Origin of the sequence: Parapedobacter sp. ISTM3, assembly GCF_016533505.1 — a bacterium.
GTDB classification, from domain to species: domain Bacteria; phylum Bacteroidota; class Bacteroidia; order Sphingobacteriales; family Sphingobacteriaceae; genus Parapedobacter; species Parapedobacter luteus.
The window spans coordinates 1-57,671 of the sequence record NZ_JAENGN010000002.1 but is presented as its reverse complement, the minus strand read 5'-3'; the positions used below and the strand labels follow the sequence as shown (position 1 = coordinate 57,671).

At 51.4% G+C, this 57,671-nt stretch carries 42 protein-coding genes (1 of these 42 running past the window's edge); 18 read left to right on the top strand and 24 right to left on the bottom strand.

Annotated elements, in window-relative coordinates; translation table 11 throughout:
* The 6 genes in view from JHJ32_RS02955 to JHJ32_RS22990 are tightly spaced (at most 60 nt apart) and all read right to left on the bottom strand, a layout consistent with a single transcriptional unit that may run on beyond the window.
* Window positions 1-345, bottom strand: the beginning of a protein-coding gene (locus tag JHJ32_RS02955) for a rhamnogalacturonan acetylesterase (RefSeq protein ID WP_200119763.1). Its footprint begins 417 nt before the window's first position; only the first 345 of its 762 coding nucleotides appear in the window; its start codon is at window positions 343-345; the stop codon falls past the left edge of the window.
* A gap of 10 nt (window positions 346-355) precedes the next feature.
* Window positions 356-1,756 carry a Gfo/Idh/MocA family protein gene (locus tag JHJ32_RS02950; protein ID WP_200119761.1) on the bottom strand — a complete coding sequence of 467 codons (1,401 nt, stop codon included), beginning with the start codon at window positions 1,754-1,756 and terminating at the stop codon, window positions 356-358.
* 13 nt (window positions 1,757-1,769) lie between these two features.
* Window positions 1,770-3,452, bottom strand: coding sequence for a RagB/SusD family nutrient uptake outer membrane protein (locus tag JHJ32_RS02945; protein ID WP_200119759.1), 1,683 nt, complete (start codon window positions 3,450-3,452; stop codon window positions 1,770-1,772).
* Between the two features lie 14 nt (window positions 3,453-3,466).
* Window positions 3,467-6,556 (bottom strand): TonB-dependent receptor, encoded by a 3,090-nt coding sequence (locus JHJ32_RS02940; RefSeq protein WP_079716885.1) that lies wholly within the window; start codon window positions 6,554-6,556, stop codon window positions 3,467-3,469.
* Window positions 6,557-6,616: 60 nt separating this feature from the next.
* Window positions 6,617-7,270: a pectinesterase family protein gene (locus JHJ32_RS02935; protein ID WP_255539699.1), complete on the bottom strand. Its 654-nt coding sequence runs from the start codon at window positions 7,268-7,270 to the stop codon at window positions 6,617-6,619.
* Between the two features lie 4 nt (window positions 7,271-7,274).
* Entirely contained in the window at window positions 7,275-7,640 is a 366-nt protein-coding gene (locus JHJ32_RS22990) for a pectinesterase family protein (RefSeq protein ID WP_255539698.1), read from the bottom strand.
* A 304-nt stretch (window positions 7,641-7,944) separates the two neighbouring features.
* Between JHJ32_RS22990 and JHJ32_RS02930 the strand changes: the two genes are divergently transcribed.
* Complete coding sequence (locus JHJ32_RS02930) at window positions 7,945-9,561, top strand: glycoside hydrolase 43 family protein (RefSeq protein ID WP_200119757.1); 1,617 nt, start codon at window positions 7,945-7,947, stop codon at window positions 9,559-9,561.
* A 4-nt stretch (window positions 9,562-9,565) separates the two neighbouring features.
* The gene (gene pelA, locus JHJ32_RS02925) at window positions 9,566-10,624 is read left to right on the top strand and encodes a pectate lyase (RefSeq protein ID WP_200119755.1); all 1,059 of its coding nucleotides are present in this window, start codon (window positions 9,566-9,568) and stop codon (window positions 10,622-10,624) included.
* On the opposite strand, the gene JHJ32_RS02920 is transcribed toward pelA, so the two are convergent.
* Window positions 10,618-11,880, bottom strand: coding sequence for an alpha/beta hydrolase fold domain-containing protein (locus JHJ32_RS02920; RefSeq protein ID WP_200119754.1), 1,263 nt, complete (start codon window positions 11,878-11,880; stop codon window positions 10,618-10,620). The genes pelA and JHJ32_RS02920 overlap by 7 nt on opposite strands.
* Window positions 11,881-12,155: 275 nt before the next feature.
* Here JHJ32_RS02920 and JHJ32_RS02915 point away from each other — a divergent pair, with 275 nt between their 5' ends.
* Both JHJ32_RS02915 and JHJ32_RS02910 read left to right on the top strand, forming a co-directional pair.
* On the top strand, window positions 12,156-13,178 hold the full coding sequence (locus JHJ32_RS02915) for a LacI family DNA-binding transcriptional regulator (RefSeq protein ID WP_200119753.1): 1,023 nt from the start codon (window positions 12,156-12,158) through the stop codon (window positions 13,176-13,178).
* Between the two features lie 76 nt (window positions 13,179-13,254).
* Entirely contained in the window at window positions 13,255-14,877 is a 1,623-nt protein-coding gene (locus tag JHJ32_RS02910; RefSeq protein WP_079716889.1) for an ABC-F family ATP-binding cassette domain-containing protein, read from the top strand.
* 19 nt (window positions 14,878-14,896) lie between these two features.
* Here the strand turns inward: JHJ32_RS02910 and JHJ32_RS02905 are convergent, their stop codons facing one another.
* Both JHJ32_RS02905 and holA read right to left on the bottom strand, forming a co-directional pair.
* Entirely contained in the window at window positions 14,897-15,457 is a 561-nt protein-coding gene (locus JHJ32_RS02905; RefSeq protein ID WP_200119752.1) for a hypothetical protein, read from the bottom strand.
* 2 nt (window positions 15,458-15,459) lie between these two features.
* Entirely contained in the window at window positions 15,460-16,464 is a 1,005-nt protein-coding gene (gene holA / locus JHJ32_RS02900; protein ID WP_079716891.1) for a DNA polymerase III subunit delta, read from the bottom strand.
* Between the two features lie 121 nt (window positions 16,465-16,585).
* Here holA and JHJ32_RS02895 point away from each other — a divergent pair, with 121 nt between their 5' ends.
* The 5 genes from JHJ32_RS02895 to JHJ32_RS02875 all read left to right on the top strand — a co-directional run bounded on the left by JHJ32_RS02895 (window position 16,586) and on the right by JHJ32_RS02875 (window position 21,555).
* Window positions 16,586-17,041, top strand: a complete 456-nt coding sequence (locus JHJ32_RS02895) for a type I restriction enzyme HsdR N-terminal domain-containing protein (RefSeq protein WP_079716892.1) — start codon at window positions 16,586-16,588, stop codon at window positions 17,039-17,041.
* Between the two features lie 180 nt (window positions 17,042-17,221).
* Entirely contained in the window at window positions 17,222-17,917 is a 696-nt protein-coding gene (clpP, locus tag JHJ32_RS02890) for an ATP-dependent Clp endopeptidase proteolytic subunit ClpP (RefSeq protein ID WP_079716893.1), read from the top strand.
* A gap of 2 nt (window positions 17,918-17,919) precedes the next feature.
* On the top strand, window positions 17,920-19,167 hold the full coding sequence (gene clpX / locus JHJ32_RS02885; RefSeq protein WP_200119751.1) for an ATP-dependent Clp protease ATP-binding subunit ClpX: 1,248 nt from the start codon (window positions 17,920-17,922) through the stop codon (window positions 19,165-19,167).
* Window positions 19,168-19,210: 43 nt separating this feature from the next.
* Complete coding sequence (locus tag JHJ32_RS02880; RefSeq protein ID WP_079716895.1) at window positions 19,211-20,032, top strand: AMP nucleosidase; 822 nt, start codon at window positions 19,211-19,213, stop codon at window positions 20,030-20,032.
* A gap of 161 nt (window positions 20,033-20,193) precedes the next feature.
* A complete protein-coding gene (locus JHJ32_RS02875; RefSeq protein ID WP_079716896.1) occupies window positions 20,194-21,555 on the top strand; it encodes a pyridoxal-phosphate dependent enzyme in 1,362 nt (453 codons plus the stop codon).
* A 62-nt stretch (window positions 21,556-21,617) separates the two neighbouring features.
* Here the strand turns inward: JHJ32_RS02875 and JHJ32_RS02870 are convergent, their stop codons facing one another.
* The 5 genes from JHJ32_RS02870 to dnaB all read right to left on the bottom strand — a co-directional run bounded on the left by JHJ32_RS02870 (window position 21,618) and on the right by dnaB (window position 28,442).
* Window positions 21,618-22,247, bottom strand: coding sequence for a YceI family protein (locus tag JHJ32_RS02870; RefSeq protein WP_079716897.1), 630 nt, complete (start codon window positions 22,245-22,247; stop codon window positions 21,618-21,620).
* A gap of 115 nt (window positions 22,248-22,362) precedes the next feature.
* Complete coding sequence (murA, locus tag JHJ32_RS02865; RefSeq protein ID WP_079716898.1) at window positions 22,363-23,688, bottom strand: UDP-N-acetylglucosamine 1-carboxyvinyltransferase; 1,326 nt, start codon at window positions 23,686-23,688, stop codon at window positions 22,363-22,365.
* On the bottom strand, window positions 23,685-24,332 hold the full coding sequence (locus tag JHJ32_RS02860) for a DUF4290 domain-containing protein (RefSeq protein WP_200120177.1): 648 nt from the start codon (window positions 24,330-24,332) through the stop codon (window positions 23,685-23,687). The genes murA and JHJ32_RS02860 overlap by 4 nt, the downstream gene beginning before the upstream one ends.
* A gap of 26 nt (window positions 24,333-24,358) precedes the next feature.
* Window positions 24,359-26,629, bottom strand: a complete 2,271-nt coding sequence (locus JHJ32_RS02855) for an ATP-dependent helicase (protein WP_079716980.1) — start codon at window positions 26,627-26,629, stop codon at window positions 24,359-24,361.
* Between the two features lie 232 nt (window positions 26,630-26,861).
* A complete protein-coding gene (dnaB, locus tag JHJ32_RS02850) occupies window positions 26,862-28,442 on the bottom strand; it encodes a replicative DNA helicase (RefSeq protein ID WP_079716899.1) in 1,581 nt (526 codons plus the stop codon).
* A 499-nt stretch (window positions 28,443-28,941) separates the two neighbouring features.
* Here dnaB and ubiE point away from each other — a divergent pair, with 499 nt between their 5' ends.
* From ubiE to JHJ32_RS02830, 4 genes are read left to right on the top strand one after another with little or no spacing between them, the layout of a single operon-like run.
* Window positions 28,942-29,679, top strand: coding sequence for a bifunctional demethylmenaquinone methyltransferase/2-methoxy-6-polyprenyl-1,4-benzoquinol methylase UbiE (ubiE, locus tag JHJ32_RS02845; RefSeq protein WP_079716900.1), 738 nt, complete (start codon window positions 28,942-28,944; stop codon window positions 29,677-29,679).
* Window positions 29,676-30,458 (top strand): outer membrane beta-barrel protein, encoded by a 783-nt coding sequence (locus JHJ32_RS02840; protein ID WP_200119750.1) that lies wholly within the window; start codon window positions 29,676-29,678, stop codon window positions 30,456-30,458. The genes ubiE and JHJ32_RS02840 overlap by 4 nt, the downstream gene beginning before the upstream one ends.
* A 38-nt stretch (window positions 30,459-30,496) precedes the next feature.
* Window positions 30,497-31,273, top strand: a complete 777-nt coding sequence (locus JHJ32_RS02835; protein WP_200119749.1) for an SDR family NAD(P)-dependent oxidoreductase — start codon at window positions 30,497-30,499, stop codon at window positions 31,271-31,273.
* A gap of 53 nt (window positions 31,274-31,326) precedes the next feature.
* Complete coding sequence (locus tag JHJ32_RS02830) at window positions 31,327-33,126, top strand: M61 family metallopeptidase (RefSeq protein WP_233632451.1); 1,800 nt, start codon at window positions 31,327-31,329, stop codon at window positions 33,124-33,126.
* A gap of 14 nt (window positions 33,127-33,140) precedes the next feature.
* On the opposite strand, the gene JHJ32_RS02825 is transcribed toward JHJ32_RS02830, so the two are convergent.
* The gene (locus JHJ32_RS02825; protein ID WP_233632450.1) at window positions 33,141-33,635 is read right to left on the bottom strand and encodes a hypothetical protein; all 495 of its coding nucleotides are present in this window, start codon (window positions 33,633-33,635) and stop codon (window positions 33,141-33,143) included.
* Between the two features lie 166 nt (window positions 33,636-33,801).
* Here JHJ32_RS02825 and JHJ32_RS02820 point away from each other — a divergent pair, with 166 nt between their 5' ends.
* Entirely contained in the window at window positions 33,802-35,562 is a 1,761-nt protein-coding gene (locus JHJ32_RS02820) for a long-chain fatty acid--CoA ligase (RefSeq protein ID WP_200119748.1), read from the top strand.
* 230 nt (window positions 35,563-35,792) lie between these two features.
* The gene (locus JHJ32_RS02815) at window positions 35,793-36,773 is read left to right on the top strand and encodes a YihY/virulence factor BrkB family protein (protein WP_079716983.1); all 981 of its coding nucleotides are present in this window, start codon (window positions 35,793-35,795) and stop codon (window positions 36,771-36,773) included.
* Between the two features lie 26 nt (window positions 36,774-36,799).
* Here the strand turns inward: JHJ32_RS02815 and JHJ32_RS02810 are convergent, their stop codons facing one another.
* The 5 genes from JHJ32_RS02810 to JHJ32_RS02790 form a co-directional block, all read right to left on the bottom strand.
* Window positions 36,800-39,526: a carboxypeptidase-like regulatory domain-containing protein gene (locus JHJ32_RS02810; RefSeq protein WP_200119746.1), complete on the bottom strand. Its 2,727-nt coding sequence runs from the start codon at window positions 39,524-39,526 to the stop codon at window positions 36,800-36,802.
* 84 nt (window positions 39,527-39,610) lie between these two features.
* Window positions 39,611-41,080, bottom strand: a complete 1,470-nt coding sequence (gene cls, locus JHJ32_RS02805; protein ID WP_200119744.1) for a cardiolipin synthase — start codon at window positions 41,078-41,080, stop codon at window positions 39,611-39,613.
* Window positions 41,081-41,112: 32 nt separating this feature from the next.
* A complete protein-coding gene (locus JHJ32_RS02800; protein ID WP_200119742.1) occupies window positions 41,113-42,120 on the bottom strand; it encodes a glutathione synthase in 1,008 nt (335 codons plus the stop codon).
* Between the two features lie 24 nt (window positions 42,121-42,144).
* On the bottom strand, window positions 42,145-43,992 hold the full coding sequence (locus tag JHJ32_RS02795) for a flavohemoglobin expression-modulating QEGLA motif protein (RefSeq protein WP_200119740.1): 1,848 nt from the start codon (window positions 43,990-43,992) through the stop codon (window positions 42,145-42,147).
* Complete coding sequence (locus tag JHJ32_RS02790) at window positions 43,982-44,782, bottom strand: N-formylglutamate amidohydrolase (protein WP_200119738.1); 801 nt, start codon at window positions 44,780-44,782, stop codon at window positions 43,982-43,984. Before JHJ32_RS02790 ends, JHJ32_RS02795 begins: the two co-directional genes overlap by 11 nt.
* Window positions 44,783-44,938: 156 nt before the next feature.
* Between JHJ32_RS02790 and JHJ32_RS02785 the strand changes: the two genes are divergently transcribed.
* The 3 genes from JHJ32_RS02785 to JHJ32_RS02775 all read left to right on the top strand — a co-directional run bounded on the left by JHJ32_RS02785 (window position 44,939) and on the right by JHJ32_RS02775 (window position 50,839).
* Window positions 44,939-46,114 (top strand): efflux RND transporter periplasmic adaptor subunit, encoded by a 1,176-nt coding sequence (locus JHJ32_RS02785; RefSeq protein ID WP_079716909.1) that lies wholly within the window; start codon window positions 44,939-44,941, stop codon window positions 46,112-46,114.
* Window positions 46,115-46,205: 91 nt separating this feature from the next.
* Window positions 46,206-49,376 carry an efflux RND transporter permease subunit gene (locus JHJ32_RS02780; RefSeq protein WP_200119736.1) on the top strand — a complete coding sequence of 1,057 codons (3,171 nt, stop codon included), beginning with the start codon at window positions 46,206-46,208 and terminating at the stop codon, window positions 49,374-49,376.
* Window positions 49,376-50,839 (top strand): efflux transporter outer membrane subunit, encoded by a 1,464-nt coding sequence (locus JHJ32_RS02775; RefSeq protein WP_200119734.1) that lies wholly within the window; start codon window positions 49,376-49,378, stop codon window positions 50,837-50,839. The genes JHJ32_RS02780 and JHJ32_RS02775 overlap by 1 nt, the downstream gene beginning before the upstream one ends.
* Before the next feature lie 64 nt (window positions 50,840-50,903).
* Here the strand turns inward: JHJ32_RS02775 and JHJ32_RS02770 are convergent, their stop codons facing one another.
* The 4 genes from JHJ32_RS02770 to JHJ32_RS02755 all read right to left on the bottom strand — a co-directional run.
* On the bottom strand, window positions 50,904-52,856 hold the full coding sequence (locus JHJ32_RS02770) for an OmpA family protein (RefSeq protein WP_200119732.1): 1,953 nt from the start codon (window positions 52,854-52,856) through the stop codon (window positions 50,904-50,906).
* Window positions 52,857-52,873: 17 nt separating this feature from the next.
* Window positions 52,874-53,110, bottom strand: a complete 237-nt coding sequence (locus tag JHJ32_RS02765) for a hypothetical protein (protein WP_200119730.1) — start codon at window positions 53,108-53,110, stop codon at window positions 52,874-52,876.
* A gap of 18 nt (window positions 53,111-53,128) precedes the next feature.
* Complete coding sequence (locus JHJ32_RS02760) at window positions 53,129-54,139, bottom strand: type IX secretion system membrane protein PorP/SprF (RefSeq protein ID WP_233632449.1); 1,011 nt, start codon at window positions 54,137-54,139, stop codon at window positions 53,129-53,131.
* A gap of 31 nt (window positions 54,140-54,170) precedes the next feature.
* On the bottom strand, window positions 54,171-57,671 hold a 3,501-nt coding region (locus JHJ32_RS02755; protein WP_200119727.1), incomplete at its 5' end, for a gliding motility-associated C-terminal domain-containing protein.

Genomic DNA, 57,671 nt, shown 5'->3' with positions numbered 1-57,671 from the left:
GCGCTCCGGACTGTTTTCCTTCTGGTCATTGTGTCCGAACGCGATGACGACATAATCGCCGCGCTGTACCCGTGCCTTCACCTTATCCCAGTGCCCTTCGTTGCGAAAACTCTTGGTACTCCGGCCGTTCAGCGCATGGTTTTCCACCCGCACCCCTTCGTCAAAATACAGGGGCAATACCTGCCCCCACCCTTTCTCGGGATTGCTTGCGCGGTACGGCTTATTGGCCACGGTTGAGTCGCCGACGAGAAATACGGTTACCTCCCGTTGACCAGCCCATACGAAAGCTAAGAATAAGCCGGCGCATGGCATCACTATCCATTTCGCCAATCGTTGTATCATCATTCAACTAACGTTAGGCCATGCGTTTGGGCATAGGCTTCAAGTCCGTCAACGAAGCGATCTTCACCGGCGCGCCGGTTTCAATACTTTTCCTGGCAGCTACGCCGATCAAAATGGACATCGCCCCATCCCGCACACCTGCCGCGTGGCCATAGGGATCAGGCGCATGCTTGTCCTTGAAGATCTTATCATGCAACCGCCGGTCTCCGCCTCCATGCCCACTCCGTTCGCTGGCAACCTGGATCACCTTGTAGTCGGACCAGCTTTTATAGAGCACGAGCGGTTCGTGTATCATATCCTCATTTTTCGACTGCTCCATTTCCGCGGCGTGCAGGCTTTCCTGATCCAGCTCGTCGTTTTTCATCCAAGGGATATCCAGCCACGCTTCGATCCGCCCTTTATGCCCATTGAACGCGATACGCCACCCTTCAAATGGCGAATATGTCGTGAGCGAATAATTAGCTACCACATTGTTGGCGTATTTAATTTGTGCAGACATCTTATCATAAATATCAATCTCATGCCTATATACGCAGCCATCGCGGATATAGCCGTCGTGTTCCTCATTTTCCACATACAGCTTCATACTATGGCTGTCCTTGGTGATATCCCAATAGTACACACACTCCTGCTTATGGGGGCAACTGCGGCAGCTTTTGCCGCGGAAAGGACCGTTGCTTCCGTAATGTTCGAGCGCCCCATAAGCAAAGACTTCCTCCGGTTCAGCATCAAGCCACCAATTCAACAAGTCGAAATGATGTGTGGCTTTGTGTATCCACAGCGAGCCGCCACTGTTCATTAAGCCGTGCCAGCGCCTGAAATAGGAAGCCCCATGGTGCACGTTCAGATACCAGTTGAAGTCTACCGACGTGATATCTCCGATCTCCTCCTGCTGGAGCAATTCCTTAATTTTCGTCATGTAGGGACTCCACCGGTAGTTGAAACCGACAATTAGGTTCTTGCCATACTTGCGTTCGGCATCCAGGATAGCTTGGGCCTTCACTTCATCAGTAGTAAGCGGTTTCTCGGTCAAGACGTCGCAGCCAGCAGCTAGCCCCTTGATGATAAACTCATGGTGCGTCGAGTCTTTCGTACACACGATAATGAGGTCCGGTTTTACTTGCTGTACCATCTCATCAAAATCGACAAACGTGGGGCAGTTTACCCCCATGTATGTCTTGGCGTAGGCAAGCCGGCCCGGATTGATATCGCTGAGCCCGACGAACTCCAGCAAATCCGGATATTGCTCCACCAGCCTTTTGCCCCAAAATGAAATGCCGCGCACCCCCGTGCCGACCAGCACCACCCGAAGCCGGCGCTGCATGCCGAAGGCGGTACCAGGCATGCTGACTGCCGTCCCAGCTGCCAGCATGCTCAACGCATACAAAAAGTCTCTTCTTGAAAAAGTTGTCATATTTAGTTGTTGTTTAGTTCTGGTATCCAGGATTCTGGGTGATATCAGCCTCGTTGATGTCGATTGCAGTTTGTGGGATAGGCCGGTAGATTTTGTCCTGTCCATCCACCCCGCGGAACGCATTATCGACCCCCACTCGTCTGATATCATAGTTATAGGCCCCACAGAATTCCTTCAATTTCCCCGTCCGCCTCAGCTCGGGCCACCGAAGGTACTCGCCCGCAAACTCTTTGGCGCTTTCTATGAGGTAGGCATCCAAGGCCTCGCTTTGGCCCGAGGCGGCGGCAATTGACTGACTGGGCAGCAACGTCCCTCCATCCTTCGCATTGCCGGGCCGGTTAAGCACTGATTGCACATATTGTGCCGCCGTAGCGAAATCATTCAGCCCGATACACGCCTCCGCGTACAGGAAGTAAGTCTCCGCGGTGCGCGCAAGCACGATATCCCTCACGCTGGCCTGCGTGTTAAACACATGGCGTGTTGACGGACTATCAAATTTTTTAATGACCGGCGAATTCATATCAATCTGATAAGCCGCCCGGTATGCTTCTTCGTTATATTTGAAGGGATAATACCTGAAATTGCTGGCGATTTGGTGTTCCCGTCCCGCCACCCAGTCCAACGAATCAGCGGTCGTGTATTCGCGCCCCCAAACCCTGGGGTAGTATGCACGAATCAATAGTTCATCTTTATTTTTGTTGTTGTCATAGTAATCGAAATACTGGTCGTAAATCGTCAGCATGAAAGTCGCCTCATAGCGGGCATCGTTTTCACCGAAAAAGGTGTGCAAGCTCCACGAGGGCATAAATGCCGAGTTCATGTATTTGTGGTTCAATTCCGGACCGCCAAGGTATGGACCAAAGAGAGATTGCTGGTCGTTGCCATCTGTTGGGCTGGCAATGGATTCGCTGTCATATTGCACGGCAAAAATGACTTCCTCGTTATTTTCATTTGTAGGACTCCACAATTCGTCGAAAGGAATGGAAATCGTGTAACCAGCTATAGCTGCTTCGGCATATACCTTGGCACGCTCGAAATCAGTGGTTTGCCCCAGATCCCAGCCCCGGGTGAGGTATGCCTTGGCCAGGTAGTGGTTCGCCGCCGTTTTATTCGCCCGTGTGCGATCGTCCGGCAAGTCGGGCAGCGCGGCTTCCAGCTCGGCAATCACAAATTGGTAAGCATCGGCCAGCGAAGCCCTCGGCAGATTCATGCGTGGCCCCTCCAGGGTAGGCTCGTCGTTGATGATGATGCCCCCAAACTGCTCAATCAACAAAAAGTGGTAGAACGCCCGCAAAAAGCGAAGTTCGGCCCTCCACATGGCCCTCTTGGTCTCATCCGTTTCGACCAACGCGTTGTAGTACAATCCGATATTAGTGGTCTGTATGGCGTTATAGCAATTCCGATAAAAGGTCAACACGTCGCCATTGTCCGCAAAAAGTTGCGTATACTCCATCAGCGCCCGGTTTTCGAACCCCCTGTTCATCTGATACATGTCGGTACCCGCCAATAGCAGCCACGGCGTGGTCCTGAATGTCGTCCGCAACGAACTGTAAGAAGCGGTCACAAGGGTTTCGTACCCCGTCTCCATGCGATAAAACTCCTCGTTCGTTATTCCACCCAAGTTGTCCTCTTCCAAGAACTTTGTACACCCCGTGGCGACCAACAAACACAGGATAACCAAACTGAACTTATTCATAATTTCTATCCAAATTAAAACCTAACATTTACGCCCAATTGGTACGTGATATTACTCGGGCCGTTCCCGCTGGCCAGCGCTGTGGTGGCATATTCCGGATCCCACCCCTCATAGTTCGTAAAGGTAAAGGGATTGAGCACGTTTGCATAAATCCGGAACTGCGACATGCCCCATTTTGAAATCACGTTTTGCGGCAATGAATAACCCAAAATAATGTTGCGCACCTTTACGAACGATGCATCAGTGTACCGTCCGTTGCCGCCATAATACGGTCCCTTATTCTGCGGGTGCGGATATTGTGCGGCTTCATTGCCGGTTCCGCTGTCTCCCCATACTGCCTGGGGGCGGCCATCGGCATGCGTACCCCAGTTATTCCAATCGTATCGCGGAACGGCCGGCGGTATGTAATAGTCGTAGCGGATCTTCGGCCGGCCCCGCTGTACGTTATCCGGGCCGAATTCTTCCAGAAACCGATCATTTACAAACACACCTTGTCGCGTATAGAGGTTAAAAGAAAAATCCCAGTTACGGTACCGGAGGTTTGACGTAAAGCTACCAAACCACGTTGGATCTGGCGATCCCAGTATCACCCGATCGGCGGGAGTAATCGCACCATCGCCGTCCGTATCATCAGCTATCGCCTGTCCAGGCTGTTGCCCCCAGGCGGTAGCTTCCGCCAATTGGTCCATCCGCCAGAGCCCGATGATCCGGTAATCGTAGATGACATTGATTGGCTGTCCGATAAACCGGGCCTCACCCACCACATCTTCTGCCCGGCCATACAGGGTACGAATAGCATTCTTATTCCGGGAAAACATCAACGATGTGGTCCATTCCCAATCGGTGGTACGGACGTTTGTGGAGTTGAGTGCCACCTCCACGCCCCGGTTATTTACCGAACCGATGTTGTCAATCATCCACGGCACGCCAGACTCAACTGTCAAGGTTCGTTGCATCAGCAGCCCATCGGACAATTTATCATACCAATCCACGCTCCCACTCAGCCGGTTATTGAATAAGCCAAAATCCAATCCAACATTTATTTCACGCGTCTTTTCCCAGGTTATTGACTGGTTTACGGGTCTTCCGGGCGCAAAACCTGTCACCGCCCCGCTTCCATAGTCATACCACACTAAGGCGTCGGTTTCAGGTGTTTGTTGGGAACCGAAGGCACTGATGCCGTTGTTGTTACCCGAATAACCGAAACTGAACCGTGCTTTTAAATCGCTCAGAAAATTGGCCCGCTGCATGAAATCTTCTTCCGAAATGCGCCAGGCTAGTGCGGCCGAGGGAAACGCCTCCCATTTATCCCGCAGTTTAGAGCTACCGTCATAGCGGACCGTAGCGGTAAGCAGGTACTTGCCCTTCAGGTCGTAATTGGCCCTTGCGGCATACGACAGCAATGTCGTTTCACTATAGGCCGTATTCGAACTCCCGGGCATGAAATTACCGCTAAAAAGGTTGTACCACCAAGAGCGGTATGGCAAGTCGTTTGCGGCTGCCTGTATGCGCTCGAAACGGGTCTTGTAAGCACTCTGGATGAGTGACACGTTCAGGCGATGGTCCTCATTGAACTGCTTGTCATAGTTAATAACGTTGTCCCACGTCCATTCGAAAGCTTCTGTGTTCGACTGGTAAGCATAGTCTTGGTTGCGTTGGCCCAACACCACCCCATAGTACCGGCCATCTCTCGTCCGGTTAAATCGTGGCAGGAATGTACTCCTGATGGAGAGATTTTCCATGGGCCGCAATTCTGCAAAAATGCTGCCCAGAAAATCATATTGCCGCACCTCCTGCGTGCCGCTGTTGATTTCGTTGAGCGGATTAGGCGAGCTGGTGAAGTTACCGGTGCCCTGAATGGACTCCGCAATGCCGGGTTGGTCAATCAAGTTCCCTTGGTCATCGTAGGCATACAAGATGGGCGGCATCCGCAGGATATCACGGTAGCCGGTTTCACTTCCATAATTGTTTACTCCATGCACCAGGTTTACGCTGGCACCGGCTGAAAAATAATCCGATGTCCTGTGCTCCACGGCAAGCTTCAAAGTGTAGCGGTTAAGGTCTTCGCGCACGAAGTTTCCCTCCTCATTCTGGTATCCCACGCCAAGGTTATAATTCATCTTTTCCGAGCCTCCTGCAATGCCGATGTAGTGGTTTTGTTGCTGTCCGGACCGCGTACCCAAATCGAGCCAATCCTCATATTGCTCATTATACAACCTGCTTTCCAGCAGCGGGCTGTTTTGAAGAATCGCTTGCGGCGTTGCCAATACGTAGCGCCCGTCTTCGAACGTATAATAAGCCGAGGTCCGGAAATCCACCCATTCCCTGCCATCCATGAAATCGGGAATTCTTGCCAGCTGCCGAATACCATAAAAACCATCATAGGTGACCGTCGTCCGTTCGGCGCCGGGTGTTCCCGCATTTTTCGTCCGTACGATGACGACGCCGTTTGAACCCCTTGAGCCATAAATCGCTGTAGAAGAAGCGTCCTTCAAAATATCGATCTGCTCGATATCCGCCGGGTTCAGAAAATCAATATTCGATGTCACCACGCCATCGACCACGTACAGCGGATTCCCGGCCTGCAAGGAGTTCTGCCCACGGATCTGGATGCTGAAGCTTCCACCGGGACGAACCGAATTGCTGCTGATATCCACACCGGCCACCGTTCCCTGAAGTGCCCCCATGACCGACGTAGTGCCTCGCGCCACGAGGTCGTCGGCGCTCACGGTTCCGACAGAACCGGTCAGATCCCCTTTACGCACCGTTCCATACCCCACAGCCACCACTTCGTCCAACATCGCCGCTTCATCTTCCTCCATCACGACGATCACCTGCTGTTGCTGTCCGACGGACACCTGCTGTTCTTTGAATCCAATGAAGCGGAGCTGGATCCGTACGTCGCCCGTTGCGGGTATCGCTAAGCTGAACGTTCCATCTTCCCCCGAGCTCGTGCCTTGCGTGGTCCCTACGATGGCGACACTCACCCCCGACAGCGGCATACCGTCGCTATCCGTGACCCGCCCGCTAATTTGCCTGGTTTGGGCGGCCAAATAGGCTTTCCCGCACACCACCAGCAAAATCATTAACACTAATTTACGCATACTTGGTTTTACTATAAGTTAATAATTGGTAAAATATATTCGTTAATCAGTCGGACACCGTCATGGTTCATCAGGACTCCATCCATCCAATATCCGTTCTTCCGTATAATATTCAGCTTGTGCGGCGGTCAGCTCATGCGCCCAGGATACGCGCCTTCCCCGTAGCGCCCCTTCCCCGTGGTTGTTGTACTCGGCATAGCCGGCCGTCTGCTCATTGCTCGCCTTCCCCCAGTTATGCCAGCCTTCCGGCCGAATCTGCTCGCTCATGCGGCAATCCATGAAGACGGTTTTTGCATACGGGCGCCAAGGCCGCCCCAGGTAAGTAGATTGTGGAGGGGCTTCGCCGCCAACGATGCAGTTTTTAAACACAAAACCGTATTGAACGGTATCTGGCGTAGAGGCTGCTGTAATGTACGATCCACCCGGTTTGCAGTGGATCTCGCACGATTGGAAGAGCGCGGTTGCCGCACCGAAAATAAAATCGGTTGTCCCTTCGATGTAACAGTCCTTGTAGTACTGCCTGCTCCCGTCTAACTGCGGATAAAGCGTATCCTGGTGTCCCAAAAAGCGGCATCTGTTAAAAAACACCCGATCTGCACTCACGCGGACGGCTACTGCCTGCCCCACCGGCCCTGCGCTGTTTTCAAATGTGATGTTTTCCGCATAAAATCCATCGCCAAAAACGAAGAACGAAGAGGAACCCGATGTGCCCATAGCTTCACCGAACCGGTTTTTTTTTGCTGGCGTAATCATCATATGTGAGTATCGTCGTGCGCGCATCTTCGCCAATGAACGAAACATTCGTCTTTGAATCAGGCAAAACCAGCTTTTCCTTGTAAACACCGGGTTTTATGCGGATGACGGTACGCACACTGCGCATATCCGGAACCGCCATGATAGCCTCCTGCACGGTGCTGTAATTGCCAGTACCGTCCTGTGCCACCACCAACTCGCCCGTTTGTCCAAACAGCGCCAGGCAAACGGAAAGCAAGAACCAAACCGGGAAGACGCGATACTTCAAAATCAACATGGTCACCTGTGTGATAGATTCAACTAATTGGTATAATCGGGTACGTTTAAACATGGCCCGATATCGTAAGCGCAAGTATAAGGGGAATCCAGCCAAAACAACGACTGTCGGGCCGGATAAAATTACGCAAACGATACCGATATCGTTTGCAGACAGATCCGTAGGGTCTCCGGATCAATTCGGTAACGATTGCGTAGTTATTTCTGTATCGGAGTTTCCGAATATTCCATAAACTGCCTATCCTTGTGTCGCATATCGACGCCCGAACGGGTGTCTGCCGTGGCTCAAAACTGATTTTCGGACCTATCAATTGCTTATCAATAATATGAAGACTGCTGGGATTATATCGGTTTTTATCATGATGTATTTCGGTGTAAATACCGTTCTCCACCCTATCCTTGCGCAACAGGTTTCGGAAGTGTGGGTGGCAGACCAGGGCGATGGGACCTATAAAAACCCCATTTTGCATGCCGATTACTCGGACCCCGACGTAATGCGGGTAGGAGATGATTACTTCATGACCGCTTCCAGCTTCGACGCCGTGCCCGGCCTTCCCATCCTTCATTCCAAAGACTTGGTCAACTGGACGCTCGTGGGGCATGCCTTGCGTCGCCAGCCGCCGTTTGAGCATTTCGAAAAAACCCAGCACGGCAATGGCGTATGGGCTCCTTCCATCCGGTATCACGACGGTGAGTACTATATTTTCTGGGGCGATCCGGATTTTGGCATTTACCGCGTCAAGACCAGCGATCCCTTCGGTGAATGGGAGGCGCCCGTGCTACTGGAGCCTGCCAAAGGAATCATTGACGTATGCCCGATGTGGGATGAAGACGGCGAGGCTTACCTCATATATGCCTATGCCGGCAGCCGCGCGGGCATCAAAAGCGTCCTCGCTATCAAGCGCATGGATGCTGCGGCCACCCGGACACTCGACGAAGGCGTGATTGTCTATGACGGCCACGAGTTGGACCCTACCATCGAAGGCCCCAAATTTTACAAGCGCGATGGCTACTATTACATCTTCGCCCCTGGCGGCGGCGTTGCCACCGGCTGGCAAACCGTCTTGCGGTCGACGCAACTTTACGGTCCTTATGAACGCCGCATGGTATTGCATCAAGGCGCCACAGCCATCAATGGCCCTCACCAGGGCGGGTGGGTCGATACCCAAACCGGCGAAGACTGGTTTATTCATTTCCAAGACAAAGGCGTGTACGGCCGCGTCACTCACCTGCAACCCATGGTCTGGAAAGACGGGTGGCCCGTAATCGGTACCGACCGGGAAAATAAGGGCTATGGTGAACCCGTATTGACGCACCGAAAACCGAATGTAGGGCAGCCCCATCCCATTGCCACGCCTGCAGAAAGTGATGAATTCAACGGCCTGCGCATGGGGCTGCAATGGCAATGGCAAGCCAATCCAAAGGCCACGTGGTCGTTCCTTTACCCAGACAAGGGCGTGTTGCGTCTCTACGCACAGCAGGTGCCAAACGGGGCGCGCAATCTCTATGAAACCCCAAACGTTCTCATGCAGAAATTTCCGGCCCCGGCGTTTGTAGCGACCGCCAAAATTGAATTTACACCACACCCTGACAAACTGCTGGGCGAAAAAGCCGGCTTGGTCATTATGGGGAGAAGCTACGCGGCGTTGGCCTTCCGTAAAGATGCTGATGGCATTGCGCTGGTGCAAACCACTGCCAATGGCGCACATCAGGGGAAACCCGAAGAGGAGGCGGTCATCACGAAGCTGGAAAGCGGCGCATGCTACCTTCGGGTAGTGGTAGCCGAAGGCGGACAGTGCCGTTTTTTTTATAGTATGGACGGCCGCGATTACCGCGAGGCCGGGGAGCCATTCCAAGCTGTTGAAGGCCACTGGATCGGTGCAAAAGTCGGCCTGTTCTGTACCCGCACCGAAACCATCAATGATGCCGGCTGGATGGACGTCGATTGGTTCAGGGTGACCCCTTTAGCTCAATAATAGTATGATGGCAACATCCAGATTGACCGCACTAACGATCCGGCACATCACCACGATGTGGCTGGCCGTATTGGCGGCCAACACCGGAGCCGCTGCGCAAACGGCCGTGGCAGATAGTGTGGCCGAACAGATGCTGCTACTCCAACGGTCCTATGGCGGGTGGTCCAAAACCTTCGACGGCAAGGCCGTCGATTATCGGCGCCCATTCAGCGAAGGCGAACGCAGGCTGGCGTGGAAGCAAAAAGAGGCCGATGATGCCACAATTGACAACGGTGCAACGACCAAGGAAGTCATTTACCTCCTTGAAGCACACAGGAAAACAGGAAATGCCCGTTATGCCGACGCCGCCCGTCGCGGGGTCGATTACCTGCTGGAAGCCCAATACCCCGGCGGTGGATGGCCGCAATATTTTCCTGACATACGCTTTTACCGCTCGCAGATCACGTACAATGACGATGCCATCTTCAATGTGCTGACGCTGCTAAAGGCCGTCGCCGACGGCGAATATGGGCCGGTTTTCGGAAGGAGGTATCGCAAGCGGGCTCAGCGAGCGGTACTCAAAGGGGTCGAAAACACACTTGCCACGCAGGTTGTGATTGACGGGAAAAGGACTATCTGGGCAGCCCAATATGACAAAGATAGCCTCAAACCCGCCACCGCACGGGCCTACGAACTGCCATCGTTAGCCACGTCCGAATCGGCCAATATCCTCATGTTTCTCATGGCATTAACAGCGCCGAGCGAGCGCGTAAAGCAAGCCATACACCAGGGCGTTCGGTGGTTTACCGAACATGACATCGAGGGGTACACGACAAAAATCGTGGTGGCACCGGATCAGCCTACGGGAAGAGACCGGGTATTGGTCGTTGCTCCGGGGGAAGTTATCTGGGCACGGTTTTATGACCTTGCAGAGCAACAACCGCTGTTCGCGGGGCGCGACGGCCAACCCAAGAAAAAGTTGGAAGCGGTCGAAAACGAACGCCGCGTGGGCTATGCTTGGTATGGCGGATGGGGCGACACGGTCATCAAGCGCTACAAGAAATGGGTGGAACACCATCAGTGACCTGCGGTCGATCCGGCAGCCATCACCCTGTTCAAAAAGGCGGTAATCGTCTCCAACATCGGCGTAAACCAGGGTTCGAACAAGCAAAAGGAATGGGGCGCATCGGCGAAGACTTTCCTTTCGTGATAAATGCCGTGTTCGTCCAATACTCGTATAAAATCGTCTCTGCCGGCATGCATGCGATCCACCGAACTGTTGATAAACAGCGTGGGAGGTGTATTTTCCGAAACGTGTGTCAACGGTGAGGCCTCCACCCACAGGTCCGGCCGTTCGTATTTGGTGTATCCAAACCAATAGGTGGCGGCAGAGGTGGATTTGGTGTCGTCGCCTTCCCCAGATTCGGGATGGATAAACGCCAGGATGCCATCAATATCGATGATGGCTTGCACCCGGTCTCCGCCGACTCCACCGCAAGCCAGCGCAAGCTCCGGATTTCCCGCTGTCGTGCCCGCCAATGCGGCAAGCTGGCCGCCAGCGGAAAAGCCCAGCACCGCGATTCGATGCGGATCGATACGTAAACTATCGGCATGCTTATGCATCCAACGTAGTGCGGTTTTCACATCGCATACCGCAGCGGGATACAGCGCATGCGTAGATAGCCGGTAATCAATCGTCACGCAACTGAATCCTTCGGCGGCCAACCGCTGGGCCAACGGCCCCAGTTGGCGTTTGTCGCCACTCCTCCATCCGCCACCGAAGATCAGCAGCACGGCCGGCGCCTTACCTTCAACGCCCTCGGCAGGATAAATGTCTGCGACTAATTCCCAATTATCCGCATCTCCATACGGTACATCACGGACTACCTCGCTTTGATGCGGTTGTTCCCGAACCAGTCGAATGAAGGGATAGCTTTTCAACATACGTTGAAACTCTTTTTCCGGCGTGAAACCGGTATCCCTAATCCCCGTCAGACCCGCTTTGTTCGGGGCAACGGTAAGCGGGCACCAGCCCCGAAAAACGGTATCAAGCATGTGGCGTGTCCGACCACTGCGTGCCAACTGCTTCGACCGAGGCACCCGTGGTTCAGGACCGGCGCCCGACGCCACGGCCGATAGGCCTGCCGAAACCTGTACCCGGTACCGTCCCGATTCATCAGCCTGAACGGTGCTTCCGGTCTCTTTCACCAAAACACGCACGCCGGCAACCGCCTGTTGGGTCACTTGGTCTGTAACCGTTCCACTCACCATACCTTGGCCATAGCTGCGTTGGCCTGGGACGACCAACAACGTAAAAATCAAGAGTACGTAATGCCTCATAATCGCCGATTGCTATCGCTTATACTTGGTTTAGCCATTTGCATTTTCTTAAACGATGGCCGTTGGTCGCATTACGGCGAATACGACTGTGCAAGTTTACCGGATTTGCAAGACCAAACACCACGCGAGCCGTAGAAAAAACTACGCAATCGATACCGGTATCGATTGCGGGGGAAGACCGGGCGTTGGCCACGCCATGTGCGCCTATTCACTGCTTGTGTTACTTGTATATAAGGAATGAATTAACTAAGTTTGTCAAATAACTAAATTAAACCGTGTTCAAACCCATCACGATTAAAGACATCGCGCAGGCGTTGGAGCTTTCGCCCTCCACGGTATCCCGTGCACTTAGCGACAGTTATGAGATCAACGAGGAGACGAAGAAACGCGTAATCGAATATGCGGAAAAGCATAACTACCGCCGCAACCCGATGGCATCGAGCCTGCGTCAGGGGCGCAGTTATTCCATTGGTGTCGTGGTGTGTGAGGTTGCAAACAGCTTTTTCTCACAAGCTATCGATGGCATCGAATCCGTTGCCTATGGCAAGGGGTACCACGTCATCATCTCCCAGAGCCACGACGCCTATGAGCGCGAGGTGGTCAATATGCAACACCTGGCCAACAGGGCTGTCGATGGGCTGCTCATTTCCATGTCGGCGGAGACCAAGGATTTCTCACATATCGTCAACCTGCACGAGCAGGGGTTGCCGATTGTCTTTTTCGATCGCATCATCGATGCCTTTGAAACCCATACGGTCACATCCAATAATCGTGAAGGAGCCATGAAGGCGACGCAATCGCTGATTGACCGGGGCTTCCGGAAGATAGCCCATTTAGCCAACGCCCCGCACCTGTCCATTACTGCTGAGCGCCTTGAAGGCTATGAGGATGCACTCCGGCAAAATGGCCTCGCGCTGGATGAATCATTTATCCGCTGTTGCCACCACGGTGGGCGTATACAGCAGGAGGTCGAGGAAGCCGTACGGTACTTCCTTAGTCTGCCCAAAAGGCCGGACGCTGTCTTCGTGGCGAGTGACCGGTTGAGCATGGGCTGTTTAAGCGCTTATAATAAGCTCGCGCCAAAGAGCGAGCACCCTGCTGTCGCAGGATTTTCCAATTCAGACGTATTGGATTTGCTTCAGCCCAATTTTACCTGTGTGCGCCAGCCGGCATTCGAAATGGGCCGCATGGCGATGGAAATGCTTATACAGCTCATTGAAAGCCGTTATCCAGTCGATGATTTCGAAAACGTGGTGCTGCAAACCGAATTGATGATGCCTCACCGCATCAGCGGGTAGCTCCGTTTCAAATCGTATCCCCTTTTCAATAGTCACCTATATTTCATACCTCGTATTTAAACCGTACCTTTGCACCATGATTAATGTATCGAATCTTTCGCTTCGCTATGGCAAGCGCGTGCTGTTTGAAGACGTCAACCTGAAGTTCACCCAAGGCAATTGTTACGGCATTATCGGTGCTAACGGTGCCGGGAAATCTACCTTCTTAAAAATCATTTCCGGTGATGTAGACCCCACAACAGGGTCGGTAAGCTTCACGCCTGGAGAACGCATGGCCGTGCTCAAACAAGACCACTATGCGTTTGATGAATTTTCGGTCATTGAGACGGTACTCATGGGCCATCAAGAGCTGTATAACATCATGAAGGAAAAGGATGCGATATATGCTAAAGAAGACTTTTCGGATGCGGATGGCGAGCGCGCCGGCGAGCTAGAAGCCCGTTTTGCAGAGATGGATGGCTGGAATGCCGAAAGCGATGCCGCGACATTGCTCAGCAACCTGGGCATTGACGAAAACCTGCACTACAAGCTGGTGAAAGAACTAGACGGCAATCAAAAGGTACGTGTATTATTGGCGCAGGCGCTATTTGGCAATCCGGATATCTTGTTGTTGGACGAGCCGACCAACGACCTCGATATCGAGACGATTGCCTGGCTGGAAGATTTTCTGGCAGGATATGAAGCCATCGTGCTCGTGGTATCCCACGACCGGCATTTCCTCGATGCCGTGTGTACACATGTTGTAGACATTGACTTTGGAAAGATGACCATCTATACCGGCAATTACACCTTCTGGTATGAATCCAGCCAATTGGCGGCGAAGCAACGTGCTGAGCAGAATAAGAAAATGGAGGATAAGGTCAAGGAACTCCAGGAATTCATCCGCCGCTTCAGCGCAAACGCCTCGAAATCAAAACAAGCGACCAGCCGAAAGAAGGCCCTGGACAAGATCAATCTGGAAGAAATCAAACCGTCAAACAGGAAGTATCCGGCCATCATGTTCAATACGATGGCGCGTGAAGCCGGTGATCAGATTTTACAGGTTGAAAACCTGAGCAAAACATTGAGTGGCGACGTGCTTTTCAGCGATGTAACGTTCATGGTCAACAAAGGCGATAAAATCGCCGTACTGTCGCAGAACAGCCTGGCTACAACGGCATTTTACGACATTCTTACAGGCAGAGACCTTGATTTCAACGGCAGTTTCAAATGGGGAGTGACCATCAGTATTGCGGATATCCCGATGGACAATAGCGCCTATTTTGATGGCAAGGATGAAAATCTCATTGACTGGCTGCGGGAATATTCTTCCACCGATAAAGACGAACAGTTTATCCGCGGTTTCCTGGGCAAGATGCTGTTTTCGGGTGAGGAAGTGCTCAAAAAGTGTTCGGTACTCTCCGGAGGCGAAAAAATGCGTTGCATGTTTTCGCGGATGATGCTCCAACAGGCCAACGCCCTGTTGTTTGACGAACCAACCAATCACCTCGATCTCGAATCGATTACGGCACTCAACAATGGCATGAACGATTTCCGGGGCAGTATACTGTTTACGTCGCGCGACCATGAACTGACCCAAACCGTAGCCAACAGGATTATTGAGCTTACACCGCGCGGCATCATCGATAAGCTGATGAGTTATGACGATTACATCAGTAGTGAAGCTATAAAAGAACAGCGCGAAGCGATGTACGCTTAAACTACGCTGCGGCGCATAATCAATGGATGAACAGCCCCACGGTAAGGAATACGTTGTGCTGACTAAAGGTGTTGCCCAAAAAGCGGGTATCAAACTGCTGGAAGCCATAACCGGCGCTGAACAACAGATCCGAACCTTCCATCAGCAGGTGGCCGTAAGTAACGCCTACTTTACCAACAAATCCTTTGAAATAATCGCTGCCGATGCTTGGTGCATATCCGACGTTGGCCAGCACGCCGACTGTGCCTAAGGGAGACAGCTGGGCGAGTGGCAACCGCACGTCGGCAAATATCGGCAAGGTGTTTACCCGGCGGGTGGATCGGGTGCCGTCGGCCAATGTCGTCCGGCCGCGGTAAACATCAGTACCGATGCCAAGGCCTATATACACGTCATCATAAAAGTTGCGACCGAAAGAAAATTGAAACTGATAGCCATGCATGGGACTTTGGTCGCTGGTCGTCGACAGGCCAAAGAGCCCTCCCGCCTGCAACAACGTATATGTACCCCGTTGCTGGGCTTGCGCATGAAAGCAAAAACCAATCAATAATCCGATAGCTGCAAAAAAACAACGGTTCTTCATTTTTAATACAAGATTTTATACACTAATTCCTTGAGTAAGTCACCTTGTTCGACATTTACCGCATTTAGCCCTTTTGACTTGAGGTCATACTCGCGGAGGTAGGCAATGATATCGAACGTCTTGCGGCGGTTGTAACTGCGGGCCGCCATATCGTACTCCTTGGTAAAAAACGGATGCACACCGAGCTCCCGCGCCACGGCCTGCGGCGATTTGTCTGGAAGGTAATGGTACTTCAAAATTTTGGTAAAATAGCCCGCCATGGCTCCGAGGATTACCTGAATAGGGCTGCTCCGCGGATTTGCGGCAAAATAAGCCACAATCTGGAAAGCCTTTCCGATGTCTCGTTTAGCTAAGGCCGTGTTGAGTTCAAAAACGTTAAAATCTTTGCTTATCCCAATATTGCGTTCGATGTCAGCCGCAGTGATTTCCTGTCCTTTGGGCACATTGAGCATCAGCTTTTCCAATTCATTAACCACCTTCGCCAAATCATTGCCCAGGTATTCGGCCATCATTGCCGCTGCTTGCGGATGGATTCGCCATCCCCTGTCCTTCACAAACGCGGTGATCCACGGCGCTACTTTATCGTCATAAAGCTTGGCTGATTCCAGCACCACCCCGATCTTCTCCGCCAGTTTATAGCTTTTCTTGCGTTTATCGAATTTCGCGTGTTTGTGGGCCAGCACCAATACGGTGCTTTTCATCGGGTTTTCCAGGTAGGCTAAGAACAGTTCATCGTCTTTCCACTTGAGATGCTGGGCTTCTTTTACAACAATCACTTGATAGTCGCTCATCATGGGATAGCGCTTGGCGGCGTTCACAATCGTGGTAAAATCGGTGTCCTTCCCGTAAAGCACCGTTTGGTCAAACCCCTTCTGGGCTTCGTTGAGCACATGCTCCTCGATATAATCACTCACCAAATCAATGTAATACGGTTCCTCTCCGTGCAGCAAATATACCGGTTGGAGCCTTCCCCCCTTGATGTCCGTGATGATCTGATTGGCGTCCATTTAGTTTCCCTCTGATTTCGCGTCGCCAAATTAAACATTATGTTCCAGCTGCAAAAAAGTTTTCGATGATGCGGCTTGGCGATGACTTGTCATTTATCCACAAGTTGGCTAAGTTTGCAGGATGTTCACCCCCATTCCACTCAATCTTCCCGCATATGCGGCTAAAATCCGGCGGGACGGCACGAGGCTATTTATCTTTGATGAGTTGCGAAAAAAACAGCTTGTCCTGACGCCTGAAGAGTGGGTGCGCCAGCATTGGATACAGCACCTCATCCACACCAAAAAATACCCGAAGGCACTGATCAAGATTGAAGGTGGACTTAAATTGAACGAAATGCCGAGGCGAAGCGATTTGGTTATCTACGATACCCTGGGAAATAAGATCCTGCTTGCCGAGTTTAAGGCACCTTCCGTCAAGATTACGCAACGTGTTTTCGAACAGATCGCACACTACAACACCATACATCGAATCCCTTTGCTATTGGTCAGCAACGGCTTGCAACATTTCTATTGCCGCATCGATTTTGAGCAAGGCGACATCAATTTTCTGGACGATCTGCCGGATTATCTGCCATAGGCAAACCCGCAAGCGCTCCCGACGATGCAGACAGTCTGGCAGCACGGTCACACGGCATTTTGACAGTTGCCCCGCAGCCAACGCGTAGTGGCTCGATGTTTGTCCAATGAAGTTGATACCATGTTGGTATACATAAATTGAACGAAATAACCTATCTTAGCAATTTAATACAAATAAGAAATGAGTATTGATAAAAACGAATTCAGGAAATATGCAATCAAGCACCATCGGATTGGCAGCCAACATGTAGACAGCTTCATCTCCCGTGTAGAGCGCAAGACGCCGACTTCACTGACCCCTTATATCATCGAGGAGCGGCAATTGAACGTCGCGCAAATGGACGTATTCTCCCGGTTGATGATGGATCGTATCATTTTCCTCGGCGATGCCGTGACCGATCAGGTAGCAAACATTATACAGGCACAGTTGTTATTCTTGCAATCTGCCGATGCCCATCGCGACATCCAGATATATATCAATTCGCCAGGCGGTAGCGTTTACGCCGGGTTAGGTATCTATGACACCATGCAATACATCACGCCGGATGTAGCGACTATCTGTACGGGTATGGCAGCTTCCATGGGTGCAGTACTGCTTTGCGCGGGCGCAAAAGGCAAGCGGGCAGCACTGACCCACTCGCGGGTCATGATTCACCAACCTTCCGGCGGTGCACAGGGTGTAGCAGCTGATATGGAGATCAACCTCCGCGAAATGCTGAAACTTAAAAAAGAACTTTACGAAATTATTTCGCAGCACTCAGGAAAAACCTACGAATGGGTAGAGCGTTCCTCGGACCGCGATTATTGGATGACCTCTTCTGAAGCCAAGGAACACGGCATGGTCGATGAAGTGCTGACCTCCAAAAAGGAGAAATAAAAATGGCAAAAAACATGAAGGAAGTAACGTGTTCATTTTGTGGTATCCGGAAACAGGACGCGCTGATGCTCATCGCCGGTGATGGAGCGCATATCTGTGACCGCTGTATTACGCAGGCCAGTGAGATACTAACGGAGGAAATGAATCTTCGTAAAAGCAAGGCGCTGCAAACCACGTTGAAGCTTATACGGCCTATTGAAATCAAAGAACACCTCGATCAGTACGTCATCGGACAGGACGACGCCAAAAAGGTGATGGCCGTATCGGTATACAACCACTACAAGCGGCTCAACCAGAAGGTAGACAAGGATGAGATTGAGATTGAAAAATCCAATATCATCATGGTGGGCGAAACCGGTACCGGAAAAACGTTATTAGCAAAGACGATCGCCAAAATCCTAAACGTCCCCTTCTGCATTTGCGATGCCACGGTTCTTACCGAAGCCGGCTATGTGGGCGAAGACGTCGAGAGCATACTCACCCGCTTATTGCAGGCGGCGGATTACGATGTCGCCGCTGCGGAACGGGGAATCATCTACATCGACGAGATTGATAAAATCGCACGGAAGAGTGATAACCCGTCGATTACACGCGACGTATCGGGTGAAGGGGTTCAGCAGGCGCTGTTGAAAATATTGGAGGGAACTATCGTGAACGTGCCCCCACAGGGCGGACGCAAGCATCCCGACCAAAAAATGATCGCCGTAAACACCAACAACATTCTGTTCATCTGCGGCGGGGCGTTTGATGGCATCCAGAAAAAAATAGCCAACCGGCTACGCACCCAGACAATTGGCTACAAGGTCAACAAAGACGAGGCCGACATCGACGTGAACAACCTGTATAAATACATTACACCGCAGGATCTGAAAAACTATGGGCTTATCCCAGAGCTAATCGGCAGGCTGCCTGTATTGACCTACCTCAATCCCCTTGATAAAGACACGTTGTTGAATATTCTTACGGAGCCGAAAAATGCGTTGATAAAGCAATATAGAAAGCTGTTCGATTATGAGGGGGTCGAACTGAAGTTTGATGAAGACGTATTCCAATTCATTGTCGATAAGGCCGACGAGTTTAAGCTTGGTGCGCGTGGACTACGGTCCATCTGTGAGGCCATCATGCTGGACGCGATGTTTGAAATTCCGTCCAGTAAAAACAAGGGCGAGCAAAAAGAGCTTTATATAACGCTTGAATATGCGAAACACAAATTTGAGAAATCTGATTTGAAAAAGCTGAAAGCAGCATAACCTAACCCCCCGTTTTAAAGCGGGGGTTTTTTATTTTATAGCTATGTCACGAGCCAAAACAAAACCTGTGCAGAGCCCCGTGAAGCCGGGATTGAAAACAAAGGAAGACATTGTAAACAACTGGTTGCCACGGTATACAAGTCGCCCATTGGAAGAATTTGGCGAGTATATCCTGCTTACCAACTTCTCCAACTATGTCAAGCTGTTTTCCGAGATGCATGACAACGCTCCCATCATGGGGCTTGACAAGCCGATGCAAAGCGTGACAGCTGAAGGCATTACCATCATCAATTTCGGCATGGGAAGCCCCATGGCTGCAACGGTCATGGATCTGCTCGCTGCCATCGCCCCTAAGGCCGTATTGTTTCTGGGGAAAGCAGGGGGGCTCAAGAAAAAGAATAAAATCGGCGATTTGGTCCTGCCCATTGCGGCAATCCGGGGCGAGGGCACGTCCAACGACTATTTCCCACCGGAAGTACCTGCGCTACCAGCTTTTGCTTTGCAGAAAGCCATCTCAACCACGATACGCGACCATTCACTGGACTATTGGACGGGGACGGTTTATACGACAAACAGAAGAGTCTGGGAGCATGACAGGTCATTCAAGCGTTACCTCAAAAGCATCCGCGCCATGCTGGTCGATATGGAAACCGCGACTATCTTTTCCGTGGGGTTTGCCAATAAAATCCCCACTGGGGCTTTGCTCCTCGTGTCTGACCAACCCATGATTCCTGAAGGGGTAAAAACGGTCGAGAGCGACTCCAGTGTCACTGCCCAATATGTCGAAACGCATCTCACCATTGGCATTGAATCCTTGCGCCAGCTAATCAACAACGGGTTGACCGTAAAACACCTGAAATTTTAGTATGCTTATCGGTCCGCACACCTTCCGGGATTTCGCTTTTAAGCATTTTGAATATGCCGCGCCGCCACAGCGGTCGCTACCCACGACGCCGCACGGTTGCTTATGCGCGTCCAAAGCGTTATTATTCTTATTTTTGTTAAACACCAGCAAAGGGACAGATGATGTGGTACAACAATATTTTAGAAACCATTGGTAACACACCGTTGGTGAAGCTCAATACCATTACGAAAGGGATCAAGGGCACCATATTGCTCAAGGTGGAAACCGCTAATCCCGGCAACTCCATCAAAGATCGTATGGCGGTAAAAATGATTGAAGATGCCGAGCAGGCCGGGCTTCTTAAGCCAGGTGGCACCATTATCGAGGGCACCTCCGGCAACACGGGCATGGGCCTGGCCATGGCCGCGGTCATCAAAGGGTATCGTTGCATCTTCACGACTACGGATAAGCAATCCAAGGAAAAGATCGATGCGCTGCGTGCGTTCGGCGCTGAAGTCATTGTTTGCCCCACCAATGTTGATCCCGATGATCCTCGGTCGTATTATTCCGTTTCCAGCCGCCTGGAACGTGAGATCCCCAACTCCTGGAAGGCCAACCAATATGACAACCTCTCCAATACCCAAGCACATTATGAACAAACGGGACCGGAGATATGGGAACAGACCGGGGGCAAAATTACCCACTTCATTGCCGGCGTAGGTACCGGAGGTACCATAAGCGGTGTCGGCAGATACCTCAAAGAGCGAAATCCAGCCATACAAGTATGGGGCATCGACTCCTATGGTTCCGTTTTCAAAAAGTACAAGGAAACGGGCATTTTCGATAAAGAGGAGATTTATCCGTATATCACCGAAGGTATCGGAGAAGATTTTCTGCCGAAAAACGTCGACTTTTCGGTCATCGATCGGTTTGAAAAAGTGACGGACAAAGACGCGGCATTAATGACACGCGAAATCGCCCGGAAAGAAGGCATATTTGCCGGTAATTCGTCTGGAGCAGCTGTAGCCGGCCTTTTGCAGCTCAAGGACGAGCTCACGGATGATGCCGTTGTGGTCATCATTTTACATGACCATGGATCGCGCTATATGGCCAAGATGTATAATGACGATTGGCTGCGCGAGCGTGGATTCCTCAAAGATGAAAAGCTAACAGCGTTGGCCATCCTGAAAAAAAGAGGCGAGGTTCCCATCGTCACCGCAGACGTCGGACAATCGGTAATCGAAACGTTTAATATCATGAAGACGCTCAACATCTCACAGATACCGGTGACGCAGCATGGAATGGTTATTGGCAAGGTGACGGAAGCTGACATCCTGCACGCCCTGCTGGAAAATCCCGCGTTACGATCGGCTCAGGTTGCTGAGATATGCACCCCACCGTTTCCTTTCGTGGAACTCAGGACATCCATCGATAAGATCTCTTCGCTCATCCATAAAGACAATCAAGCGGTATTGGTCGAGGACGAATCCGGCAAACTGGCCATCATCACACAATATGACATTATCAATGCTATCTCCGAATAAGCAAAAAGCCCGGACTCAATGGCCCAGGCTTCTGCTAATTCCTGCATATATATTATTGACGCTTATGCGCCAGCTACCAGCGTAATCTTCAGGTTGATCTCTTTGCTGATTAGGTCGTCCGCCTGGCCGGCGTAGTTTACTCCCCAGTCTTCACGCGCAATATTGAAGTCAGCAGTTGCTCGTAGGGACGTATCGCTTGCTTCCGCTACATGCGCATCAAAGGTGATGTTTTTCGTCACGCCGCGAAGCGTTAGGTTTCCGGAGATCACCGCCACGCCTGCTTCCGCACCGTCTTTTACGCCGGTTATCTCAAAAGTAGCTTCCGGATGATTTTCCACGTCAAAGAAATCAGCTGACTTCAGGTGTCCTTCCAGCTTCCCTTTGTATTCCCCTTCCAAATCCTGATTATCGATGGTATTCAGATCGATGACGAAGTTGCCGCCAACAAGCTTTCCGCCGTCTACTGTCAATGATCCGGTTTTAATCTTGACGGTACCGTGGTGTTGGCCACTTACTTTTCTTCCTGTCCACACCACGGAAGATGCGGCTGTGTCCACGGTCAACGCATTGCCAGAGCCGGATACCGTTGCTTCTACGCTGTCTGTCGTTTCTGCCTTCTTTCCTTCGGGATTGCTTACGCATGACACCAATAAACATGCCCCTGCGGCCAATGATAAGAGTACTTTTTCCATGATTTTTAAACGATTAAGTAATTTGATGGTTAACTATTTGTTATGCAAAAATATCGATCAATACCAATTTCTGAATTACACTGGAAAAAATAACAATTAATCAGCTAAATTGTTCTCAATGAGATAAGGGATTAGCGTCTATACGCCGGATATCTGCCCCCAAGGCACGTAGCCGGCCCTCGATATCCTGGTAGCCGCGTTCGATTTGCTCGATATTATGAATAACCGATCTCCCCTGTGCGGAGAGGGCGGCAATCAGAAGGGAAACGCCCGCCCGGATGTCCGGTGAGGTCATTTCAATTCCGCGCAGTTTGAACGCCTTATTAAGGCCGATTACCGATGCCCGATGCGGATCACACAAGATGATTTGCGCCCCCATATCTATCAGCTTATCGACAAAAAACAACCTGCTCTCAAACATCTTCTGGTGGATCAACACATGTCCCTTCGCCTGTGTGGCGACGACCAGTACAATACTCAGCAAGTCGGGCGTAAAGCCGGGCCAGGGTGCGTCAGCAATGGTCAGAATAGAGCCATCGATAAACGTGTCTATCGTATAGCTCTTTTGGGACGGGATGAAAATATCGTCGCCGCGCAATTCAAACTGAATACCCAGTTTGGCAAAAACCGACGGAATAATGCCCAGCTCGTGATAGTGTACATCTTTTATGGTGATTTCCGATTCCGTCATGGCAGCCAGGCCGATGAAGGAACCGATTTCTATCATGTCGGGCAACATGCGGTGTTCGGTTCCGCCCAGGTATTCCACCCCCTCAATGGTCAATAGGTTGGAGCCAATGCCACTTATTTTCGCCCCCATCCGGTTTAACATCTTGCACAGCTGCTGGAGGTATGGCTCGCAAGCGGCATTATAAATGGTGGTCGTCCCCTTAGCCAATACCGCAGCCATCACGATGTTGGCCGTACCGGTCACAGATGCCTCGTCCATCAGGATGTACGTTCCCCTGAGGTCGGTGGCATCCACGTTGAAAAAGTGGGCATCCGGATCATATTGAAACCGGGCTCCCAGTTTTTCAAAGCCCAGAAAATGAGTATCCAGCCGTCTACGCCCAATTTTATCGCCGCCCGGCTTCGGGATGGCCGCACGTCCGAACCTTGCCAACAGCGGTCCTACTATCATGATGGAGCCGCGTAAGCCGCTGCCTTTGCTTTTAAACTCCGGCGAGCGAAAATAGTCCAGATTAATATCCTTGGCCCGGAACGTATACATATCCTTGCTTCTCCGGGTGATCTGCACGCCGAGGTCGCCAAGCAGCTCAATGAGCTTGTTGACATCCTTGATATCCGGCACGTTGCTTACCGTTACCTCTTCTGGAGTAAGCAATACCGCCGATAGGATTTGCAGGGCTTCATTTTTTGCACCTTGGGGAATAATATCGCCTTTCAGTGGCCTTCCGCCGTGTATTTCGAACGCATTCAATGCTTCTTCTTTTTCTTTAGCTTTTTGTTGTTCTTGCCGTTGCCGTTTTGTTGTATAGTGCCTCCTTTAGTCCGCACACCCGGAGGCGGCGTTTTGAAGTCGAGCTTCGTCAGGCTCACATCAGGTCCAAGCTGCAATTCGCCGCCGGACAGCTCACGGAGATCCGCTATGATGGTTTCGTCTTCTACCGAATCTTTATTCCAGGTCACATACGCCATTTTCATAAAGTTGGCGATGGATTGGGTCATGCTCTTCTTTTTCTCCGGATCGGCAATTTTCTTGGCCCTTTCGATCATTCTTTCGATGGTGTAGCCATAATGCTTATACCTTATCCGGTGCTGAGGATAATCCAGCAGCTCGGGTTTGGGGTGAATAGCGTCCCGCTCGGGAATAGGGTATGGAGAGTCTACATCAATCTTGAAATCCGATATGATATGCAGGTGGTCCCATAGCTTATGCTTGAAATCCGCCACATCCCGAAGATGCGGGTTGAGGAAGCCCATCATATCGATGACGACCTGCGCATGGTTGTTGCGCTCCTCTTTTGTCGGCAATGTGGTGATATAATCCACCATATTCTGCACATTTCGCCCATATTCCGCCAAAATCAGTTTTGGCCTCGTACTATTGTAATCAAAATCCATTTCCATAGTTATATAATTCCCGTTTTTCACCCCACGATTCTCAACTTCGCAAATTTAAGCAACAATTGTTTCTGCCCCAATTCTTTGAAGAAAATAGTTGCTTTGACGTCGTTTTTGCTCCCTTCCAGGTTAATGACCTTTCCGAAGCCGAAGCGTTCGTGTTCCACTTCCATGCCCACCTGCAGGTTGCTGATATCCGACGGAGCAAAACCCGGGGTCGGCGTGTGGGCTTTCGGCAACATAGCCGTCGTTTTAGGCATTACCTTTGGCTTGGGTTTCGTAAAAACATCCCGTTGTCCCCATGCCTGTCGCTCGTCCGCAAACGACGCTGCACGCTCCGGTATATCCTTCGGCCTAAAGTCCAATTCGAGGTAGGCCGGATTCAGTTCATCCAAAAAACGGCTTGGCTCGCAATTGTTCAGCGTACCCCAACGGTAGCGTGATGTAGCATAACTTAGCGTAAGCTTCTTCTCGGCCCGGGTCACAGCGACATAAAAAAGCCTGCGTTCTTCCTCCAGTTCACTGCGCGAATTAAGCGACAGTTGCGATGGAAACAGGTTTTCCTCCAGCCCTACGATAAACACGTGGGGAAACTCCAGTCCCTTGGAAGAATGGATGGTCATCAATGACACGGTATCCGCGTTGGGATCCTTGTCATTGTCGTCATTCGTAAGTAAGGCGACATCCTGCATAAATACATCGAGTCCCTTTTCTTCGATATCTTCCCGCTCGCTGAACTCTTTAATACCGTTGAGCAATTCCTGGATATTTTCATAACGGCTGAGGCCTTCCACTGATTTATCTTCATAGAGATCTTTCAGTATACCCGAATGCTGGGCGATATGCATGGCGGCATCAAAGGCCGAATGGTTTTTGGCCACCACCTGAAATCCCTGTATCATGGTCGCAAAGACCCCCACAACGCCCGCACTGCGGCCGTCCAGATAAGACGACGCGTTGCTGATGACATCCCAAAGCGTCAATTGCTGTTTGTCTGCTGCTATAAAGATACGATCCACCGTGGTGTCCCCTATCCCCCTGCGCGGGTAGTTGATGACCCGTTTAAGGGCTTCTTCGTCATTCGGGTTAAATGTCAGCCTAAAATAAGCGATCAAGTCTTTAATCTCTTTGCGCTGGTAAAAAGACGTGCCGCCATAGATTTTATACGGGATGTTAATCTTGCGGAGGGCTTCTTCCATGGCCCGGGACTGCGCATTGGTACGGTAAAGGATGGCAAAATCACGGTAGTTCCCCCCTTTCAGCGCCCGTTCCTGCGCAATGGCTTCAGCCACTATTTTCCCTTCTTCATTATCGCTGAATGCCCGGCATACCTTGATTTTTTCGCCGGCCTCGTTTTCAGAGAATACGTTTTTCTTGAGCTGATTCTTGTTATTGGCGATAATGCTATTGGCCGCATTAACGATATTCTGGGTCGAACGATAATTCTGTTCCAGCTTAAAAACCTTCAGGTCAGGATAATCCTTCTCAAAGTTGAGGATGTTTTGGATATTAGCCCCGCGGAACGCATAGATACTTTGTGCATCGTCACCCACCACGCAGATGTTTTCATTGATGGCGGCGAGCTTGCGTACGATCAGGTACTGGGAAAAATTGGTATCCTGATACTCATCCACCATGAGGTATTTAAACTTGTGCTGATAACGATGCAGCACTTCCGGAAATTCGCGAAAGAGCACATTGGTTTTGAACAACAGGTCATCAAAATCCATCGCTCCCGCCTTATAGCACCGCTGGGTATAGGTCAGGTAAATTTGACCCAGCTGGCCCCTGCCGTTGGCGTAATCTTCAGCTTGTATCTGATCGTTTTTGAGATATTCCTGTGCAGCTATCAGGTTATTTTTGGCTGATGAAATCCGGTTATACACAAAATTTGCGTTATAGAGCTTATCATCCAATTGCATTTCCTTGAGAATGCTGCGGATGAGGCTTTTGCTATCATCGGTATCGTAGATGGTAAAATTTCGCGGATAACCGATATGTTCGGCTTCCACCCGCAATATCTTGGCAAATACGGAGTGAAAAGTTCCCATCCAAATATTTTTCGCCTCATCACCGACCACTTTCATGATACGTTCGCGCATCTCTTTAGCTGCCTTGTTGGTGAATGTCAGCACCAGGATGTTAAAGGGGTCCACACCATGGCGCACCAGATGGGCCACCCGGTAAGTGATTACCCGCGTTTTGCCAGATCCAGCTCCGGCCACTATCATCACCGGCCCTTCGGTTTGTTCCACCGCGGCCCGTTGTGAAGGGTTTAAACCTGCTAAATAATCCAAAATCCTATTCCTCTTATGTCTTTTCCGATTGCGGTGTAAAGGTACGAAATTACCGGCATAGCCGGAAACAGGTGTACCCACAGATTTCCGTTTGTTTCCGGTCGTAAAGTTTCTGACTGGAACGCACACTCCGTTCACGCTCCTGGGGCAAAAATTTTACAGCCAGAAACGTGATGATTGCCCACGATCTAAGGTTTGTCATGCACAACCGCCTACCGCTGAGCGCTATGGCTTAAAAAGGCGAATCATCGCTCATGTCATTCATCCGCGACTGCCGGATAATGCTCCCCGGCTGGTCGAAGGAAGAGGACGGTGCCATACCGGAAGAAAACGAATTTGAATCAGCGAATCCCGCTTCGCCACCAAAAGCAAATTCGTCTTCCAAGTCCGCAAATTTGACATATTTGCCGATGAATCGCAGTTGGACCGTACCGGTTTCGCCATTCCGGTGTTTGGCAATGATGACCTCCCCCACCCCGGCCGTCGGTCGCCCAGCCTCATCTTCGGTGAGGCCATAGTATTCCGGCCGGTAAAGGAAAAGCACCATATCGGCGTCCTGCTCGATGGAGCCGGATTCACGCAGGTCAGAAAGCATCGGGCGCTTACTGCCCCCCGGGCGGCTTTCCACGGCCCGGCTAAGTTGCGAAAGCGCAATGACCGGTATATTCAGCTCTTTTGCGACAGATTTCAGGGATCGGGAAATGCTACCGATTTCCTGCTCGCGGTTGCCCCCCTTGCCGTCGTTCTTGCCGTGCATGAGCTGCAGGTAATCGACAATAACCATCTGTATATCATACTGGGCCTTGAGCCTGCGGCATTTGGCCCTGAATTCAAAGATGTTAAGTGCCGGTGTGTCGTCGATGAGTAAAGGCGCTTGCGTGAGCCGCCCGATACGCGAGTGCAACTGCGTCCATTCGTGGTCAGCTAGATTGCCCTTCCGCAGCTTCTCCTGTTCAATTTCCGTTTCGCCCGCAATGAGGCGGTTCACCAATTGCACCGAAGACATTTCCAGTGAGAATACCACCACGGGTTTGCTGTGATCAACCGCTGCGTTGCGCGCACAGCTCAACACAAAGGCCGTCTTACCCATGGCCGGACGGGCGGCCACAATCACCAGGTCTGACGGCTGCCATCCGGAAGTCATCCGGTCCAGCTCGGTAAAGCCAGAGGGCACGCCAGTAAGGCCGTCGGTACGGTCTCTTAATATTTCCAGCGACTCCACAGCCTCCCGCATGATGTCATCCATCTTACGCGTGTCCCGTCTCAGGTTATTCTGCGCTATATCAAATAAGCTTTTCTCAGCATGATCCAACAGGTCGAAAATATCCGTCGTGTCTTCATACGCATTATTGATGATTTCTGTAGACACTTTAATGAGCTCGCGTTGGATATACTTCTGGGAAATGATGCGGGCATGATATTCAATATTGGCGGCAGAAACTACCCGATCCGTAAGCTGGGTAATATAATAAGCCCCGCCGACCAATTCCAAGGCCCCCATTTTCCGGAGCTCGGCTGTGACGGTCAGCAGGTCTATCGGAGAGGTTTTCTGGAAAAGATTGTAGATGGCCTCAAAAATCTTTTGATGGGCCTCCACATAGAAAGTTTCCGGTTTGAGAATATCGATGACCTCACTCAGCGCATTTTTCTCCAGCATCAATGCCCCCAGTACGGCCTCTTCCAAATCCACAGCTTGGGGAGGAAGTTTTCCAAGTCCACTTACCAGGTTATTCAACCGCGTACGCCGTTCGGCAAACGTGCCCCGTGAAGACGTGCCGGTTTTGTTGGAGGCATATTCATTCTCATTCGTCATAAATTATATCTCTTTAAGTGGTAGCATTGATTACGCGGTCCGTCACTGGTTGCCGTTTCTGTAAACCAGCAGAGCAAATGTATGGATTTTTGCCGCTCACGATTCCATAAGTTCTGAACAGCCATTTAACAACTAATTTCTCCAAAACGTTTTGCCTTGAAACAAGCATAATTAGCAATATACCTTGTTAACACGATATGTGCAAAAAATGTTAAAAAAACACAACAAGCATTGATTAACAACACCTTACAATAATGTTAACAACTTTCCAAATTGTGAATTACCGCAAACATACAGATAAAAAACGGAATTCATTTTGCGTCAAAACACATCATGCACGATACCAGTTGATTATCAATATCCAGTACAAAAATCCATAGCCGCTACCCAACGGGCCGCATGGCAGCGGCATGGATCCGTAGGCCTGGTACGGCAAGCATAAGAATACCTTTAGCCATTCAGCTTCGGACTTCCGACTAAAATCCTATCTTTGCGTATCATGACGACATCCGAAACAGTAAAACCCTATAAAGACAGCGAAACGGATAAAAAGCAGCAGGTAGCGGACATGTTTGACAACATTTCACCCACCTACGATTTCCTGAACCACTTTTTATCGTTCGGCATCGATGTCATTTGGCGGAAAAAAGCTATCCGCGCATTGCAAACCATCCAACCGCAGCAATTGCTGGATGTGGCCACGGGTACCGGTGACTTCGCGCTGGAAGCTATTAAGACACTAAAGCCCGCCAAGGTGATCGGGGTTGATATCTCCCGAGGCATGTTGGATGTTGCCAAAGACAAGATCGCCAAAAAAGGCCTTGAAGGCCAATTTGAAGTATTATTGGGCGATTCCGAAAACCTTCCCTTCCCGCAGCACACGTTCGATGCGGTGACGGTGGCCTTCGGCGTGCGCAACTTTGAAAACCTGGAAAAAGGCTTGGCAGATATTTGCCGCGTACTTAAGCCAGGCGGAAAAGCCGTCATCCTGGAGTTTTCAAAACCAAAGAAATTTCCCATTAAGCAACTCTACGGCTTTTATTCCCATCGGGTATTGCCCTTTATCGGGAAGGTGTTTTCCAAAGACAGCCGCGCTTACACCTATCTCCCCGAATCCGTCGCGCAGTTTCCGGATGGAAAAGACTTTACCGATATCCTATCGCGCGTCGGCTTCAGCGAGACGGCATGCCGGCCGCAAACGTTTGGCATCTGTACCATATATATCGGCACCAAATGAAGCCTAAATCGGCAATATGTACCGTTTACATCACGGCACTGCTGCTGATGCTTATACACCCTCCATCCCTGGGCCAGCAGCGCTTCCAACGATGGGGAGGCGGTGTAGATGACGAAACCATTCATTTTGGTTTCAGCTTCCATTATATCGGTGCACATTATAAAATTGCCCTGAAGGAAAACTGGCAGGCGCCATATACAGAAGACGCAATCGGCTTCAGAGCAGATTCGCTCTATAGCGTGCATAGCCCTGCGCAAGGTGGCGTCGGACTCGGATTATTGGCCGATTTAAAGCTCACTGAAAATTTAAACCTGCGGTTTACGCCCACGCTGGCGTTCTCCAATAAGACGGTAAACTATCGGTACACCCCTTTTGCCAGTCCACTCAGCGACGACCACGACAGGGAGCTCGCTACCCTGGTCCGGGCATCCTACATTGACTTACCATTTTTGATCAAATTCAAGTCGGACCGAAAGGGCAATTACCGCGGTTACCTCATTGGCGGCGGCAAATACTCCATCAATGTCGTATCCAGCAAACGTTATGACGACGCCAGTTCGGTACCGCTTGAAAAATTGTTGAAAACGAAACCGGGCTATTTCTCTTATGAGGCTGGCATCGGGTTTGATATTTATTTCGATTTCTTCAAGATGTCGCCGGAGGTCAAGTGGGTACAGAGTATTGGCAACCTGCTGGATGCCAGGGAGGCCAACATGTACAACCATCCCATACAACGACTGATGTTAAGGAATTTTCAGTTAAGTTTGTTTTTTGAATAAGTTGAAACATCATGCATAACGATTAATTAGTTATCACCATGCCCAACAAAATAGTATTCATCACCGGAGCGAGCGCAGGCATCGGCGAGGCCTGTGCAGAAGTATTCGCCAGAGAAGGTTACGATCTGCTGCTCGCCGCGCGCCGCATCAACCGCTTGGAAAAACTCGCTGCGCGTTTAATGGAGACGTACGGCATCGACACCCATTTGCTCGCGCTCGACGTCCGCAACGCTGAAGACGTATTTACTTCGTTCAGCAACTTACCTGGCGCATGGCAGCAAGTGGATGTACTGGTCAACAATGCCGGCTTGAGCCAGGGTCTTGATCCCATCCACGAAGGCGATGTGGGCGACTGGGATCGCATGATTGATACCAATATCAAAGGGTTACTCTACGTCACCCGGGCGGTGGCTCCCATCATGGCGGCACGGCAGCGGGGGCACATCATCAACATCGGATCCATAGCCGGCAAGGAAGTCTATCCCAATGGCAACGTATACTGTGCCACCAAACATGCCGTGGACGCCCTCACGAAAGGAATGCGCATCGACCTGCTCCATCAACATATAAAAGTGACGGCCATCCATCCGGGCATGGTCGAGACCGAGTTTTCGACGGTACGCTTCAAAGGCGACAGCGAGCGTGCTGCCGCCGTATACCAAAATGTAGCGCCCCTCATAGCCAACGACATTGCCGAGGCGGTATGGTTTGCCGCGTCCAGGCCCGACCATGTCAACATCAACGATATGCTTATTATGCCTACCGCACAGGCCAACGCCACCACGATAGTGAGAGAAGACAGCCAGCGAAAATGAAATTGCATGCCATAGCCATTTTAGCTAACTTTGCACTCCCAAATTACGTGACCATGAAACAACTCTGCACCAAGCTTTGCCTCCTTATGACTACCGTTATTACCTCGACATTCGCCGCACCGCGCATTCACTTTGAAGTCTCCTTCAGCGAACCCCAAGCTCACTATGCCGAAATCAAGATGGAAATTTCGGATATCCGCAAGGATTACGTCGATGTGAAAATGCCGGTATGGACGCCGGGTTCTTACTTGGTCCGTGAATATTCGAAAAATGTGGAAAGCTTTGAGGCCTGCGATGAAAACGGCGCCCAGCTGCCCGTCACCAAAATTAACAAAAACACCTGGCGCATTTCTTCCGACAAACGCAGCCAGGTGGTGGTCAACTATCGCGTCTACGGCTTCGAAGTATCTGTACGGACCAACTTTATTGACGATGCCCATGCATTTTTGTCGCCCGCCGCTACCTTTATGTATGTAGATGGGATGATTAACCATCCCGTGGACGTCACGATTATCCCGCATCCGTCATGGAGCAAAATTTCCACCGGCCTGGAACCGGTAAGTGGCCGTCCCAATACCTACCATGCGGCTGATTTTGATATCTTGTTCGATTCGCCTATCGAAATCGGGAACCAGGACGTTTTTACCTTTGAGGCCGCAGGGGTGCTTCATGAAATCGCGATGGTCGGCGGCGGAAACTACGATCGCGAACGGCTGAAAAAAGACGGCGCTAAGATTGTGGAAGAAGCCACCCGCATATTCGGCGTGAATCCCAACAAACGCTACGTTTTCATTGTACACAATTACCAGTCTGGCGGCGGCGGGCTTGAGCACCTCAATTCAACGGTGCTGGGGGCAAGCCGTAATGGCTACCAAAACGAGCGCTCCTATCTAAGCTTTTTAGGGCTTGTGGCCCACGAGTACTTTCACCTCTGGCATGTCAAAAGGCTCCGTCCCATCGAGCTTGGCCCGTTCAACTACGATGCAGAGAATTACACCACCGCCTTGTGGATTATGGAAGGCTTTACGGCCTATTTCGACAACCTCCTGCTCCGCCGTTGCGGCTTTCTAAATGAGAGCAGCTACTTACAGGCGTTGGCCAACGACGTCAATACCGTAGAAAACCGTGCCGGCAATCGCCTTCAGCCAGTGGCATTAGCGAGCTTCGACGCCTGGATCAAATATTACCGCCCCGATGAAAATTCGGCAAACACCAGTGTTTCTTATTACAACAAAGGTGCGTTGCTAGCCATGATGCTCGATTTGAAGATTCTGGCGGCCACGCAGGGACAGCAGCGCTTGGATGATGTATTGAAAGCGGCATATGAAGAATTTTACGTCAAGAAAAAACGTGGTTTTGAAGAGCACGAGTTCCAAGCATTAATTGAACGGGTCACCGGCGTATCGGTTGACGAGCTGTTCCATGCGGCACACACCGTAGAGCCATTAGACTATAACCACTATCTCAATGCCGTCGGATACGAATTGGTTGACTACAACAAAGGCCGGGAATTGCCGGATTTGGGCATGACAACCACGGCAAGTGACGGCCGCATTATCGTCACCGGCGTGAGCCGTGGCACCGGCGCATGGAACGGCGGCATTAATGTGCGGGATGAGCTCATCGCCATCAATGGCGAACGTCTGGACGTCAACGGCAGGGAATTAAACCGCGTCATGCAAACAGCAGCCATCGGCGATACGCTCAACATCATGGTTGCCAGAGACGGAAAAATACGCGAACTCAACGTCGTGCTTGGAAGAGATACGAAAGGTGCGTTCAGCATTGTTCCACTGCAAAACGCTACGCCTGAGCAAGCACGTTTAGGAAAAATCTGGCTTTCGTTGGAATGATTGGCGGCTGAACATCAAAACGAAAACCGTACAGACAGGCCAATACCGTCAAACCGCACACCCGTTTCGGGTGTCAGCTCCATGGTCGGTTTCCAATCCAGCGACAGGTTGATGGGCGCTGTGGATAGCTTATAATCCAGGCCGATAACCCCATCGAAACTCCAGGCCATTCCGCTTTCATCGGTATCTTTATAGCGGTAGCTGCCCAAGCCGCCACCGAAACCATAATACCATTGCAGTCCGGTGATGTCGGCAACGGTCAGCGGCTGGTGAACTTCGAATAAGCCCAGCAGTTTGAAAATGGTAAAGCTGCGATTTCCCTGAAAATTGACGATACCGTCTATCGCGTAGCTATCGGTTAGAAAATGTTTGTAAGTGATTCCGTTCGCCACCCCAAATCGTCCGCCGATGGCTCGCTGGTATGTGATATCTTCTTGCGCCAAGGACTGCTGGCCGGCGATCATGAGGGTGATGATGACCAGGAATAAGGTTGTCCGTTTTCTTTCCATGCCGCTATCCGCACAAAACAAATGCCAACTTCCCGTCGGCCGGAGCAGCCGCCTGGATGTTTAGCCGATATTTATTAAAGGCAACAGTTTTACCAATTTTTTGTTAACTTTAGATGCACTACTGCGGTACTGCATAGGAAGTATTATAAACCAATAGAACAAATTTATGGCTTCTCCAACGCGTATTTTTGACATTCTGACACACTACGAGACGCACTTCGCCAAGCCAGTAATGGTTGCCGGAAAAGCACACGGCAAGTGGACAAACTATGCGACAAACGAATTTGTGGCTATCGTAAACAACCTGAGCAAAGGGTTGCTGGCCAAAGGGATTGGCAAAGGAGACAAAATTGCGCTGATGTCGGCCAATCGGCCCGAATGGAATTTCTGTGATTTCGCTATCAATCAGCTTGGCGCTGCCACGGTACCGCTGTACCCGACATTGTCCGATCAGGACCTGTCGTTCATCATCAATGACGCCGATGTAAAAATGATTATCGTCAGCAACAGTGAGCTTTACAGCAAAATAAAGGCCGCTTTGCAAACCAACAGCCTGGAAATCCCCACCTACGCCTTTGACCCTGTAGCGGGCGTGCCTTCGTGGCAACGCCTGGTCGAAGCCGGCGAACAACACGACGTCGATCTCACCATTTACCGCGATGCAGTCGATGGCGAAGACCTGCTTACCCTCCTTTATACATCAGGTACCACGGGCAAGCCAAAAGGTGTGTGTCTTTCACATAAAAACGTGCTGACGAATGTCTATGACTGTTATCACCTGCTTCCCGACTACTTCAAAAAAGCGCTTAGTTTTCTCCCGCTCTGTCATATTTTCGAGCGTATGGTCGTCTATTTATACTTTGCAAAAGGTATTGAAATCCATTATGCGGAAAGCCTGGACACCATTGTGGCAGACATCAATGAAGTCAAGCCAGACGGGTTCACCACGGTACCCAGGGTGCTGGAGAAAGTATATGATCGCATTGTATCCAAAGGAAAGGAACTTAGCGGAATAAAAAAACAGCTGTTCTTTTGGGCACTCCAGACAGGGCTCGCCAATAAGGAACCAGGTCAAAACAGTGCCTGGTTTAATTTCAAGTTGGCCATCGCCCGCAAGTTGGTGTTCAGCAAATGGCAGGCCGCACTCGGTGGCAACATCAAGCTCATCGTATCAGGAGGAGCCGCCCTTCAACCACGGTTGGCGCGGGTATTTTGGGCTGCAGGCATACCCGTACTTGAAGGTTACGGTCTCACCGAGACATCGCCTGTCATTGCCGTAAACAATTTGGAAGAAGACGGCGTCAAATTCGGAACAGTAGGCAAGGTACTCCAGCATGTGGATGTCAAGATCGCGCCCGACGGCGAAATATTATGCAAAGGCCCCAGCATTTTTACGGGGTATTACAAAAATGACGGTGCCACCGCCGAAGCCATTGATTCCGAAGGCTATTTCCATACGGGCGATATCGGCGAACTGGACGCCGATGGTTTTCTACGAATCACCGACCGTAAAAAGGAAATGTTCAAAACTGCCGGGGGAAAATATGTGGCTCCCCAAGCACTCGAAAACAAATACATGGAATCGACGTTCATCGCGCAGGTGATGGTTATCGGCGAAAACCATAAATTTCCGGCGGCGCTCATTGTCCCGGCATTCGATGTACTCAAAAACTGGTGCGACATCAAGGGTATTCCCTTCGATTCGAGGGAAGAAGTAGTCAAAAAGCCGGAGGTCATCGACAAATACCAGCGAGAAATCGATCGGCTGAACCGAGGCTTCGGCCAATGGGAGAAGGTAAAAAAGTTTGCCTTGCTGGCAACCGAGTGGACCATTCAAGCTGGCGAACTGACGCCAAAACTGAGCCTGAAACGAAAAGTGATTCTGCAGCATTACGAAAAGGAGATCACGGCCATCTATCAGGAATAATGGTGTACCAACTTTCCGTTGGTTTCCGGCGGTAAGCTTTTTGGCCTAGGAGCGTGAGCGGGGCAAGCGTTCCAGTCAAAAAGCTTACCGCCGGAAACATCATAAATGGCGTGAAACCTGAACGTTGCCGCGCTCCCCGAAACAATAGCATTTGCAACAAAAAGCGTACATTCGCTTTGTTGCAAATCAATAGGTGCCGTTTTGTTGTTATTGGAAGTATTCAGGATTGCATGATGAAATTGTTTAAAAAATCATTTTACAAGGAAATCTTCGGCTTGCTCGGCAACACCTTTTCCGAATTTTCCAAAGACAGCGCCATGAAGATGAGCGCATCCTTAGCCTATTACACCATCTTTTCGATAGCGCCGCTGCTGCTTATTGTCATCTGGTTGGTCGGTTTTTTATATGGCGAAGTACTATCGGGTGAGCAGGACGCACGGACTGAAGTGTTTGAGGAATTTGCCAGTATATTCGGGCCGGAAACCGCCGCTCAAATCCAGCAGATCATCCAAAACATCAATTTATCCAATAAGTCGGGCATTGGCATAGCCATCGGTATAGGCACGCTCATCATCGGGTCTACGACCATCTTCGTGGAGATACAAGATTCGCTCAACCGGATATGGGGGGTCCGGCCCAAACCCAAAAAGGGTTGGCTCAAGATGCTGCTTAACCGTGCCATCTCCTTTTCCATGGTGCTCGGCCTCGGTTTCCTGTTGATAGTATCGTTAATCGCAAACGGCATTATTTTGGCGCTCAGTTCGCAGATCACCCAATACCTGCCGGACATTTCCGTTTACGTCGTCGAATGGGTCAACATTGGACTTACCTTTCTGGTTATTACGGCACTGTTCGCCTTTATTTTCCGGTTTTTGCCTGATGCCCGCATGCGTTTTCGCGATGCCGTCGGGGGGGCTATCTTCACTGCTGCGCTTTTTATGCTTGGCCGGTATCTTATTGCCCTATATATGCAGTACAGTGCGCCTGCATCAGCTTACGGCGCGGCCGGAGCAATCATCATCTTGTTGCTCTGGATATACTATTCGGCGGCTATTCTTTATTTCGGCGCTGAGTTCACCAAGGTATATGCGCTGCGATACGGCAAAGGGGTATGGCCATCTTCCTACGCCGTGAAGGTCGTATTGAAAGAAGAAGAGGTCGAAGACGAACCAATAGCGCCTCCCCAAGTGCCGACCGATCCGGAAGGATGATACACTTCTGCAACCCGCATGCCCGGTCACTTCACCGTATAGCGGTAGATTGCCCGCCCAATGTTACCCAAAGAATCGACTCCCTCCACAACCACGCGATAGCTTCCTTTACCATCTGCATTATAGAAGTCGAGCTGAGCTCGCCCATCCTCGCCCGTTACCACGTCCGGATTCCAGTAAACCGTTGAGCGGATATCGTTGACGGCGCGCCGTTCGGGGGTATCATACTTCGGTGCATAGAATTTCCGTTCTTTGACATAACCAAGCGGTGTAAGGTCGATGATGTTGCTTTTAGGCAGTAAGCTTTCGATTTGACTAAGTGACATCCGGGGGCCCTTTTCCTGCTTTTTGGTCGTGTAGATGGATACCACCCCGTTGTTCTGGTACATCCGGCTTACCGTTCCCAGCTCATCCCGCAGGAAGATTTCAATCCCTTCGACCTCCGAGGGCATGATCCCGTTCAGCGCCGGAACATCCATCGCCATACCATTCACAAAAAACTGCACCGGTATACGGCCTCCGGCATTGTAATCGCGGGTGATGTAGAATAGCTGGCGTTGTGAGTCATAGGTAATTCCGGTAAGTGCCGTCTGCAAGCACATCAACAGGTTGTTGCAACCTTTGAGCCGGTCTGCACTAATCTGATGGTCCGCCATGCCGAGCCCTGAGATAGCGGGATACTCCTTGTGCGAAAAAGCAGGGCGTGCAGAGGCCGTCACCTCTACTTCTTCCAGTAAGATCGACGTCCGGTACTCATTGCGGCTGTTATCGAGATAGGCCGTCAGCATGTTGTCGATGTTCAATGCATCGTTTGTACGATAGGCTGTCGTATCGATGGCCGGAAATTGCGTTGGATCAACATTGATAACCATATTCCGGTAATCATCATTACCGCGCGCATTGATGGTTACACGTGATGAATCGGTAAATACCAAATCCCTGAAAACGAACCGTCCGTTTTCATCGGTATACGTATCTTTACGGAAACTGATATCGGGGATGGAGAGCAACAATCCGCCATTAGCCACCGGCTTTCCGTTGTTGAGCCGCAATACGCCGGATAGCTCGATGCCCTGTTCGGGCAGAAAATGTACTTGCGGATAATTATCTGCCAAGACATCGTTGTATGAAAACCGGCGGTACCCTTGCGTCAATAGCAGGGCATCCAGCGCTTCACGTTTACGCTCATCCGGCTGATTGAAATAAAAATTGGGTTCCTCTACGTAGCCCTTAAGATCGGACGTAAGCAACAGGTTGCTGAGTATGGTGGTTTCCTTATTTTCGTCATAAGGCACTTTCGTTTCGTCGACCACCGCCACCGAATAACTACCTGCGGTAACCGTATCGTTGTTGCTTACAGTTAAAACCAGCTTGACCGGCTGTTTGGCCGAATACTCTTTTTGGTCACTGCTGATGGCAATATCCAGCGGTTTGATGTTTTCGACAAACACCAATCGTTCACTCACCGGCCTGCCGGATGACGTGAAGAGGGTGAGCTGGGCAACACCGGTCGGGAAGCGCTCTTTAGGCAGGTTCACCAGTATGGCATCGTTGCGCAGCGCAGCCTGAGCCGCATAGCAAAGAATGCCGTTGGCCTGGGCAATCAAGTAAAAGACTTTTCCCTTATTGGCCGCAAAAAAACGATCGTTGGCAACGAGAGCAAGCTGCAATTGGGCAGTATCCGACTTCAGCACCGTCACGTTGATTCCCTGGTCAACCACTGCGGGCAACGGGTAGCTGCGTGTTTCGCCATTTTCAAACGTCAGGTTGGCCGTATACGCGTTTCCCGCTTCCGGGATCATGGTAAAAACGCCCATCCCTTTATGGATATCGGCGATGGATGCCTGTTCCACGCCGTTCTGGTCTACGATTGTTCCTTTCACAGCGAGTCCCCGCCCGTCACTTCCAATGGCTTTGAACGCTACTTTCTTTGCCAATCCCGCAATAAAATCGCCACCTTCCGGAAAAAACTGCACGTCGGCATCCCACAATGCGGCCTGCAGGGGAAACGAACCAATCATCGGGGCAGCGCTGCCCCCCGATTCGACAGAGACATGCAGGTTACTTTTTCTCAGCAGCTCCCTATCCTTCCCGTTGATATTGATGATAACGTTGCCGACTGCATCGGTCTGTCCTTTACCATTGTCAATCGGCTCCCATCCCGATACAGCGGCCCATGTAAGTTTCCGGTTGCCCAAGGGTTTACCTTCCCGGTCCTTAAACTGGATAACGGCTTGGGCACGGGCATTTTTGCCTTTGCTGACGTCGTTGAAGGTGACGGTATGATGCAGGTTGTTGTTCAGCACGTCGCCTATCGGCACAATTTTATTGAAGAAGTAAGCCGGGTCAAAGTTCACCATCCATTTCGTATAGGCCCTGAATCGGTAATTGCCCTGCGTATACCATTCCTGATCCAGCACCAGGTGGCCGTCCCCTGCATTATCCTTCAGTGGAATGCGCAAGGTTTGCATCAAGGAGTCCTTTCCGTTCATGACCTCAAGATACACCACTTTGCTGAGGTCGTAGTTGTACATGTTGCTGGCAAGGTAGGTTTTGAACCATACGGTGTCCCCTACTGCGTAATAAGGCTTATCGAAATGGACATGCACCTTTTCTATCGGATACCCTTCGAGCAACTTCTGGGTTTTCTCGACAACGGTATTGATGCTGAGACTATCTTGCTGGGCGAATACGGGTATGGTGTTACTGTAGATAAAAAGCGAAATAAAAAACAATTTAATGATACGGTTCATTCCCATCCTGTTTAGAATCAATCAGCGGCTAAGATATCTTTTTTCGGTTGCTTCTGCCAAACGATAGCATAATTTTAACATTTGTCAAAGCAAGGGAGCCAATAACCGGCATACCGAATCGAGGCCGCGCTTCCAACGCGGGCGTTTGCGCCAATCACCTATGGTGATGCAGGTGCTATCCAATTTATCCGCCTCAAATTGAGCTTGCAACTGCTGGCACAGCACGTCATCGCTCACGATGGCACTCACCTCAAAATTGATATAGAAGCTACGTATATCAAGGTTTACGGTACCGACGTAAGCAAGCTTACCATCAATACAGATGGTTTTGGCATGCAGCAATCCCTTTTCATAGAGGTATACGGATACTCCCCGTTCCAGCAACGGTTTCAGGAAGGAAAACGATGCATGCTGCACGATAAACGTATCCGACTGACTCGGCAACATCAGCTCAACCTTCACCCCCGAGGCTGCGGCCAATTTCAGGGCGGTGCTCAGCTCGTCACTCGGTATAAAATAAGGCGTGCACAGCTGGATGGATACTTCCGCCTCCGCTATCCCGATCAACATGGCCTCCATATTGAATGGCCCCACCGAACCCGGGTCGCTGAACGCAAAGGTCACTGCGGCCCGGCCAAACGGGCGTATCGGCGCTGTATGAAAATACCCGTCGCGAAGACGGAACGCCTCCCCACCGGCCAGGTGCCAATTCATCCAAAACTGGGTCTGCAACATGTTTACCGCCTCGCCCTGAATCTTCACGGCGGTATCCCGCCAAAACAAGGTATGTTTACCGTTATTGATATACCGGTCACTGATGTTGATACCGCCTACGAATGCCGTATGGCCATCCATGATGGCTATTTTACGATGGTTCCGGTAATTGCTATCGGCCAAGGAAGCAAAGCCGACCGGCATAAACGGGACAAATTGGATCCCCATTTCGGCAAAGCGCTTCTGCCGCCGGCGGAGCTTCGGCGATCCGAAAGCATCCACCACCATCCGCACGATGACGCCCGCCGATGCCTTTTGCTCAAGCAGGGATAGAATAGCATTCCCGATATCATCGCAATCAAAAATATAATATTCCAGGTGAATGTGATGCTGCGCTTTGCGGATCGCATCGATAAGTTCAGGAAATTTCTGCTCCCCATTGACCAGCAGGGCCACCTGATTGTACAACGATGGCGGCGCAATTCGTTGGTTTTTCAGAAAAGTAAACACCCGGCTAAGCGGGCCGATAGCTTGTTTCAGCGTTTGGATATTGTCGTCCATGATGGGATTCAGTCTATCCCAAACCCTTAACAACCGGATATGCCTTTCCTGATTCTGGCTTCTGAACGTTTGGACTTTCTTAAACTTCTGCCCGAAAAAATAATAAATTGCGATACCGATGACCGGCAAGAAAACAATCACCATAATCCATGCAATGGTTTTTGATGGATTACGGTTTTCAATCAGGATGGTCACCATAATGGCGAGGTATACCAAAAGGAGCGGCAACCAATACCACTGATAAATGAAAGTCCCTATCTGATGAAGCGTTTGCGTCATAAACGGCCCAACAAGCGAATGCCAGACCAAACTTACGGATTCCCCTTGAGATTCGCTACTTTTTGCTCAACTGCAATGATGACTTCTTCCATGAAATCCACCTGATGGAATTCGCTGGCATGAATAAGCCCTCCCGGACTGAACACATTGATTTCCATTAGTTTATCACCAACAATATCCAACCCCACCAAAAACATACCGTCTTCCCTCAACAGCGGTCCCACGGCTTCGATAATCGTCTTCATGCCCTTGGTCATGGTTGCCCCTTTTGCCCGGGCGCCCTGGTGTATATTGCTGCGGATTTCGCCCGCCTGTTGTATACGTTGAATCGCGGCCACTTTATCTGCCTTCATCAAGGGCCTTCCGTCCATCAAAAATAGCCGGGTATCCCCCTTCTTTGCCGCAGGCAGGTATTCCTGCGCGATGGCAAAGCCGTCCCGGCAGATAGCTTCGACAATCTGCTTACGGTTCTTGTCATCCTTCTTGTCCAACAGGAAGACGTTCTTTCCGCCGGATCCTTTCAGCGGTTTCAGGATGATCCGGTGATTTTGGGCGCGGTAAAATGCCTCCACGTCATCCATGTTGCGTGTAACGACCGTTTGCGGCCGCACAGATTCGGGAAAGTACTGCAGGTAAATTTTGTTGGATGCCTTCACCAGCCCATCCGGATGATTAAGCACCAAGACCCCCTGCTTGCTGGCCAGCTGACCAAATAATACGCCGGCATCCTGTGCCCACGGCCGCTTTTCCATGTCTGCAGCCGGGTCATTGCGTAACCACATGACATCCCATTCTGACGAGCTCGTCAATTGCTTATCCTCCTCGATCAATGCTTCCAGAAAGGTACGCAACGACCGAAACTCACGGTTCGGCGCCTTGCGGCAGTGCGCGCCCACACGCCCGTCAGAAAGATAAACTAAATCTCCGATGCCTACGTAGTAGACCGTATGGCCCCTACGATGGGCCTCAAGTGCCAGTGCCGTAGTGGTATAGCCCGGCGACTCTTTACGTACCTGATTGACGACAAATAGAATGGTCATATAGTATATTTTGATTTTTACTTCCTACCCAATCATCTTAAACACGCCGCCCCCATTTTTTATCTCCTTGATTTTGTTGATGTACGGTTTTTCCAGAAATTTCGGCCGCAAGGGCAGCGGTTTCAACAACCGCCTATGCATGAGTTCTTCAATAATAGGCAGGTAGTCTTGCCTTATTTTACCCACCAATAACCGCGAGATGTCCTTTCCTTCTTTGACATATTCGATCACATTGAGCAATCCTTTGAGGTAAACCGCATCTTTGGTCAGCCCGCCTCCGCGGTACACACGCATGGTAATGTAAAATGCGTTTTCGGGCTTAAAGGCATACTTCTCCACCAGAAGCGCAAAGGTCTCCGCGAAGGCGTTTCCTGCCAGCATGTGGTGGACGGCTACGACGCGTGCGGCAAGCGTGCGCATCCGTTGGTTGGTCAGCCCGCCGGTCATGTATTCACTGAGCACGGCAAGCCCCTCCTGAAGTTGTTCATAGCCCGGCACGCCCAGGTAAAATAGTTTAAACGGTTGTGCCATACCATTGTAGTAGGTGGTCACATGCGTACCCACTTCGTGCTGAAGCAACGAAAACGCCCGGTCCTTGGATATCCGGTAGCGGGAGCCGATGTTCAGCGTGCCGCGGGATACCATGACGCCCTCCACATCATCCCTGACACGCACAGCGGTGGATACCGGATGATACTGTTGCTTCAGGTATTCCAATTCGCCTTTTGCTAATTTGGCAAACGCGCGCGCATCCAGCATGTCGCTCGCTACAGGTGGGCGCTGGGGTTCAGAGGCCACTAATATTGCGCTGGCGATGTCAAGCAGGTTTTCCTCGACATTGCCAAAAACCTGCTGGCTGCTGTAGAGGAAATCAGGCTTTTCCCTGTCGCTGAGCATATTGAGCATCCTGTCGATTTCTTTGCGTTTGTCCCGGAAGAGATAGGCCATCGTCGGGTCCATGATTTCCTCGATCGGTAGGTTGTACAGCTTCCGCTTGATAAGTTCGGGGTCAATGGGCATAGGCCTATAGTGAAATACCGGATTTTTCCGGTATTTGCTTTTCAAAAAGCTCTCCCAGGCCTCCTGGGCGTTAATCGGTGTCACCAGCAACAAAAAATCGAACAGATTGCTATATTCCGCCAGCTTTTCATCCACTTTCCATACGACTTCGTCCAGTTCTGTGGTGCCCAGCATTTCGAAATGAGCCGCACTGTACGAGGTTTTCATGCGGATAAATTCAAAAAAGCTCTTGCGTAGCGCTTTGCCGAAGCTTTCGCGCAACTCCCGAAGAAATAGCGGATAAGGCGCACCGGTTTGCTGGTTGATATAAAAAGGGGCGATCTCCAATCCCACGAGAATGATTTCGCTTTTCCGTGCCTCTTCGAGATTAAAAATCTCGCGGTAATACGCCGGAGCAGGCACCTTTTTCCGCTTCTCCAGCCCTACGGCAATTTCCGGGGTCTGAAACAGCTGAAGATGGCGCAGTTCGAATTGCAGCTTCTCGGCGACAGCCAACGCGCTTTTTTGGCAAACATGGACGGTGAACGATGCCGTCTCCACACGGGTTGACAGCCATACTTCAAGGAGCATAAATCCGCCGAATTTATCAGCCATCGCGTTAGCGATAGCTCGAATAATCGGGGTTACGTTACATTCCGGTGTATCCGGGGCCACCAGGTAGGCAGACTCCGTTTTTCCCAAGGTCGACGTAAACGCGTCTTCCCCATCGGGCGGGATACGGTAAATCAGCAGGTAGGGAACGGGTCTGTCCATATGAAGCTCACCCTCGCAAGGTAAACGGACATGCAGCGGCTTTCCCTTTTTGAGCTTATCCACAATATGTTGGATGGTTTTTTTCGTGTCAGTAGCCATTCGGATAGGTAGATTTAGCTGGCGTATCCAATAAGTCGAGCAGAAACGGAATCGTCCCCTTCAGCATCGATCTGATGTCGTTAAAATGCTTCCGATCTAGCCGGCCTGTCCATTCATCCATAAATGTTTTTTTGAATTCCAGAGACAGCACGCAACCGTACTCGCCGAAATTATGGTTAATCCATTCGGCAAAAGCCCCACCCTTAAATTTGACATTTTCCCTCACATCCGGAAACCGGCCTAAGATGTGGTGGTGCGAAAGGAACCGGGTCATGCAATGGCCCAACGGCTTCCATTTGTCCCGGTTATGCCCCGTCCCGATATTGATCTCGGGATGGTCGCCGATGTGCGCCGCCTTCAGTGGATGCTCACGGCGGTGATTATAGCTATGGATATCCAGCATCACGAATTTGCCAAACAGGGCTATCGTCCATTGTATCAGCTCAGCCACGTCGGCATAGAATTGATCATAACCTTCGAGCAGTTGTGCCACCATGATCTCGGGCAAGGCCGGCTTCCAAACGGTCAGTCCCCACGCATCTTCCGGCTTACGGTACACTGCCAGCTCCCGCCTGCGATTCAAGTCGGTCTGAAACCTGGAGGTCTCCACGACAATCCGGCTGACCGGTAGGTTGGCCATATCGCCGGTATACGGATCTTCTTCCCTGAACCGCTCATGCTCTTGCAGGTGCATGTATTCCAGCAAGGGCAGTGCAAGCCGGTGCCCTTCGTGGATAGCAGCGACGATTATCGGCGTCTGTTCCCGGTGTATGGTGTAAACCAATTCCATTTGGAATCATAAACACGGATGTAGAGCAAATGTTTTCCACAGCCACTTTGGCATGCATTCTGAAATTTATTAAGTAACCCTATGCGATCAAAACCGCAGGACTTACACAGATAGCAATACACAACAACAGATACGACGACACTTAAATAAAAACGTATGAACACTTCCGTCAGATTAAACACGAAAACACTTATAATCACCATTTTATCAGGAATCGCCCTGTTTTTTATGTTTAGCTGTTCCACGGGATCATCCAAAACCAACAGCAGCGAAAACAACGCCATTGCACTGCCGGTACAACGTATCGACACCACTACAGCCAGCACGGTAAAGGACTATTTGGGGACGATAGAAGGCAAGGTAAATGTGGAGATACGTCCACAGGTTGAGGGTATTTTGGAGGAAATTTATGTGGATGAAGGCGCATTTGTAAAGGAAGGCCAAAAACTTTTCAAGATCAATCCCCAGCCTTATCAGGAAGAGCTGAACAATGCCCTGGCCAACGAAAATGTCGAAAAAGCAAAGCTGGAAAATGCCAAACTGGAAGTCGACCGGCTGAAGCCGTTAGTTGAAAATGACGTTATCTCCGATGTGCGCCTGCGCACCGCCATGTCGGACTACGACGTGGCAAAAGCTTCGCTTGCACAAGCTTCTGCTGCCGTAGCCAGTGCCCGCATCAACTTGGAGTTTACGACCATCAAAGCACCGGTAAGCGGTTTCATTGGCCGCATCCCCAAGCGAATAGGCAACCTGGTAGGCAAGAGCGATGCGCTGACCGAGCTCTCCGATATCAGCGAAGTATATGTCTATTTTGCCATGAGCGAGTCCGATTTTCTCTATTTCCGCAAAAAGTATGGAAAACGCGATTCGGCCAAGGTGCATTCCGCTGATACGGCCCAGATCATTCCAAACGTGTCGCTAATCATGGCAGACGGGACAGCGTACCCCGAAAAAGGGGTGGTAGACGCCATCAACGGCCAGGTAAACCGTACAACCGGAGCCATCAGTTTGCGGGCGACCTTCCCGAACAAAGACAATATCCTTCGTTCGGGCAATACCGGTACACTCAAGATGGAGGAGTACGAACGCGGCGTGCTGACCGTCCCCCAGGTAGCAACCACTGAATTGCAGGATAAGATTTTTGTTTATACCCTCTCTGCCGACAACAAAGTGAAGCAACAAGCCATCCAAGTGGCCGGAAAGAGCGGCAATGCGTACATCGTGAAGGCTGGCGTCAAGCCCGGCGACCGCATTGTGCTTTCCGGCTTGGACAAGCTCTCCAATGGCATGGAAATCAAACCGCTCAACGTTCCCGCGTCCGCCGCGGAATAACACGTTTGCAGGCAACCATTATGTTTAACGCTTCAAGACAAGGCAAGTGCATGCTTGTCCTTGGTAAACTTTGACAACTAAAAACGAATAAATGCTCAAGACATTCATCAATAGACCCGTACTGGCGACAGTTATTTCCATCCTGTTGGTTATCCTCGGGCTGGTGTCCATGTGGCAGCTGCCCATCACCCGCTTTCCGGAAATCGCTCCGCCGAGTGTCACCGTATCCACGTCCTATCCCGGCGCAAACGCCGAAACGGTGGCAGGGGCCGTGCTCTTGCCCATCGAAGAGGCAATAAATGGTGTGCCAAACATGACGTACATCCGTTCGTCGGCCACCAATTCCGGTTCAGGAAACATTACGGTGTTTTTCAAGACCGGCACCGACCCCGACCAAGCGTCGGTAAACGTGCAGACCCGTGTTTCAAAGGCCAACTCCCGTATCCCTCCGGAGGTTATCGAATCCGGCATCACGGTAGAACCCCGCCAAAGCGGGATAATCATGACCATCAATATTTTCAGCAACCATCCGGATACCATATATGACGAGACGTTCCTGCAAGCCTACGCGCAGATAAACCTCATGCGCGAACTCGCCCGTGTGGATGGCGTAGGCGAAGTGAGGCGTGTAGGGGCGCGTGATTACTCCATCCGAACCTGGTTGAATCCAGAAAAAATGGCGGTATACGGCTTGGTTCCGCAGGATGTGCAGCAAGCCATCCGCGACCAGAATTTTGAAATCGCCCCGGGGAGATTCGGAGAAACCTCCAACGAAGCCTTCGAAACGATCCTGCGGCACAAGGGAAGGTTCACCCTGCCCGAGGAGTTCGAACAAATCGTGATAAAAACCAACGAGGATGGTTCCGTCCTTTACCTGAAAGACATCGCCCGTACCGAACTGGGGGCCACCAACCTCGGCAGTGACAATAAAGTCAACGGTTATCCGGGGCTTACCCTGAATATCCTTCAGACCAGCGGCTCCAACGCCCGCGATATTGACATCCAAATACGGGACGTGCTCGAGCGGCTGTCCCGTGATTTCCCGGAAGGTATCCAATACGAAATTTCGTATAGCGTGCGTGAGCAGATTGATGAATCCATTAGCCAGGTACAGCATACGATTTTTGAGGCGTTCATCTTGGTGTTTATCATTGTTTTTATCTTTTTGCAGGACTTCCGCTCTACGCTTATCCCCGCCATAGCGATTCCGGTGTCACTGGTGGGCACCTTTTTCTTCCTGCAGCTTTTCGGGTTTTCCATCAATGTGCTTACGATGTTCGCCCTCGTGCTGGCGATTGGGATCGTCGTGGATGATGCCATCGTCGTCGTGGAGGCCGTGCACCAGAAAATGCATGCAACGACCCTTGGGCCACGGAAGGCCACGCTAGCGACCATGGGAGAGATTACGAGCGCCATCGTGTCCATTACCTTGGTCATGGTGGCCGTCTTTTTCCCGGTAGGGTTCATGGGCGGGCCCTCGGGGGTCTTTTTCCAGCAGTTCGCCTACACGCTGGCTACAGCGATACTGATCTCCGCACTGAATGCATTGACCCTCACGCCTGCGTTATGCGCGCTGCTGCTCAAGAGGCCCGCGCGGCACCCCTCGGTAGCCGATAGCACACCGAAAAAAGGCAATAAAGCCGGCAAGCTGGCTTCCCGTTTTTTCGAAGCATTTAATACCGCCTTCGCTACCCTTACCAACAAATACATCGGCTCGCTGCGTTTCTTAATCCAGCGGAAAGCACTCGCCTTTGGCGGGCTGGCGATTGTGACCGCCATCGGTATTTGGCTGATGAACAGGACACCATCGAGCTTTATACCCACCGAAGATGATAGCTTCATTACCTACTCGCTATCCATGCCACCGGGAGCATCGCTCGCCCGCACCACCGTTGCCCTTGCCAAAGCTGACAGCATCCTGAAAAAGCGCGAAGCCATCGAAGGCATGACCACTGTATCCGGATACAATGCCATAGACGCCAGTGCAAGCTCCGCCTTTGCCGTCGGCTACATCAATTTAAAACCCATCAAAGAGCGGGGAGCTATCCGCAACATTGATGCGATAATGGATACCATACGAAACGATCTCGCACAGGTTACAGAAGCGTCGTTCAGTGTTTTCCCAAGGCCTACCATACAAGGATTCGGCGACTTCTCGGGCCTCGAATTTGTATTGCAAGACCGGATGGGCGGCTCCATGTGGGATTTTGGCATGGTAGCAGACACCTTCATGCGCGAGCTCGAAAAGCGGCCCGAGATTGCCTCGGCCTATACGACGTTCAATGCAAACTTCCCCCAATACCTGCTGGAAGTCGATCCGGTAAAGGCGAAGGCCTTGGGCGTGAGCATCAATGACATGATGCGCACCATACAAGGCTATTACGGCCGCGTCACCGTGAGCGATTTCAACCGCTTCGGCCGGCAATATCGCCTATTCATGCAAGCCGATTTTGAATACCGTGCCGATCCGGAGTCCTTTAAATCCATCTTTGTGCGCAACGACAATGGCGAAATGGTGCCTGTCAACACCATTGTCAGATTGAAGAAAGTCATGGGCCCCGAAATTGTAAACCGGTACAACTTATATAATGCCATCGCCATCAACGCCATACCGTCAGATGGCTACAGCACGGGGGAAGCCATGGCCGCAATGGAAGAAGTCGCCGCTGCCTCCCTGCCCGGCAATTACAGCTATGAATGGACCGGCATGAGCCTGGAAGAGCGCCAATCAGGCAATGAAACGGCCCTGATTTTTGCATTGAGCATTGTTTTCGTCTACTTCCTGTTAGCAGCCCAGTACGAGAGCTACATTCTCCCGCTGGCGGTCATGCTGTCCGTGCCTGTAGGGCTAATCGGCGTGTACTCGGCCATCAACCTGGTGGGTTTGGAAAATAACATTTATGTACAAGTCGGCCTTATCATGTTGATAGGCCTGCTGGCTAAAAATGCCATCCTCATTGTTGAGTTTGCCGTCCAGCAACGACGGGCTGGGTTGCGCATCTACGAATCAGCCATTGAAGGGGCGCGTATGCGGCTTAGGCCCATTCTCATGACCTCACTGGCCTTCGTGGCGGGCCTCATTCCGTTGATGTGGACGGTAGGCCCCTCCGCGCAGGGCAACCACTCCATCAGTTTCGGCGCCGCGGGGGGGATGCTCATCGGTGCCACACTGGGGATAGTTATCATTCCCGTGTTGTACGTTGTGTTCAAACATCTCGATGAGCTCGTAAAAAATAAGTTGACCATAAAAGAAGAAGATTAATGATGAAGTCCATCCGGCAAACAGGTTTAGTTGCGATCATCGGCTGTTTATTAGCTTCGTCCTGCAAGTTGGGGCGGGATTACGTCCGTCCGGATACAGGGCTTACGGCCGCGTTCCGCGGCGCCGATACCCTTGTCGGTACGGCAGACACGGCCAACATTGCTGATATCCCTTGGTATGATTTCTTTACCGACAGCATGATGATTATGCTCATTGATAGCGCTATCGCTAACAATTACGACATGCAAACCGCGCTTAAGAACATTGAAATTGCCAATCAGTCATTGCGGCAATCCCGCGCGGCGTTTTTCCCGGAGGTAGAGGCCCAGTTGGGCGGTACCAACCAGCAGTGGCGATCGCGCGACTTTTACAGCTCCCCGTCGTCCAAATGGTATGGGCGCGACGGCCAGGCCGAACCGCCTGACAACCTGTTTATGTATCAGTCGCAATACCTTTCCTCCATCAGCATAAGCTGGGAGCTGGATATCTGGGGGAAAATGCGCCGGCAGAATGAAAGCGCGCTAGCCGAATACCTGCAGACTTTTGAAGCCAGAAAAGCCATACAGACCGGCTTGGTAGCCACCATCGCCGAAGGTTATTATAACCTGCTGATGCTCGATGCACAGCTGGAGGTCGCACGGCGGAACCTTCGGCTCAATGACAGCACGCTGCAAATCGTTAAACTCCAGCGTGATGCCGGCGAAGTGAGCTCGTTGGCCATCCAGCAGACAGAATCGCAGATGCTGCTCGCCACGTCCCTTATCCCGCAGTTGGAGCAGGAAATCGCCATTCAAGAAAATGCGTTGATGGCCTTGACCGGGCGCATGCCCGATAGCGTTTACCGGTCCTCGGCCCTAATGGATTGGCGCATGCAGGATACTTACGACGCCGGGGTACCGCTACAATTGCTGGCCAATCGGCCAGACGTGCGGGCCGCCGAACTAGCGCTGCGCGCCGCGAATGCCGACGTAGGCGTAGCGCAAGCCTACCGGTATCCGACACTGACCATCGATGCATCGGGCGGGATCAACGCCATGCTTCCACAAAACTGGTTCAACATCCCCGGCGCGTTATTCGGCGGGCTAATCAGCGGTGCCACCCAACCGGTATTCAGCCGAAGGAGACTTAAAACGCAGCATGAAATTGCCAAACTGGAACGCGATAAAGCCGAAATCAGTTTCCAACAAACGGTCATGGATGCGGTTCATGAGGTGACGAATGCCCTGATCATGATTGAGAAGCTCAATGAGCAATATGCCATTGCTGAGCGGCGGGTAGCCACGGCTCAGCTCGGTGTCAAAAATGCCAATTTGCTGTTCAAAAGCGGGGAAGCCACCTACCTGGAAGTGATCACCGCCCAAAGCAATGCGCTCACCAGTGAGCTGGATTTGGTCAGCATCAAGCAGCAACAGCTCAATGCCAAGGTCGGACTTTACCGGGCGCTGGGCGGCGGTTGGAAATAAAAAGGCCGATCCATCGTGGACCGGCCGTTACATGAGATATTTAGGGTTAGTTTGATAGCCGGCTTTAATAGGCCAATACCGTTACTTCGGTACGCCTGTTCGCCTGGTGCTGCTCGCGCGAACAAGGCACACCGTTGCCGCATTCGTTCACCAAACGAGTTTCGCCGTATCCTTTAGCCACCATCCGGTCGCGGGCAATACCCCGGCTTACGAGGTAATCCACAGCGGCCTGCGCGCGGCGCTGCGACAGTGCCATGTTATAGGCATCGCTGCCCCGGCTGTCCGTATGGCTTGACAATTCGATTTTCAATGTCGGATTATCCCGCAGTGTGCGTACCAATTCATCCAGTATGGCAGCCGCGTCCGGCCGGATGTTGTGTTTGTCAAAATCATAATAAATATTTTCCAGCTCGAATGTTTTACCCACCTCAAACACGGGTTCCAGCAGCAGTGCTACTTCAAGCGTATCGGAGGTCGTTATGCCCACCGTACTCACTTTTGCAGAGTCCGCATGGTATTTCTCCTTTTGCCCCAATACCGTATAGGTGCTATTCCTGTCAAGCACAAACTCAAAAGTCCCGTTTTCCGTACTGCTCTTTTTGGCCACGATCGAACGGGTACCATCATAAAGCGTCACCATGGTTTCAGGCAAGCGATCGCCGGTGTTTTTGTCGGCTGTCGTTCCTCTCAAGACAATGACGATCTTCGGTCTCTCATAGGTAAACCCGTAAATATCGTCACTTCCTTTCCCACCTTTGCGGTTTGAAGACAAATATCCCGCAAGTCCTTCTTCGCCTTCATAATTTGTTATGTAGGCAAAATCATCGCGCGCCGAGTTTACGGGATACCCCAAGTTTGCGGGGCTCGTCCACGTCGCTTTGCTGCCCGTAGCCTGGAAAACATCCAGCCCACCCATCCCCGGGAAGCCATCGCTCGCGTAATACAAAATGCCATTGGGACCAATATTAGGGAAAAGCTCATTGCCAGCGCTGTTTATCGTAGCTCCCGCATTGATTGGCGTACCCCAGCTGCCGTCGGCCTGTTTTTCACAATACCAGATGTCAGTACCGCCCTGCCCGCCGGGCATGTCACTCACAAAATAAAGGATATTGCCATCGCCGCTCAGCGCGGCGTGCCCTACCGAATAGGCAGCAACGTCATTATGCGCAAAAGGCATGGCCTCCCAGTCATCGCCTGTCTGCGTGTACAAGTAAAGTTCCAGCTTGTTGGTCATGTATTTCCGCCGATCTTCACGGGACACAGACCCCTCCTTTCCCGGATAGGTGCGCGTCACATACAACGTTTTACCGTCGTGGGCGGCCGCCACCGGACCGATGTGATAAGGCGCATTGTTGATGCTATTCACCGCAATTACGGGGTTATGGAGTGTATTATCCCCGGCACGATCCGCCGTATAAATACGAAGAAACGAATTGCCCGTCCATCCATACGTACCGACTCCCTGCATATGGCTATCGGGCTCGCCGGTATAATAGACCTTATCGCCCATCGGAAAAACCGAAAACTCGGCCAACGACGTGTTGACCGCCTCATTACGCAATTTATGGGCCGTTGGGTTGGCCATCCACACCACAGCCGAATCGCAGCCTGCTATCGCTACGGCGACCCGCGCCGTATCGCCTGTCCGCGCGGCATACGTTTCCAGCTGCACCTTTGCTTCCACATACTTTCCATTCACTTTCAGCACCTCCCCATAGCGCAATAAGTTTTCCTCGCTGCTGTCTTCCATGCCCACGACACGTGCATACCAATTTTCAGCCGATTCATAATCCTTCATTTGCATGTAACAATGTGCCAGCCGTTCCAGGTCGGCGAGCTTAGGCCGCTTGCTGTCCGCCAGTTTTGTATATAGGATGGCCGCATTGGCATACTCGTACTTACGGAACAACTCATCTGCACGCTCACGCAATCCGGGTTGTTCCTGGCCAAAGGCCGGATGAGCCAGTAACGCGATGCCGATAATGCCAAAAAACAACGTTGTCAATTTTTCCTTCATTCTCTTATTCAATTTTTTTACCTTTCGGTAATGTTGGTAATCATTCGTAACAGGTAAGTGTAGGCTTTCATCTCATCACTCACTTTAAATTCAATATCGCCCCACGATATCAGATAGCCGCGCCCTTTCAGTTTAGACACCAAAATGGGCAACCACTCCTTTCCCTTTACCCAAATTTCCAGGCGGGGTTCATCTTTGATGTAGGCAAATTCCGTCCTTGTATCTAAATATTGTGCAACTCTTTCCAACAACATAGGGCTGTTATGCTTTCATTAAAAAAACCGAGGGCTTAATAACCGGTTTGATCGCCGTCCGAAGGTGATGCCCAGCGTCACCTCATGCGAACCATTCTGTACACCGCTCAGCCGGCTTAGGATGTAGTCATACGAATACCCAATCCGCAACGTCGGTGTCACATACAGCTGGGTGATTGCCGAAACCGCGTTCCGCTTGCTTAGCCTGTCTCCTGTAAAGCGGGCATAATCCCGTTTAAAGACGGTCACACCCGTCCGCCATCCGCCACCAATCCAGAAGCGGTTATCAAAGATAAACATCGCGTTCAGGTCTACGCTCGTCGGCCCCTTAAAGTCCTCTTTCACCAAGACGCTTGGCCGCAGCTTCAGCCCGTTATCGAAGTTGATCAATCCCCCACCGATGAAATACAGGTGCCGGCGACGCCGGATATTATCAGTTGTGGTATTATCCCAGCGGAAGATGTTGTTGCTTTGGTCGCCGGACAGCAAATCCATTACCGATACACCGGCATACCAATGCGGATTGTAATAATAAACCCCAAAACGGATATCGGGCACCCAGTTGCTTATTTTCCCCGGGGGGACCAACTGGTCGCCCCCATCATTCGGTTGCAGCAGTGTACCATCCAAACTATATTGGGTCACACCGGCGCCGATACCGAAACTCAGCCGTTGGGTATCTTCATCGTTGAGCCTCAGTCGGAATGCATAGTTCGCATAGGCTGACGTTGCCGATTGAGGGCCCAGCCTGTCGGCCATCACCTGCAATCCCACACCATGCCGCTTGGCGCCCGGGTCGACAATCCCGTCTATTGAGATCGTGCCTGTTTCCGGCGCCCCGTCCAGGCCCACCCATTGGCTACGCAGCCCCAGCTGGCCAAACCACTCTTCTTTATAGCCCGTGTACGCGGGGTTGACACTCATTGCGTTAAAAATGTACTGCGTAAACTGAATACTCTGCTGCCCTTTGACGGTCATGCAGGTGCAGGCAAAAACCAGCAGTATCGACGTTCTTATGCTATTCTTCATGTTATACTTATTCATTGCTAAATGCCTCCGGCTATTTACGTTTCACCAATACCCATCCCTTGTGTACGGTCTCCTGACCATCCTTCCGCAGCGTGATGAAGTAATAATAGGTACCTTCATTCAGGCCCTGGCCATCCCAGTCCTGCTGGTAATTGCGGCTACGGTAAACTTCGTTGCCCCAGCGGTTGAAGAGGACGACCTCAGCGTTGTCATAGTCGGAAAGCCCGATGATCACGAAGCGGTCATTCAGTCCATCGCCATTGGGCGTGATAATGTTCGGGATGTGGAATCCAGTAACCGTAATCCGCACCGTCGCCACGTTCGTCCAGTTGCCGTTTGCATCCATCACCCGGTACGTAAACTCGTCCGGACCGGTATAATATTGATTCGGCGTATAGGTCACTGTACCGTCACCGTTGATCCGCAAGGTACCGTGCTGTGGCTGGCTGATAATTTCAATTGTCGACGGATCCAGCGGTGCGCTATCCGGTTGGTCATTTCCTACCAATTGGATTTGCAGCGGCCCGTTGAATGAGCCGGTTGCCGTATCATCGGATGCCCTCGGCTCGCTTTGCACCACCGTAACCGTGAGAGTCGCCGGTTCGGCCCGCAGTCCATTGACATCACTCACCACATACCTCACGGCAGATTCGCCGTAGAATTCACGGATTGGCGAGAAGGTAATCGTGCCGTCGTCATTTACGGTATATGTCCTTTCCCGATCGATCGTTACCGTTTTAACCGGATCGCCCGTTGCCGGATCGATCAGCCAGACCGAACGCGGATCCAGCGCACTGCTGCCCTCCTCGTCATTTTCCAGTACATCGGCGGTCACCGGTGTATGTTGTGGAGTAGAAGCCACATCGTCCGAAGACTCAGGGCCCTCAGCCACCGGTACGCGTGTCGGCACATCATTATCCACATTGTCGCCCGATACGTCGGCAGCAATTTCCCCATTCGGCCCTTCGGCACGTACACGTGCGGAGGTCACCACTTGGCCCGCCGCAATATCAGCTACGGTCACCACATACCGGAATACCCGTGTGAATTGCGCACCCGGCGCGAGCGTTTCATCCACGCGCACATTTTCCAGGTTGAGCTTTTCATCGTTCAACACGAAGCCGCTCAATGTCATATTGCCCGTATTGGTTACCGTAAAGCGGTACTCAATTTCGTCGCCGACAAGGAAGGCGCCGTTTCTTCCCGATCCGGTGTTGGTGACCACCGCTACCAATGCCACGGCCGGCCTCATTTGAATCGGTGTGATCGTACAATTGTTGCAGTCTTCATTTACCGGGGCATCCGGGTCCGCCGGATCAGGATCATGCGAGTCGTCACGCACTTCCTCACCATTTGGTGCCCTACCCACGGCCTCAGCCGAGTTATATACGTAGCCCACATCAATATCGGCCTGCGTAATGGTGTGTGTCGCCGTCGCGCGGCTAGATTCCCCGGGCAACAGCCTGGCAATCGTTGCAGGCGATAAGCTGCCCGCATCGGCGTTATCATCGGTCAGCTGGATATCAGTCAGCGTTACGTTTCCAGTGTTTGTGACCACGATGTCATAGGTAATCACATCGCCGACGTGCACATACTCACCCGGACGTGTGCTTTTGGTGATGGTAATCGCCAATGAGCGTGTCAGCTCGATTCCTGTTGGATCATTGGTCGGATCGCCATCGCCATCGCTATCTACCGTGTGGGGGTCAGCGATGTTGTCGCCATTGGCATCCGTGCCGGCATCGGATTCATCAGCGACGGTGTATCCTTCCGGATCTTCACCGGTAGCCACAGCAGTATTCCAGACGGCTCCACTATCGATGTCGTCCTGCGTCAGTCGGTAAGTAGCCGTGGCTGTCGCCACCTCACCCGGCGCCAACGTAGCTGGCGTCGGCGTCAGGCCAGACACCCCTATACGCGTATCGTTTATCACGATGCCGCTGACCGGCACATTACCCGTGTTGGTCACGGTAAAGGTGTAGATGACCGCGTCGCCACTTGCTGCCACGGCGGCATCGGTGGCTATGGCCGCCGATTTCACCAGTGCAATGGAAGGCGTGGCCACAAATACGGTCACGGTAGCATCATCACAGTTGTCAGGATTCAGCAGTTCGCAAATCCGATAAACGATGGTGTATGTTCCGCCAGGCGTTCCTTCCGGCACACGTAGCCGTCCTGTTAGTTCATCCACGACGGGCACAGGTCCGCCATCAATCGGTGTAGCCGGCGTGGTCACCGTCAGGGTTATCTCGTCAATGGCCGGCCGGCTGCCATTCAGCAGGTCATTGTCCAGCACATTACCGAGGTCATCATCCCCCTCGAATCCGTTCACGTAATCAACCGTGTTATCTTCCGCCACTATCGGTGCAGCCACTACATTTACGGTTATTGTAGCATCGCTGCAGTTGGCTATCCGAGCGTTCTCGCAAATGGTATAGTTCAGTGTATACGTACCGGCAGGTGTGCCAGGCAGCACATCCACGGAGCCGTCCGCATTCAGTACCACTTGGGTTGTCGGATTGTTAGCATCATCATAAAACGGAACCGCTGCCGTCACTTCTTCACCGTTGACCGAAAGGGTTACATCCGCCGGATCAACATCGGCAGCATTCAGCTTGTCATTGGCAAACACATTCAACGCGTCTACCAAACCGTCGTATCCGTTGATATTGGTTATTTGATCATCAGCGGCCTCGATAACAAACGTCGGGGCGGCATAGCAGTCTGCACTTGCCGGCGGATAATCCACCGTAAGGGTTACGGAGGGATTGACCGTTATCGTCACCACTGCCTGCGGCCGCAAGCCCTCAAAACCATCCGCTGTCTCCATCCATTGCCCGTCAACGAACGACCATCCCGGCCAGTCGATGCCGTTTCCGTCGCCGTCAACGACGGCTCCCGGCCACAATATCCGTCCGCTCAATGGCAAGCCGGTCATCTCGTCAATCACATTGCCGTCAGTATCAGACCACGTGATGGTGGCCGTTACGCTTGCCGCAGGTGTGAAGTTCTGAGGGGTTATCGTATAGTTAAGGTGCGGCACATCGTTGATACATTCCCCAAAAGCGGTCGCGGTAATCACTGGCGCTTCCAATGGTTCCTCGGTGGCATCATCATTTCCCTCGGCCGTACCCGATTGATCGGTTACATCGCCATCGCCTGGGTCTTTTCCTGCCACCAGCGCCTGGTTGGTTACCCCACCGGCATCAATATCTTGTTGCGTAATCGCGTAAGTGGCACGATATACAGCAGACTCACCCGGAAGCAATGTCTGGTTATACGCCCCTGTACCACTATAACTGTCAGCCACATACGTTGGAACAGGAAGTGTCCCCGTTCCTGTAAATACGGCTTCCGATTCGGTGACCGATATATCCGTCACCGTCACGTTACCACGGTTTGTTACGATAAATGTGTAGGTAATTTCATCGCCAACATTCACCATGCCGTCACTGTTTGCATCGTTATAAGCCGACGATTTGATAAGGGTCAGCTCCGGTGCTTGGTCTAAACCCGCCACCGTCGGGTCGCC

What these genes read in the sequence shown, in the direction of transcription:
- JHJ32_RS02945 (WP_200119759.1), bottom strand. Translation starts at nt 3,452, where the DNA reads ATGAATAAGTTCAGTTTGGTTATCCTGTGTTTGTTGGTCGCCACGGGG.
- dnaB (WP_079716899.1), bottom strand. Translation starts at nt 28,442, where the DNA reads ATGACGAATGAGAATGAATATGCCTCCAACAAAACCGGCACGTCTTCA.
- JHJ32_RS02835 (WP_200119749.1), top strand. Translation starts at nt 30,497, where the DNA reads ATGCCCAACAAAATAGTATTCATCACCGGAGCGAGCGCAGGCATCGGC.
- JHJ32_RS02820 (WP_200119748.1), top strand. Translation starts at nt 33,802, where the DNA reads ATGGCTTCTCCAACGCGTATTTTTGACATTCTGACACACTACGAGACG.
- JHJ32_RS02905 (WP_200119752.1), bottom strand. Translation starts at nt 15,457, where the DNA reads ATGAAGAACCGTTGTTTTTTTGCAGCTATCGGATTATTGATTGGTTTT.
- clpP (WP_079716893.1), top strand. Translation starts at nt 17,222, where the DNA reads ATGAGTATTGATAAAAACGAATTCAGGAAATATGCAATCAAGCACCAT.
- JHJ32_RS02950 (WP_200119761.1), bottom strand. Translation starts at nt 1,756, where the DNA reads ATGACAACTTTTTCAAGAAGAGACTTTTTGTATGCGTTGAGCATGCTG.
- JHJ32_RS02935 (WP_255539699.1), bottom strand. Translation starts at nt 7,270, where the DNA reads ATGGGCACATCGGGTTCCTCTTCGTTCTTCGTTTTTGGCGATGGATTT.
- cls (WP_200119744.1), bottom strand. Translation starts at nt 41,080, where the DNA reads ATGACGCAAACGCTTCATCAGATAGGGACTTTCATTTATCAGTGGTAT.
- JHJ32_RS02920 (WP_200119754.1), bottom strand. Translation starts at nt 11,880, where the DNA reads ATGAGGCATTACGTACTCTTGATTTTTACGTTGTTGGTCGTCCCAGGC.
- JHJ32_RS02785 (WP_079716909.1), top strand. Translation starts at nt 44,939, where the DNA reads ATGAACACTTCCGTCAGATTAAACACGAAAACACTTATAATCACCATT.
- JHJ32_RS02775 (WP_200119734.1), top strand. Translation starts at nt 49,376, where the DNA reads ATGATGAAGTCCATCCGGCAAACAGGTTTAGTTGCGATCATCGGCTGT.
- JHJ32_RS02790 (WP_200119738.1), bottom strand. Translation starts at nt 44,782, where the DNA reads ATGGAATTGGTTTACACCATACACCGGGAACAGACGCCGATAATCGTC.
- JHJ32_RS02810 (WP_200119746.1), bottom strand. Translation starts at nt 39,526, where the DNA reads ATGAACCGTATCATTAAATTGTTTTTTATTTCGCTTTTTATCTACAGT.
- holA (WP_079716891.1), bottom strand. Translation starts at nt 16,464, where the DNA reads ATGGACGCCAATCAGATCATCACGGACATCAAGGGGGGAAGGCTCCAA.
- JHJ32_RS02910 (WP_079716889.1), top strand. Translation starts at nt 13,255, where the DNA reads ATGATTAATGTATCGAATCTTTCGCTTCGCTATGGCAAGCGCGTGCTG.
- JHJ32_RS02770 (WP_200119732.1), bottom strand. Translation starts at nt 52,856, where the DNA reads ATGAAGGAAAAATTGACAACGTTGTTTTTTGGCATTATCGGCATCGCG.
- JHJ32_RS02870 (WP_079716897.1), bottom strand. Translation starts at nt 22,247, where the DNA reads ATGGAAAAAGTACTCTTATCATTGGCCGCAGGGGCATGTTTATTGGTG.
- ubiE (WP_079716900.1), top strand. Translation starts at nt 28,942, where the DNA reads ATGACGACATCCGAAACAGTAAAACCCTATAAAGACAGCGAAACGGAT.
- JHJ32_RS02840 (WP_200119750.1), top strand. Translation starts at nt 29,676, where the DNA reads ATGAAGCCTAAATCGGCAATATGTACCGTTTACATCACGGCACTGCTG.
- JHJ32_RS02830 (WP_233632451.1), top strand. Translation starts at nt 31,327, where the DNA reads ATGAAACAACTCTGCACCAAGCTTTGCCTCCTTATGACTACCGTTATT.
- JHJ32_RS22990 (WP_255539698.1), bottom strand. Translation starts at nt 7,640, where the DNA reads ATGTTTAAACGTACCCGATTATACCAATTAGTTGAATCTATCACACAG.
- JHJ32_RS02795 (WP_200119740.1), bottom strand. Translation starts at nt 43,992, where the DNA reads ATGGCTACTGACACGAAAAAAACCATCCAACATATTGTGGATAAGCTC.
- JHJ32_RS02780 (WP_200119736.1), top strand. Translation starts at nt 46,206, where the DNA reads ATGCTCAAGACATTCATCAATAGACCCGTACTGGCGACAGTTATTTCC.
- JHJ32_RS02875 (WP_079716896.1), top strand. Translation starts at nt 20,194, where the DNA reads ATGTGGTACAACAATATTTTAGAAACCATTGGTAACACACCGTTGGTG.
- JHJ32_RS02765 (WP_200119730.1), bottom strand. Translation starts at nt 53,110, where the DNA reads ATGTTGTTGGAAAGAGTTGCACAATATTTAGATACAAGGACGGAATTT.
- JHJ32_RS02800 (WP_200119742.1), bottom strand. Translation starts at nt 42,120, where the DNA reads ATGACCATTCTATTTGTCGTCAATCAGGTACGTAAAGAGTCGCCGGGC.
- JHJ32_RS02815 (WP_079716983.1), top strand. Translation starts at nt 35,793, where the DNA reads ATGATGAAATTGTTTAAAAAATCATTTTACAAGGAAATCTTCGGCTTG.
- JHJ32_RS02760 (WP_233632449.1), bottom strand. Translation starts at nt 54,139, where the DNA reads ATGAAGAATAGCATAAGAACGTCGATACTGCTGGTTTTTGCCTGCACC.
- pelA (WP_200119755.1), top strand. Translation starts at nt 9,566, where the DNA reads ATGATGGCAACATCCAGATTGACCGCACTAACGATCCGGCACATCACC.
- clpX (WP_200119751.1), top strand. Translation starts at nt 17,920, where the DNA reads ATGGCAAAAAACATGAAGGAAGTAACGTGTTCATTTTGTGGTATCCGG.
- JHJ32_RS02895 (WP_079716892.1), top strand. Translation starts at nt 16,586, where the DNA reads ATGTTCACCCCCATTCCACTCAATCTTCCCGCATATGCGGCTAAAATC.
- JHJ32_RS02825 (WP_233632450.1), bottom strand. Translation starts at nt 33,635, where the DNA reads ATGGAAAGAAAACGGACAACCTTATTCCTGGTCATCATCACCCTCATG.
- JHJ32_RS02940 (WP_079716885.1), bottom strand. Translation starts at nt 6,556, where the DNA reads ATGCGTAAATTAGTGTTAATGATTTTGCTGGTGGTGTGCGGGAAAGCC.
- JHJ32_RS02880 (WP_079716895.1), top strand. Translation starts at nt 19,211, where the DNA reads ATGTCACGAGCCAAAACAAAACCTGTGCAGAGCCCCGTGAAGCCGGGA.
- JHJ32_RS02930 (WP_200119757.1), top strand. Translation starts at nt 7,945, where the DNA reads ATGATGTATTTCGGTGTAAATACCGTTCTCCACCCTATCCTTGCGCAA.
- JHJ32_RS02860 (WP_200120177.1), bottom strand. Translation starts at nt 24,332, where the DNA reads ATGGATTTTGATTACAATAGTACGAGGCCAAAACTGATTTTGGCGGAA.